This window comes from Kocuria sp. KKT182, from assembly GCF_055635395.1.
Genome location: NZ_CM145757.1, coordinates 2,809,635 through 2,865,984 on the forward strand (window position 1 = coordinate 2,809,635; position 56,350 = coordinate 2,865,984).

Below are 56,350 nucleotides of genomic sequence, written 5' to 3' on the forward strand. Positions count from 1 at the left end.
TCGGCGCCCACGAGCGCGGCGATGTCGGCGCGATCGTTGACCGCGAACAGGGCGTCGTACTCGGCGGCGACCCGGCCCAGCAGCTCCAGCGCGGCGATCTCCTCGTCCGCGTCGATGCTCTTGTCCCGCAGCTGGATGACGTCCGCGCCACCGGCACAGACCGCGTGCAGGAAGCCCTCGAGGTCGCCCCGGTCCCGGCGGGCGTCCGTGCACACGTACAGCCGGGCGGCGAGGAGGCGGGCCGTCCGGGTCTCTCGCAGGGAGGACTCGGCGGGGGCGGAGGCGTCACGGGTAGGCTGGGTCACACGCTGATGATAGGTCAGCGGTTCTGCGGGAGCCCCACCGGGGGCTGAGAGGGCGTCCAGCGCCGACCGCCACACCTGATGCGGGTCATGCCGCCGGAGGAAAGGACGTTCCCTGTGACTGCCGCGCACCCTGCCCCCACGACCGCGCCCCACCCGCTGGTCGACCGGCCCGAGCACGTCCGCGCCGACGTCGCCGTCGTCGGCGCCGGGGTGATCGGCCTGGCCACCGCCTGGGAGCTGCGCCGCCGCGGCCGCTCGGTGGTCGTGGTGGACCCCGAGCCGGGCTCCGGCGCCAGCCGCGCCGCGGCCGGGATGCTCGCCCCGGTGAGCGAGGTCCAGTACCAGCAGGAGCCCCTGTACCCCCTCATGACCGCCTCGGCCGCCGAGTACCCGGGGTTCGTGGCCGCCGTCGAGCAGGCCGCCGGCGGGACGGTGGGCCACCGGGCCACCGAGACCCTCGTCTGCGGCGTGGACGCCGCCGACCGGCAGGCCCTGGCGGATCTCCGCGCGCTGCAGGGGCGCCACGGCATGACGGTGGAGCCGCTGACCCTGCGCGCCGCCCGCACCCTCGAGCCGGCCCTGAGCCCGCGGCTGTCCGCGGCGTTCCGGATCCCCGACGACCACCAGGTGGACCCGCGCCGCCTCGTGGCCGGGCTGCTCGCGGCCCTCGTCGCCCCGGAACTCCCGGAGCCCGCCGGGCTCCCGGCCGCGCGCGACGGCGGACCGACCCGCCTCGTCCACGACCTCGCCACGGGGCTGCGCCGCAACGCCGAGGGCGCGGCGACCGGCGTCCGCCTGGCCGGCGGCGGGATGGTCTCCGCGACCTGGACGGTCCTCGCCCCCGGCGCCGGGCTCGGCGAGCTCGAAGGGCTGCCGGAGGACTGGCACCCGCCGCTGCGGCCGGTGCACGGGGACATCCTGCGCGCCCGCGTCCCCGCCGGGGCACCGGAGCTGCTCGGGCGCACCGTCCGCGGACTGGTGCACGGGGTGCCCGTCTACCTGGTGCCCCGCGCCGACGGGACCGTGGTGATCGGGGCGACCTCCCGCGAGGACGACCTGACCGGTCCCAGCGCCGGCGGCGTGTTCCGGCTGCTGCGCGACGCCCAGGCGCTCGTGCCCGGCGTCGCCGACCTCGAGCTGGTCGAGGTGCTGGCCCGAGCCCGGCCCGGCACCCCGGACGACATCCCCTACCTCGGCCGGGTCCGCGACCCGGACGGATCGCCGGTGCCGGGGCTCGTGGTCTCCACCGGCTACTTCCGCCACGGCGTCCTGCTCGCCCCGCTGGCCGCCCGGCTCGCCGCGCAGCTGGTGGCCGGCGGGACCGGAGCCGATCCGGCCGCCGACGCCGAGCACCTCGCCGCCACCGACCCGCACCGCTTCGACCGCCCCGTCGAGGCCCGTCGAGGGGATCCCGCGCCGGCCGCCGCCGGGCCCGGGCCCCGGAGCAGGAGCACCCGATGACCGCCATCACCCTCAACGGCCGCCCGCACCGCGTGGCGGCGGAGGCGACCGTCGTCGACCTCGTCGCCGAGACCGTCGGCCGCCCCCTGGGCCCCGACGGCGCCCCGCTGGACGGCGGGCGCCTCGGCGTGGCCGTGGCCGTGGACGCCGCGGTCGTGCCCCGCAGCCGCTGGCGGCGGACCCCCGTGGCGGAGGGCCAGTCCATCGAGATCATCACCGCCGTCCAGGGAGGCTGACGTGACCGCCCCGCACCCCGACCCGCTCGTGCTCGACGGCATCGAGCTGAGCTCCCGGCTGATCATGGGCACCGGCGGCCTGAGCTCGCTGCACACCCTGGAGCAGGCGCTGCTGGCCTCCGGCACCGAGCTGACCACCGTGGCCCTGCGCCGCTACGCCCCCGGCCAGGGCGACTCCCTCTTCGCGCTGCTGGAGCGCAATGACATCCGGATCCTGCCCAACACCGCCGGGTGCTACACCGCCCGGGACGCGCTGCTGACCGCCGAGCTCGGCCGGGAGGCCCTCGAGACCGACTGGGTCAAGCTCGAGGTCATCGCGGACGAGGACACGCTGCTGCCCGACGTCGTGGAGCTCCTCGACGCCACCGAGCAGCTCGTGGCCCGCGGCTTCAAGGTCTTCGCCTACACCTCCGACGACCCGGCCGTCGCACGCCGGCTCGAGGATCTGGGCGCGGCCGCGGTGATGCCCCTGGGCGCTCCCATCGGCACCGGGCTGGGCATCCTCAATCCGCACAACATCGAGCTCATCGCCTCCCGGGCGTCCGTGCCCGTGGTGCTCGACGCCGGGATCGGCACCGCCTCCGAGGCCGCCCTGGCCATGGAGCTGGGCTGCGACGCCGTGCTGCTGGCCAGCGCCGTCACCCGCGCCCAGGACCCGGTGGCGATGGCCACCGCGATGCGCCACGCCGTGCTCGCCGGCCGGCTCGCCGCCGGTGCCGGGCGCATCCCGGCCCGCCGCCACGCCCAGGCGTCCTCGTCGATGGCCGGGCGGATCGACACGGACGCCGCCGGTGCCGGGCGGGCCGACGGGTCGTCCGCCGGCTCCTCAGTCGGCCCGGCGGACGTGCCGCGCGGGGACTGGGCGCCCGTGGGGGAGCGGCCGTGAGCCCGCTGCCCCCGCTCGTGGAGCCCGGCCCCGAACTGACCCGCGAGGAGCTCGAGCGCTACGCCCGGCACCTGACCCTGCCCGGGATCGGGACCCTCGGCCAGCGGCGGCTGCGGAACGCCCGCGTGCTCGTCGTCGGCGCCGGGGGGCTCGGGTCCCCGGCCCTGCAGTACCTCGCCGCGGCGGGGGTCGGGACCCTCGGGATCGTCGACGACGACGTGGTGGCGGTCTCCAACCTGCAGCGCCAGGTGGTGCACACGACCGCCGACGTCGGCCGTCCCAAGGCCGTCTCCGCCGCCGAGGCCGTCACCGCGCTCAACCCGCTGGTGGAGGTCCGCACCCACCCCGTCCGGCTGGACGCGGACAACGCCGTGGACATCATCGGCGGGTACGACCTGGTCCTGGACGGCGCCGACAACTTCGCGACCCGCTACGTGGTCAGCGACGCCGCCGCCCTGACCAGAACACCCTGCGTGTGGGGCTCCATCCTGCGCTTCGAGGGGCAGGTCAGCGTGTTCTGGGCCGGGCACGGGCCCACCTACCGGGACCTCTACCCCGAGGCCCCGCCGGACGGCGAGGTGCCCAGCTGCGCCGAGGGCGGGGTCTTCGGCATGCTCCCCGCCACCGTCGGCGCGGTCATGGTCACCGAGGCCGTCAAGCTCGTCACCGGCACCGGGGAGCCCCTGCTCGGACGGGTGCTGCTGCACGACGCGCTCGCGATGACCTGGCGCGAGATGCGGCTCACCCCGGATCCCGACGCCGCCCCGGTCACCGCGGTGGCCCAGCCCGCCGCGGTCTGCGCGCTGCCCGGCGCGGACGCCTCCGAGACCGTCGGGTCGGCCGAGCTGGCCCGGCTGCTCGAGCGCCGGGAGCGCGGGGAGGCGTCCTTCGCCCTGGTGGACGTGCGCGAGGACTGGGAGCGGGAGCTCGTGGCCATCGACGGCGCCGTGCCCGTCCCGCTGCAGGAGATCCTCGACCGCGGCGCGGACGCCCTGCCCCCGGAGGCCCGTGGCACGGACCTCGTGCTGCACTGCAAGGCCGGGGCCCGCTCCGCGACCGCGCTCGCCGCGCTGCGCTCCTTCTACGCCGGGCGGGAGGAGCGGGTCCGCCACCTCGAGGGCGGGGTGCTCGCCTGGGCGGCACAGGTGGACCCGGACCAGCCGGTCTACTGATCCGGTCTCCTGCGGCACACCGCTACACCACCGCGGAGGACGTGACCTTCTGTGACGCCGTCGTGACATTCCATGACGTGCGCCCGTCATCCGGTTGGTCCCGGACCGGGCGGTCTGATGCCATGGCAAGCGCCCCATTCAGAGCGGCTGAGAGATCTGGCTCGACGACGCCGCAGCAACCCGCCCTCCACCGGGGTCAGGGTGCTAATGCCAGAACCGATGGAGATCCCGGATCTGCAGTCGGTCCGTGACGTCAGCCTCCGGCGCTGCCGCCACCGGGCCCGCCCCCGGCGCGACCGGCCGACCGGCAATCCTCGGTGCGACCGAGAGGACCCCCGCATGACCCCGAGCACGGTCGAGGAGACCACCGCCCATCCCCGCGCCGGCACGGACCTCGCCGCCGGCCTGCCCGGGGACTACGCCGGGCTGCGGGAGCACTTCCGGCCGCTGTTCGCGGAGATCGCCGCCGGCGCCCTGGACCGGGACCTCCGGCGCGCGCTGCCCTACGCGGAGGTCGGCCGGCTGGACCGGGCCGGGTTCGGTGCCCTGCGCGTCCCGGCGGCCCACGGCGGCCCCGGGGTCAGCCTCGAGGACTTCACCCGGCTGCTGGTCGACCTGGCCGAGGCCGACTCCAACATCGCCCACCTCTACCGCTCCCACCACGGCTTCGTGGAGTCCCTGCGCTTCCTGCCCCGGGAGCTCCAGGAGGTCTGGTACCCGCGGGTGCTGGCCGGAGCCACCGTCGGCAACGCCTCCACGGAGAAGGGCGGCAACGCGCTGGGCACCCTGAACACCGTGCTGAGCCGGACCGCCGAGGGCTGGGAGCTCACCGGCCGGAAGTTCTACGCCACCGGCTCCGTCTTCTGCGACTACACCCGCGTCTCGGCCGCCCTGGACGGCCGCGACGGGCGGCGCTTCGCCGTCGTCGCCACGGACGCCGAGGGCGTGACGCTCGAGGACGACTGGGACGGCTTCGGGCAGAAGCTCACCGGCACCGGCACCGCGGTCTTCGAGCGGGTGCGCGTCCCGGAGGACGCCGTGCTGGACCGCACCGCCGGCAGCGCGGAGGCCGTCCACGAGGCCGCCTTCTTCCAGCTCGTGCTGCTGGCCGTGCTGGCCGGCATCGCCCGGGCGGCCCGGCGGGACGCGGTGGAGACCATCGCCGGACGCCGGCGGACCTTCAACACCGGGCTCGGCCTGCCGTTCCGCGACGACCCGCTGATCCAGGAGGCCACCGGGCGGATCTCCGCCAAGGCCTTCGCCGCCGAGGCCACCGTCCTGCACGCCGCCCGCGCCCTGGACGCCGGGATCGCCGCCGCCGCAGCGGCCGGCGCCGACCGGCCGGACTTCACCGGGGCCCTCCCGGCGGCGCTGCACGAGTCCGAGATCGCCGTGGAGCACGCCCAGGTCACCGTGCCGGAGCTGGCGCTCGGCGCGGCCCAGGACCTGTTCCTCACCGTGGGCGCCTCCGCCACGTCCACGGCCAAGGGCCTGGACCGGCACTGGCGCAACGCCCAGACCGTGGCCACCCACAACCCGATCGCCTTCCGCGCCCGAGCCCTCGGCGACTACCTCATCAACGGCACCCTGCCGGAGGGCCTGAACGCCATCGGCGACGCGAGGACCGGCGCCACGACCGATGTCACGGCCGACGCCGACCGAACCCCAGGAGCCTGACGCATGAGCACCACGACCACGGCCGCCCCGGGCCGCAGCAGCATCGTCCACGGCAAGAAGCGCGTCCTGGCCTCGGCCTTCGCCGGGACCACCATCGAGTGGTACGACTTCTACCTCTACGGCACCGCCGCCGCACTCGTCTTCAACGTCCAGTTCTTCCCCATGGCCACCGAGCTCGGCGGCATCGTGGCGTCCTTCGCCACGCTCGCGGTCGGGGTGATCGCCCGACCCTTGGGCGGGATCATCGCCGGGCACCTGGGGGACCGGATCGGCCGCAAGGCCCTGCTGGTGGCCTCGCTGCTGCTCATGGGCGTGGCCTCCACCCTGATCGGCCTGCTGCCCACCTATGAGGTGATCGGCTGGTGGGCCGTCGTCGGCCTCGTGGTCCTGCGCATCCTCCAGGGCCTGTCCGCCGGTGCCGAGTGGGGCGGCTCCGCGCTGCTGAGCGTGGAGCACTCACCGGCCCGCCACCGCGGGTTCTTCGGGTCCTTCACCCAGATCGGCTCCTCCGCCGGCATGCTGCTGGCCACCGGCGCGTTCTTCATCGTGCAGAACGTCATGAGCGAGGAGCAGTTCGCCGCCTACGGCTGGCGCATCCCCTTCCTGCTCTCGGCCCTGCTCGTGGCGGTGGGCCTGTGGATCCGCCTCGGGGTGGCCGACGCCCCGGAGTTCCTGGAGCACCGGGCCTCGGGGAACGTGGCCAAGGCCCCCCTGCGGGAGCTGCTGGTCCACCACCGCCGCCCGGTGCTGGTGACGATCGGCCTGCGCCTGGCCCAGAACGCCGTCTACTACCTGGTGACGGTCTACATGCTGACCTACCTGCGGGACGTGCGCGGGGACAGCGCCGCGGGCGTGACCGCGGTGATGATCGCCTCGGCCATCGGCCTGTTCTCCACCCCGTTCTGGGCCTGGCTGTCCGACCGGGTGGGCCGGAAGGTCGTCTCGGTGACCGCCTACGCGGCGATCGGCGTCTTCGGCTGGGTGCTGTTCGCCTTCCTCGAGGCCGGCCCGCTCGCCCTGCTGCCGCTCGTGGTCATCCTCGGCATCAACCTCGTCCACGACGCGGTCTACGGACCGCAGGCGGCCTGGTTCGCCGAGCAGTTCCCCGTGCACGTGCGGTACTCGGGCGTGAGCTTCGGCTACCAGGTCGGCACCGTCCTGGGCGGCGGGCTCATGCCGCTGATCGCCGCCCTGCTCTTCGCCGCCGGCGGGGACACCCCGTGGCTGATCGCCGGCTACCTCTCCGTGCTGGCCGTGCTCTCCGTCGTCGCCGCCCTGGCCGCGAAGGATCCCGCCCGGGACCGGCGCGGCACCGAACTCACCGATCTGCACGCCGGCCGGACCGCGGCCGACCCGGCCCTCGCGACTACCGCCGCCGCGAGCGCCACCCAGCCCACCCCCGAGAGGACCACCGTATGAGCCGCCCCCTGCTGCTGAACGCCTTCGACATGATGGTGCCCGTGCACCAGTCACCGGGACTGTGGCGCCACCCGGAGGCCGGGGTCGCCGGCTTCGACACGCTCGAGTACTGGACGTCGCTGGCCCGCACCCTCGAGGAGGGCGGCTTCACCGCGCTGTTCCTGGCGGACGTCCCCGGCGTCTACGACGTGTACGGCGGCGGGGCAGAGGCCACGGCCCGCGGGGGAGTGCAGTACCCGGTGCTCGACCCGCTCGTCGCGGTGCCGGCGATGGCCGCGGCCACCGAGCAGCTCGGCTTCGGGGTGACCGCCTCGGTCACCTACGAAGCCCCCTACCTGCTGGCCCGCACCTTCGCGACCCTCGACCACTTCACCCGCGGCCGGGTGGCGTGGAACGTGGTGACCTCCTACCAGGACTCCGCCGCCCGCAACCTGGGCATGGACCGGCAGATCCCGCACGACGAGCGCTACGACCGCGCCGACGAGTACATGGAGGTCATGTACAAGCTCCTTGAGGGCTCCTTCGAGCCGGGGGCGGTGAAGGCGGACGCCGGCACCGGGGTCTTCGTGGACCCGGAGCTCGTGCACCCCATCGGCCACGAGGGCACCTGGTTCTCCGTGCCCGGCCAGGCGCTGACCCACCCCGGACCCCAGGGCACCCCGTTCCTGTTCCAGGCCGGCGCCTCGACGCGCGGACAGCAGTTCGCCGTGGACCACGCCGAGGCCATCTTCTTCATCGGCAACACCCCGCAGCTCGTGCGCCGGTGGACCGACGGCGTCCGGGCCGAACTGGCCGCGCAGGGACGGGCCGAGGACGCCGTGAAGACCTTCGCCATGGCCACCGTGGTGGTCGCCGAGACCGACGACGAGGCCCACGCCAGGCTCGACGGATACCGCCGGCACGTGGACATCGAGGGAGCGCTGTCCCTGTTCGGCGGCTGGACCGGCGTCGATCTGGCCGGGGCGGACCCCGACGCGCCGCTCGAGTACGTGGCCACCGACGCCAACCAGTCCGCGCTCGCGGCGTTCACGTCGCTGTCCCCGGACCGGACCTGGACGGTGCGGGACCTGGCCGAGTTCGTGGCCATCGGCGGCCGCGGGCCCGTCATCGCCGGGGCGCCCGGCACCGTGGCGGACGAGCTCGAGCGCTGGCGCGAGGAGGCCGGCGTGGACGGTTTCAACATCTCGGCGGCCGTGCGGCCGGCGGACCTGGAGCGGTTCACCACGATGGTTTCGCCGGAGCTGCGGCGCCGCGGCCTGCTGCCGGAGCCCGGGGCCCTCCCCGCCGGCAGAACGCTGCGCGAGGCGCTGGCCGGCGCCGGGCCGAGGCTGGCCGACGACCACCGCGGGGCCTCCTACCGCCGGTGACCGCCGGGCCGTCGGGGCACCCCGCTCGACGGATCCGGTGGTCGGCCGCCGTCCCGAGTCCCCGGCACGAAGCGCCCCTGCCCGGGAGAGGGCAGGGGCGCTTCGCCGCGCCGAGGCGCAGAAGGCGACCCCCGACCGCCGGGGAACGGATCATGGGGGTCACTGCACCGGCGTGGGAGCCGGTGCTACCCGAAAAGTACCAGACGGTAATATCGCGGTGCACAATCCTGTGCAGATGCATGAATCTTGTTCCTCGGGGCGCCTCCCGACGTCCGACCCTCATTTCTCCCGGCTCATGCTGCGACGACTGGAGGCGCGGGCCATCAGGTGCCATCGGAGCGGGGAACGAGGCGCCACGGATGTGTGCACACATGGTCCACTAGAAGCCCCGGAGGATCACGTTCCAGTAGTGCCGGGGGAGGACCTCGAGGTCGAAGAACCAGGAGGCGCGTTTCGGGGCCAGCAGCGGCACGCCGGGGATGCTGGGCGCCAGTTCGTTGTCCCGGTCGAACTCGGCCAGCACGGCCCGGCCCCGCTGCACCGTCACGGGGGTCACGGTGTACCCGTCGTAGGAGGCCGTGGGATCCCGGCCGTCACGGGCGGCCAGGAGGTTCTCGGTGAGGATCTTCGTCTGGTGGCGCAGTGCCCCGCCGGACGAGGCGGTCCCCAGCGCGGCAGCGTCCCCGCAGGCCCACACGGTGGGCACACGGCGGTGGCGCAGGGTCTGCGCATCCACGTCCGCGTAGCCGGCCCAAGCGGCGCCCGGGCCCGGCGCGACGCCCAGTCCCGCGTCGGCGATCCAGGCCGGGGCCCGGTGGGCGGGGCTGTGGTGCAGCAGGTCGTAGGACAGATCCCGCGGCGTCCCGTCGACCGTGGCCCGCAGTCGGCGGGAGCCGGCCTCGATCGACTGCACGTGGGCGCTCGTCAGGACCGTGATGCCGTAGCGCCGGACCCAGGGCATCAGCACCCGGTCCACGTCCGGCTGGCCGAACACGGTGGCGGTGGGCGTCAGCAGGGTCACCTCGATGTCCTGCAGGACACCCTGGCGCTGCCAGTAGTCGCAGGCCAGGTAGAGGATCTTCTGTCCGATCTGCGGCGTGGGCGCCGGGCCGTCCGGGATCGTGAACAGTGCCCGGCCGCGGCGCAGCCCGCGGATCAGCTCCCAGGTCCTGGGGGCCAGCTCCACGGTGTAGTTGGTCGAGGCGTGCGGGCCGGCCATCGCCTCGGCACTGCCGGGGACACGGTCCCAGTCCGGGGTGGAGCCCGCGCAGATCACGACGTCCCGGTAGCCGATGTGCTCGCCGGAGGACAGCGTGGCCGTCCGTGCCGCCGGATCCAGTGCCTGGACACGGTCCTGGATCCATCGCACGCCGCGAGGCATGACGCGGTGCTGGGCGCGGGACATCTGGGGCACGGTCTTCAGTCCGGCGCCCACGTAGGAGAGCAGCGGCCGGTAGTGGTGCGTGGACTTCGGCTCTGCGATCACGATGTCCGTGATGCCCTTGCGGCGCAGTCGTGCGGCCAGGGAGATCCCGGCATTGCCGCCGCCGATCACGAGGACGTCAGTGGCGTGATCCAAGGGTGCAGTGGTCATCATGACTCCGTGGGACGAGGATGGCTCCACGGCACCGATCGGGGCCGTCCGACCATTCGACCACGAGCCGCGGCGCCCACGCCCGGGCGGTAAGCATCCAGGGGGTGAGGGGGCTCTCAGGACGTCCAACTCGAGGAACTTGTCGGTCGGGACAGCTGATCGCCGGAGCGATGCCGGTGCCTGTTCCGCCAAGGGTCCGGATGAAGTGGCGGCCTTCTGCCGAATATGAATGGCGGCGCACCCTGTCCGGTCGGGTGGCATTCTGCGCATAGATTCTCGGACCATCACTCACTGACAAAGTTGGGCGGCACCCGAGCCGTCACATCGTCACTGAGCTACTCCGGACGGTGCCCCGCGGGTTCGTGATTCCGGTTGGGGTGGCCGAGGAACTCACCGCACCGCCACGCAGCGGTCTCAGTGTGCCCCTTCAACTGAAAACACCCTCCCTGAAGGTTGTGCGGTCCCTCGCCGTACACGGCCACCGGCCACCGGAGACTCCCGGCTTCACCGAGCAGCGTGGCCGGCATCCCAGGGCTGGCGACTGCTGAACCTGTACCACAGTTGAGCTCGCCTCGGGAGTCCTATTCGTAGTACTTGAAGCGCGGCTCACCCTGGACACCTGCGCGTTGCATCGCCTCCTGCAATTCCGGCAGTGCCGTGAAGGCGCGGGCCTCGTCGACCGAATCGAAGTAGTGGAGCACGAGCACGTTGTCCGGATCATCGACCATGCGGTGCACTGACTCGCCGGTGATGTTGCTGAATGCCGGTACGTCCGAGACGGAGTCGTAGACCTTTCGCCAGGCGTCGTAGTCGGCCACGCGGTGCCGGATCAGGAGCAGTGCCATAGTGGTCTCCCCGAGGACTGGATTGACGGGCGCGCCCGACCCAATGGTGGGAGGGCGCTGGTGACTACGTGCCACGCTACGCCCCGCTCGGTCGCCCCGGAAGGGGCGACCGAGCCGGGTCCGGGGCAGGACGCGGATGACGCGTCGACACCTGCCGATTCATCAGTCTCTTATGAGCGATTCTCGGTCAGTGGTGCCGCTCGACGCCGCCAAGTGTCGCTTTCAGGAGCCGACCGCACTCTCGGGCCAGTTATCACGTGGATAGTGCGGTCGACCTGTGCTACTGAGACGAAGGATTTTGCTACAAACTCGCCGACCGGCCCAAACCGTCCATTCGGGTGTGAGCCGCGGCGACAAGTGGTGGTGTTGTGACAGAGCTATACGGCGGCATCGAGGTCTTGCCTCTCGATCGGAGTCGTCGGACCGGCCGAGCTCGAGGTAATCAACGGGTTGACCGGCCGCGGGCGACCGTCCCACTTCCTGGTAGTGGGACGGTCGGCGGCGAGGTCCATCCTCGAGCATTATGGATAGCCAGTGAGGTCCCAAAAGCTAGGCCCATAAAAAAGTTCCGTTTCAGACGTACGGTAACGACTTCCGGTACGCTAACGGCATGGAATTGGGCTACGCGCGGGTCTCGACGGCCAAACAGGACCTCGATCGGCAGATCGATGCCCTCCGGCAGGTCGGGATCGCGGCGGAGCGGATCTATGTGGACAAGAAATCCGGGGCCACCACCGACCGCCCCGGACTGACCGCGGCCCTGGCCTACGCCCGGAAGGGCGACGTGATCGTGGTGCACACCCTGGACCGGCTCGGGCGCACCGTGCGCGACACCCTGAACCTGATCCACGATCTCGCCGAGCGAGGGGTGGGGGTGCGCAACCTGGCGGACCCGATCAAGGTGGACTCCACCAACCCCAATGACCCGATGGCGCAGCTGGCGGTGGTGCTGCTGGCGCTGTTCGGGCAGATGGAACGCACCTACACCCTGGAGCGCGCCGCCCATGCTCGGTCGGTGGCCACGGCCAAGGGGCGGCGGATCGGGCGGCCTTCGGTGGTGGATCCGGACAAGCTGGCCTACGCAGCCCATCTGCGCGCCAGCGGGCACACCGTGGCGGAGATCGTGGCCAAGACCGGGATCACCCGCACCACCCTTTACCGTCACCTGCCACCGAGGCCTCCGGAGTCGGTGACGGCCGGGCCAGTCACCGCCGCCGAAGCCGACCCTGGTCCGGCGGACTGACTTCTCACCACACCCCTCGACCGCCAGAGCGCAGGGGCCAGAAAGGCATCCTTAGGGACTGGGCGTCCACGGCTGCGGCCCCCACCTGGTGTGGTGGGGGCCGCAGGGCCTGCCGCGGGATGCAGCGCGAAGACGGATACTTCTTCTTGCCCGTGATCTCCTTCTGTTCTACGGCGACGACAATCGGTGGGACGAGTCCTGAGCCCTTACGGATCAGGCACGAGGTAGTGGCAGCAACTGGCCGGTGGTTCCCCCGAGTCCGGAGTGCCGAGCTCCTGGTGGAGGATCACCGACGTAGACCGGTTTCCCATGGTTGGGACTGGATGCACGGCGTCAGCGGAGCGTCGTGACGCTCTCGAGATTGGCCTCCACCTGCGCGGGGAAGAGGTTTTCCTGTTTGCACTCGAAGTTTGTGTAGAGCTCGAGCTGGTCGCTGTAGTGCGGTGATTTCGTGCCGTCGGGGGCGATGAACCCGCTCTGTCCGGGAGGGGCGGCCATGCAGGCTTCGGCGTGGTGGCCGTTGAGGGAGATGATGTTGTTCTCGGTCCCGCGGTTCATGTAGATCGGGGTGGAGAGGGCCTCGTCGTCGCCGGCTTGGTCGATACCCATGAAGTTCTTCGTGCTGTAGACGTGCGGGACGGTCTCGGTGCGCCAGTTCGCCGGGTCTTCCCCGTGCTCGGCCCGCAGCTGGTCCAGGGCTTCGGCGAAGGACTCCAGGACCACCTCGGACCCGTCCCGGCCATTGAGGAGGTCCACGGTCTGCGGCACCCCGGCGTCCTCGCCCTGGAGAGCGTTGTCGATCAATTTGACGGAGTCAGCGGGCCGGGCGGAACCTCCGGGCTTCGCGTAGACGCCCTCGGCGTACTTGGCGTACACCTCCGCGGGCAGGTCGTCCTGCAGGACGTCCTCGGTCAGGGCCGCCACCCAGGCGCGCATGATGGCCGGTTCCGGGCCGTCGTAGTGTCCGTCCGCGTCCTCGTCGCGGGTCTGACCGTCCCAGTCCAGGAGCAGCCGGGCGTCCTGGGCCACGGGGTTGTGGGCCGGCAGGGTGCGCACGGCCTCTTCCAGGTAGGGGCGCAGGTAGCGGATGTTGAGGTCGGCGAAGGAGGTCTCCTCGTTGATCGCCCACATGTCTTCGGTGCTCAGCTTGCGCTGGGCCTGGAGCCGGGAGGTGATCTCGTTGACCCGGTCCACATCCGACCAGTTCCCGGAGTCGCCCACCGCGCCGGGGCCGGGCTGGTTGTTCCAGTTGGCGATGTAACCCTGCTTCGGGTTGAAAGCCCGCGGGTTCTCCTCGAACGGGCGGATGCCCTCCCACTCCATGGTCCCGTCCCCGACCACGGGCAGGCGCGGGTCCTGGCCCTCGGGACGGTCGGGCATGTGCCCGGGGGAGACGTAGCCGATGTTGCCGTCGTTGTCGGCGTAGTACCAGTTGATGGAGATGCCCACGTCCTGGGCCTGGTCCAGGTACTCCTCCCAGTCGGTGGCCTTGGTCTTCTTCGTCCAGGCCAACAGGGACTCGATCTCCGCACCCGCCCAGGAGCGCCTCTTCGTGTAGGCGGTGTTGTTCTGCTCATCCACGCTGGTCACGAACCCGTGGACCGTGGAACGGACCTCGACCACGACGTCCTCACCGTCCTTGACCTGCACGGTCTCCTGGCGGACCTCCATGTCCCGCCACGCACCGTCGAACCAGTACTGGTCCGGGTTCTCCGGGTTCAGCTGCTCCTGGTAGACGTCGTTGACGTCCAGGGGGCCGGCGGTCGCGCCCCAGGAGATGTGCTTGTTGGTGCCGAACAGCACCATCGGGTAGGCGAAGGGGGTGTTGCCCGTGACGTCGAAGCCGGCCCCGTGGAGTCCGACCCCGTAGACGTAGGAAGGGTTGAACCACCCGAACTGGGGCCCGTTGAGCAGCACCGAGCCGCCGTCGGCGGACTTCTTGGACCCCACCGCCCACAGGTTCGAGGCCGTGGGCTGCTGGTGCGGCCAGTCCTCCCCGCCGTTGCGGGCCATGGTCGCCAGCCCGTCGTCGGACAGGGACGGGTCCACCGGGAGCAGCGACGAGGACGCCGCGGCGCCGGTTGCGGCCCCGGGCGCCGCGGAGGTGGACTGCGGGCCGAGCGCGCGTCCGGGGCGGTCGTAGGGCATCTCCCCGGGGACCTCGGGCCGCGGGTGGTCCGTGCGCGGGTCCGTGGTCGGGGCCGTGGGGTCCTCGGTCCAGAGGATCTGGTCGAAGAGCTCCTGGCCCTTGTCCTGCCCGTGCTCGGACACGAGCCGGTCGCGGACCTGTAGATTGGCGACCTCCGAGGTGCTGTCCGAGAACCGGTTGGCCATGGTCCCGATCCAGATCATCGCCACGTCGTAGCCCGTCCACCGGGAGGGCTCGAAGCCGTAGTCGGTGAACTGCTGGGGCAGCAGGTTCTCCCGGTCGGCCAGCACGTCGTCGATGCGCTGGTTGAATCCTTCCGCGTAGCCCTCGAGGATGTCGCGGTCCTCCTGGGGAAGCGCCTGGATCTGGCGGTGGATGCTCTCGGGGTCGAAGCCGGAGCGGGTCAGCCGGTCGTGCTCCAGACTCGCCTCCCCGAGCACCTCGGCGGTGGTCCCCAGCACGGAACGCTTGGCCATCTCCATCTGGAACAGCCGGTCCTCGGCCACGGCGTACCCGTAGCCGTAGAACAGGTCCTGGGTCGTGTCCGCGTAGATGTGGGGCACACCGTAGGTGTCGCGCTTGATCGTCGCCCGCGTATCGGCGGACGAGTCCTCGGCCTCGCCCACCGCCCGATCCTCGGAGACCGAGGCGAGAACTGCTGGGGCCGGGGCGAGCAGGGAACAGGAAACGGCGGCAACGGCGGCGACACGCCACGGGGCAGGGCGGGCTCTTTTCACAGGGACTCCTCAGCTGGGGATGAAATCCGAGCATATGAGCGTCACGCGGATGAGGCGTGCGCGAAAAGTTAACAGTTCTACTTTTTCGGCCGGTGAGGTGGTTCCGATAAAACACTGTCGTTTCCGGATCTATCAGGAAACCGATATGAGACGTTTCGCCTGGGAGACATAAACCTCCCCCGAAGTGGCGTTCTTTAGCCTTTCAGCACGCCGTTCGCGGTCGGGTGCGCAGCGTGGGAGCGTCGGGACCTTCACCTGATGAGTGGTGGGTGATGGCGGGGGCGAGGGGTCACCATGGTGCTCATGCCGGCGGGTCGGGACAATAGGCGCTGACAGCTGGGCGCCGCGGGGTGCGTCCTGCGCAGGGGGTGGGGGACTCTCATGGGGGAGATGTTCCGGCAGGAACTCACGATCACGGATCCTGAGGTCCTGGCCGGTCTGGGGCAGCGGACCGGGATGCGTTTCGGGTACGGCTCCACGGACCCGGAGTTCTCCTACCGGCTCTCGAGGGCCGGGGACGACCGGTTCGCGGTCTCAACCGTCCATGTGGGCGGGACGATGTCGCTGTGGGGCGACACCGAGACGTTCACGGTGGCCCAGGTACGCGGGGTCCGCTACGACTGGCAGATCTGCCGACAGACCGGCAGCGCCGCTGCGGGGTCGTCGGTGCTGTTCCGCCCGGAGCATCCGTCCCTGACGGTGATCCAGGACGCGGACGTGACCCTGGCGCACCTGCCGGTGGAACTGGTGCAGGAGACCGCCGAGACCGTCTACGGCACCGGCACCCCGATAGCGTTCGACTCCTGCACCCCGGCGGGGCCCCGGTGGGGGCGGTACTGGTCGGGTCTGGCCCGCTACGGGGCCGGGGTGGTGGCCTCGGAGGCCTTCGACGAGCCGCTGGTGCGCGCCGAACTCACCCGCTATCTCGCGGTGGGGCTGCTGGAGTGCTTCCCGCTGGCCGGGGACCGGCAGGGGCGGTACCTGTCCATGGAGGCCCAGGCCCGCCGGTACCGGGTGGCAGCCCAGTTCTTCGACGACCACGCCGCAGAACCGGTCACCGTCGAGGACGCCGCACGGGCGGCCGGCACCACCACGGCTGCACTCGTGCGGGCGTTCCGCGCCAACCACCCGCTGGGGCTCACACCGGCCCAGTACCTGCGCCGGGCCCGCCTGGAGGGCGCCCACCGCGACCTGGAAGCCGCCGATCCCACGGCCGGGGCCACCGTCAACGCGATCGCCGCCCGTTGGGGGTTCACCCACCGGGGCCGGTTCGCCCAGTACTACCGGCAGGTCTACGGGGTGAATCCCTGCCACACCCTCGACCACTGGGCACCGCGGTAGGGCTGAGGCCGGCGGGAGCAACCGACGGGGTGGACCGTGCGGCGCGGACACGGTCCTGGGCCAGACATCGCGTATTTCGCCGGGCCCGAGGGCTGAGGGTTGTTTCTCAAGGCATGGGTTACGAGCCGTCCTGGTTGCGAGACATTGACTGGGTTTCCGACAATGGGCGAATTGGTTCGGCCGTACCGGGCCCTGCGCGTCCCCACCAGGGATGCTCTGATCCCTGACGCCGTGCGGGGCCGGGTGGCAGGGTTTATCGCCCGATCCCGAGGAAGGATTGTCGGGCCGTTGTGCTGTACCAGTCCACAGTGCGGGCGATGCCCTGGGCGTAGGGCGTGACCTGGCCGGGGCCGAAGGTCGTGGTGTAAGCGCTGGCATCGACGGCGTGCGGTTGACTGAACTGGTAGAGCATCTCCGCGCCCTCCCGGGCCACCGGCCACACGAGGCCGAGGACGCGTGCCTATCGCTGCCCGAGGCGCAGGGCCTTGATCGGTCGGTGCACCTGGGCCGAAAGCAGGTCCAGGAACGCTTGTGCGGTGATGGGTTCCGGGGTGGGCAGGTGCCATGCCCGGCCCAGGGCCGCCTCGTGTTCTCCAAGTTCGGCCAGACCGTGGGCGAAGTCCTCGATGAACATCGGGGCCAGCGGCTGGTCCAGGTCCCCGACCCACAGCGCCGGGCCGTGGGTGAGGGCGGGGCCGAACAAGTTGCGGCCCAGCAGGGACTCCACGGCCGGTCCGTACAGTTCCGGGGCGCGGCCGATGACGGTGGCGACCTGTCCGCTGCTGTGAGCGGCGAGCACCCGCTCGGCCAGCCAAGCGCGCAGGACCCCTTTGTCGCTCACGGGCCGGTGGGGCAGGTCCTCGGTCATGGGCCCGGTGACCCGGCCGTACATCCAGGTGTCGTCGGCGAATACCATCGTCGCCCCGGCGGCCCGTGCGCCGGCGAGCACCCCATCCACCGCTGCCGGGAAGCTCTCCCGCCACTGGGTGAACGGAACGTTCACGGTGTTGTAGACCACCCCGGCGCCCCGGCACACTTCCCGCATCCGCTCGGCGTCCCTGGCGTCACCGGCCACCACCTCCACACCGGGCGGGGCATTGAGGCGTCCGCTGCGGTTGATCGCCCGCACCCGGCGTCCCCGGCGGAGAAGTTCACCCACCAGAGCGCTGCCGGTTCCGCCACTGGCACCGACCACCACGTGGATCCTGTCCGTACTGCTCATCGTCGTCACCTCTCGCTCCTCGACTTACCCGGCCACCGGCCGGGAACTGCTGGCAACGGGTGGCTGGGGTGCCGCTGCTCGAGCTCGCCCCTACCGTGCCCCTTGGCGGGTGGTCACCGCATCCATGGCCTCGCCAAATGTCAGCGACATGACGTCGCCGGTGCGATCCAGGAGGAGTCCATCGACGCGAATCCCCCTGCGCAGCACGGCTTCTTGCCCTGGGCTTTCGGACCATGCCTGGTGCCCGTGGGTCGTCTTTCAAGCCGGGGGATGTGAGGCGTTCCGTCGAAAATCTTGAGCGCGTGGATGGTGACGGTGTTGTGATTCGGGGTGACCAGGGGAGGGCTGGAGTCTCCGTTGGGCGCATCCCCGGGTGTCCCCACTAAGAACTTGTTTCATAATGCGGTGAGGCGTCTGTGGCAGATCAGCGCGCAGGCCAGTTGCAGCAGTCCGAGATGGAGGTCGGCCCGGCGTTCCCACCGAGTCCGGAGTCGCTTGTAGGAGTGCAGCCAGGCGAAGCCGCGCTCCACCACCCAGCGATGCCGGCCCAGCCCGGAACCATGGGCGACGCCTCGACGGGCGATGCGCGGAGTGATCCCGCGGGCGCGCAGCAGCCGCCGGTACTTGTCGTGGTCATAGCCACGGTCCGCGAACAGTTCCCGGGGCTTGCGGCGGGGCCGACCACGCAACCCGCGGATCGGCGGAATCGAGTCGACCAGGGGCAACAGCTGGGTGACGTCGTTGCGGTTGCCGCCGGTGAGGGTGACCTGTAGCGGGATGCCGTTCGCCTCAACGATCAGGTGGTGCTTGGAACCGGGCCGGCCGCGATCGACGGGGCTGGGCCCGATGTGGTCCCCCCTTTGAGGGCCCGCACGTGCGAGCCGTCCACAGCGCACCGGTCTAGGTCCAGTGCCCCGGCCGCGCGCAGCTCAGCCAACAGCACTTCGTGTACCGCCGGCCACACTCCGGCCTCGGTCCAGTCCCTCATGCGCCGCCAGCAGGTCACTCCGGAGACGCCGAGCAGGTCCCGGGGCAGCTGGTTCCAGCCGAGCCCGGTCTTGAGCACGAACACGATCCCGGCCAGAGCTGTCCGGTCATCGGCGGGCTTGCGCCCTGGGTGCTGGTGGCGCCGGGGTGGGCGTGGTGGCAGCAACGGCTCGACTCGCTCCCACAGCGAGTCCGGTACGAGATCCCCCATCATGCCCACCAGGGTCACCGAGGACCCCGTCAGCACTCAAGGGCTACGTCGAACTCATTATGAAATGACCTCTAATAGCGACGTATTCCAGGTGCTTGTCTTCCAACGTGTCAGTAGCTTCGGAGATGCGGTGGCCGAAGCGGCACAGGGGTCGATGTGAATCATCCCTGGGGGGACACCGACCCTGCTGCTATCAGAGCCGACCTCCGTAGAGAGCGCCCCCGTTCATCCCCGGACAGTGGGCGCTCTCGCCTGACCCCCAGGATGAAAGCGCCCCTGTCCGGGAGAGGGCAGGGGCGCTTCCCGATCCGGTACGGGGGTACCGAACCACCCAGCAGGGGGAGCTGGGGCGGATGCCGTCGGGGCCCGCATCCGTTCCTGGGCCCATCGGCGAAAACATGTCTATGACTACGCATTTTATGCCTCCCCGTGGGCACGGGGGTGTTGCGGGCATAACAAAGTTGCTCCATCGCCCTTGTTGGACAGCGCGCTCACCCTTTCCCGCGGCTCCCATCCCTGCGTCTCGTCGACGCTGTTCCGGCGGACGCAGGGTGCTGGCGCCTCAGTAGGAGATGAACAGCTGATGACAGTATTGACAGCCTGCTTCTCTGATCAGGTGGGAGTTTCTAGCCTGGAAGTGGACAGCGTCGTCGAGTACCCACGCCGGCATCTGGGCTCGTTGTAGCTCCTGGTGCGCTCGACCACCTGAAGGACCACGTCCATGAGTGCCTCTGACTTGTTGCCCGCACTGCCTGACACCGACCCCATGCTGATCTCACCGGGCATCGGCGTCGGACTCGTCTTCGATCCCTTGCCCTGGGTCGATGTCTCCCAGTCGTGCCGCTACCGGATGCGCGTTGACCGGCCGGGGCTGAACCTGCGTGCCGAGGAGACCGTGTTGTGCGCCCCCTACGAACCGGCTGAGCTGGGCATGGTCGTGCTGGTGCGTTGTGAGGCCGACGGGCACACCCCCGGCGCTCTCATCTCGGCCGACGAAGTGGACTACCTCGAACCCGCACTCGAGCCGGTGGTGCTGGGCGGATGGGACAAGCCCGGCACACGCTCCTGATCCCTTCGCCGGGTGCTCCCCGTGCGTTGGCCTGGCGCTGCCGCGGTTCTCGGGGACGGGTGGGCCTGCAGGGGTCTCGTGTTGCCGGCCGGGTGTCACCTCGCGAAGGTCATCACCAGCCAGGGCCACCCGAGGGGTCGATGAGTGATGTGCTGGGCATGCAGAAAGCCGGACAAGGGATGGTTGTCCGGCTTTCTGTGTGGGAGACGGCTTCCACCACAGCACCAGCGTGAAGCACCGTGAGGGCGGCTGACTAGAGGTTTCGTACCGTGAGTACGGCACAGCACCGGGCGAGTCCATAGGAGGGGCTCAAGAACGCTGGTTCACCGGAGGTCAGCTTTGCGCCCACATTCCGTGGCCTCATCGGGGGTAGGGGAACGACTCGTCAGTCGAGGGCTGGGCTGTAAGGGGTCTTTTCGAGGGCGGAGTCGCCTGCCGTGGCCGCGGTGTCGTAGCCGGGGGTGGCAGGGGCGGGGTCGCCCCCCGGCCACCCCGCCCCGTGCTGCTTCGTCGCGGACTCATCATCTGGCTCGCACCCTCGGATCCCCCCGGAGCCACAGTGCGGCCGGTCGACGCGCCCGAAGCTGGAGGATGGTCTGATGCAGATCACCTGTCCCCCTGATAAGCCACGATGCTCGCTCCCGCCCCGTCCGGCAAGGTCGCGGGTGTGCCGGGGTTCACAACATGACACATCAATGTGCGGTTGCGAATAGACGTGGACGGGGGAAGGTAACCGGTGCGAGAAGGGGGATCTGTGCGCAGGATCAGCCGCAGACGTCCGAGGTTTCGCCCTCGAGATCGTCGAGCACCCACTCCGAGAGCTGTCCGGCGGGAACGACGAACGTGCCCTCTCGCAGCAGCTGCGCCTCCTGGACCGAGAGGGGCTCCTCAGTGGCCTCGGTGTCATGGACGGCCTGTGCAACTGCGTAACCGGCGGCTAGCTGGGTGGCCCAGACCTGGTGGCCGGCGTAGCAGGGATGATCGGGGTTGGGGCTGCACGCCTCCAGCCACCGTGCCGGTTCCCGTGGAACGGAGGTGGCGGGCATCAGGTGCTGGTGCAGGTCCCAGGTGACTTCGGCCCAGCGACCCGCCGGAGTGGCCACCATGGGGTAGTAGGTGGCGACCCACTGGGTGGGAGTGACGGGGTGCAGCTCAACGGCCAGAGCCCCAGAGGCAGAGATGGTCATGCCTTCTTCCTGTTCGCAGATGACGGATCGTCTGGCAGTGGCGGCCTGAGGTGCGGTCGCATCGCCGGGTCTGGGGGGCCCGATGGTGATGGACCAGAGTACGCACTGGCTCGGTAACTATGGAAGCAAGCTGAGTAATGTGACAGCGGGCCGTCTTCCAAGCCATGGGATGCGAGACGTCTCGTCGGTGAATTTTTGTGGTCCCAGATTTGTGCGGGTTTCCGCGGACCGGCAAGTCTTGCAACTATGTGCTTTATCTGTGCGCCTAGAATCGTGTACTGGACGTTGGTTGCGAGACACATTGGGGTTGACGTGGATAAGTTGATTGGGTATGGGCGCGTATCGACGTCGCTGCAGGATGCGGATCGTCAAGTGTCCGATCTGGTTGCTGCTGGAGTGCGTCGCGATGACCTCTATGTCGATCATGGAGTGTCTGGAGCTCATGCTTCGCGTCCGCAGTTCGACAGGGCCGTGGCTGCTCTCGTCGAGGGCGACACGTTAGTCGTCACGACCCTGGACCGTCTGGGGCGCTCGACCCAGAACATGCTGGCCTTCGCCGAAGCGCTGCGGAGCAGGGGCGCCGGTCTGCGGGTGCTGAACTTGGGTGGGGGAGACGTGGACACCCACACCCCAATGGGCTCGATGGTCTTCACCGTGATGGCCGCCCTGGCCCAGATGGAGTTGGAGATCAAGCGGGAGCGGATCACCGACTCGGTGGCCAAGCGTCGGGCCGCCGGCAAGGACCTGGGCGGGCGCCGTCCAACCTTCACAGACAGCCAGATCCGCAGTGCCCTCCGGTTGATCCAGGGCGGAGAGCCTGCGACCCAAGTAGCCCGGGATATGGGGATGTCGCGAGCCACCCTGTATCGGCGAATCCGAGAGCTCCCGCCCTCCATGAATTAAGACTCTTTCGGCACTTGAAGGAGCTGTTCGTGGGTCGCTCATCGACGCGGATCCTGTGGCAGCTCAAGGGTGACGACGGGATGTGAAGTCAATTGTGGAGCTTCCCTCAAGACGACATGAAGATTCCCTGAAGCTTGCTCTCCTGGGTGCTCTACGTCCTGTTTTTCTGGGTCAATGAGGGCATAGTTTGCCAGTGAGAACACCCCGTTCTCATCCGTTCGTGCACGGACATTCGGGTGCCCCAGTATTCCTCCCCAGGGCTGGGGCACCCGTCTTTAACGTGAAGGGGTGGCCTGGCTCGGATCGAGGGGCCCAGCGGACCCTGGGCTACCTCGCGGGTTCTGCGCTGGGTTTCCCTTTCCTCGTTTCGTGCTTCGGTCGCACGGAGGAGCTCCTGCGTCGTCCATGGACTCTGGAGTCTTCATGGAACCTTGAGAATCCCGCGACGGGGACTCCAAGTGAGACGTCCACCCTGGGAACAGACGGTCCTGGATGCACCGGGACCTTGTAGTCAACAGGGGGAATGATGAGTACTGGATCAAGGATGGGAGGGCACTTGTCAGCGGGTCTTGGAGACGCGGTGGTAAGGCCCACGCGCCGGTTGGTGGGGATCGATGCGGCTCGCGGGCTGGCGCTGATCGGGCTGATGGCCATTCATCTGCTGCCGGCTTGGAACGAGGAGACCGGGGAAGCGAGCTGGTCGTGGCGGCTGTTCTCGGGGGACTCAGCGGCCCTGTTCGCCCTGCTGGCAGGGGTGGGGCTGGCACTGACCTCCGGGGGGCGGCACCCGCACGAGGGTAGGACGATGACCGCTGACCGGATCGGCCTGGTGGTGCGCGCGGTGCTGATCGCGATCGTGGGGTTGTGGATCGGGACGCTGATGTCGGAGGACCCGCCCGCCTACAACATCCTGATCTACTACGGGGTGTTCTTCCTGCTGGCGATTCCGTTCCTGCACGCAGGCCCGAAGGCCCTGTTCATCTCCGCAGTGCTTTTCGGAGTGGTGTCTCCGATGCTGATGCAGGGACTCCAGGATGGGTTGCCCGAATTTGTCTCCTACAACCCCACTTTCACGGATCTGCTCACGCAGCCCGGTGCCATGGCCTCCCAGCTGCTGCTGACCGGGACCTATCCGGCCCTGCCGTACATGACCTATCTGCTGGTCGGGTTGGGGTTGGGGCGGTTGAATCTGCGCAAGACGGAGGTTCAGGCTCGACTGGTGGTGGTGGGCGTGGGGCTGGCGATCTTCGCCCAGACCACTTCCTATGTCCTGCTCTATGCCTTGGGTGGCTACCAGCGGCTGCTGGATGCCTCCTCGATGGGCGAGCACGAGCTGGAGGATGTGCTGGTCTGGGGGCCGGACTCGTTGCCCACGGAGACCGTGTGGTGGTTGGCGATCGCCACCCCGCACACCAACACCCCGCTGGCGATCGCGGCCAGCCTTGGGGTGAGCCTGGCGGTGCTGGGTGTCTTCCTGCTGATCGGCCCGAAGATCGGGGCATGGTTGTTGCCGCTGTCGGCGATGGGCGTGATGACCTTGACCCTCTACACCGTCCACTTGGTGGCACTGTCCTTCGAGGCCCACTACGAGCTGCCCTACCTGTGGTTCATGGTCCACCTGGCGGTGGCGGCGCTGTTCGCGGTGGCTTGGCACCGGAGCCTGGGACAGGGACCGCTGGAGAAGGTGGTCAGCACCAGTGTGAAAGGCACCCGCCGGCTGGTACTGGGCAGGCCGGCCAAGGACAGCCACGGATAGGCTGTGCCGGCAGCCACTACATGACGGGCCGTGCCCGCCGCAGCAGATGTGCTCTCTGCGGCGGGCACGGCCCGCCGTCGTCACAGCACGGTCTGGTGGTGACGCTGGAGTCAGTCCGGGGGCGTGTGGCGGGGCAGGCGGATCCGGAAGCTGGTCCCGCGTCCGGGGCCGCCGCTGGTGGCCTCCAGGGTCCCGCCCTGGGCTTCGACGAGGGATTTGCTGATGGCCAGTCCCAGGCCGGAGCCGCCGCGGTGGGCTTCCCGGCCGGGGTGGGCGCGGTAGAAGCGTGCGAAGACGTGCGGAAGGTGCTGGGGGTCGATACCTTCCCCTGTATCGGCGACGGTGAGGGTGACCGCTTCCGGGGTGTGATCGGTGCGCACGGTGACGGCGCCGCCGGATGGGGTGTGGCGCAATGCGTTCTCCAGCAAGTTGCCCAACACTTGTCCCATCCGTTCCCGGTCAACCAGCACCGGTGTGACCTCCATGCCGGTGTTGATGGCGGTCACTGAGATGTTCTGAGCGGCGGCGTCTTGTTGGACGGCCGCGGCCGCCTGGGCTGCCAGCTGGCCCGGGTCCTGGAGGGTCAGCTGCAGGTGGGTCATGCCTTCCTCGGCGGCGGTGAGGTGGCGGATGTCGCGGGCCAGTCGTTCCAGCCGGGCGATCTGGGCGTACAAGATGCCCGTGGTTCGTTCATCCCACTCGACCACTCCGTCCTCGATGCCCTCCAGATGTCCTTTGAGACTGGCCAGGGGGGTGCGCATCTCGTGCGCCAGATCGGCCAGCATCTGGCGCCGGGTGGTGTCCACGGCGTCGAGCCTGGCGGCCATGTCGTTGAAAGACCCGGCCAGGGAGTCGAATTCCGGGCCCAGGCTGGTGGAGGTGACGCGCACGTCGTAGTTGCCGGCAGCCACCTCCTGGGCTGCGGCGCTGAAGGAGGTCAGGGACCGCCCGATCGTGCGGTAGAGGTAGAAGGTGAGCATCCCGGCGATGTAGAGCGCCGGCAGCCCGCCGATGGTCAGGGCGGTGAGGCTCACCGAGCGGAAGGCGTCCTCCAGGTGCACCAAGCCGGTGGCCGCATCGGCGTGGCCGGTCTCGACGAGCTCGTGATAGAACATGCTCGGCCCGACCAGCACCGCGGTGATCACCACGATGATCAGCCCGATGGCCAGCACCGCGGTCTGGGCCAGCATCAATCGCACCGTCAACGGGCTCCAGGACCAAGACCAGGCCCGGGTCCGGTCGGAGACGGCGGCGCTCATCGCCCGGTGCCCATCCGGTAGCCGATCCCGCGGATCGTGTGGATGAACGTCGGCCTGGTGGCGACGTCGCCGAGTTTCTTGCGGATCCGCCCGATGTGCACGTCCACCAGGTGTTCGTCCCCGGTCCAGGCGGTGTCCCAGACCAGCTCCACCAGCTGCCGGCGGGAGAGCACCAGGTGGGGGCGGGCAGCCAGGCACAGGAGCAGATCGAACTCGATCCGGGTCAATGCCACCGGTTCCCCAGCCAGGTGCACTTGGCGGGAGTCCCCGTCCACCACCAGTTCCCCGATCACCAGTGCCTGCTGCCCGTGCGGTAAGGCCGTAGTGGATTCAACACTTCCCGTGCGGGCCCGGCGCAGCATGGCCTGGACCCGCGCCACGAGTTCGCGCGGGCTGAACGGCTTGGTCACGTAGTCGTCGGCACCGACCGACAGGCCCACGATCTTGTCGACCTCATCATCCCGGGCGGTGAGCATCAGCACGTGGCAGTCCGAGAAGGTCCGCACCTGACGGCACACCTCGATCCCCCCGATCCCCGGCAGCCCCAGATCCAGCACGAGCACGTCCGGGGCGTACTCCCGCACCGCGGCCACCGCCTCCGTGCCGTCGTGGCGCACCACGACCTCCAGCTCGGCCTTGCGCAGATAGCCCGCGACCAGCTGCGCGAGGTCGACCTCGTCGTCGACCACCAGAACACGTCCGGTGAGCGGATCCGTCATCTGTCCTCCCGGTACTGATCGCTGTGACATGAACACTGTGTTGCGAGCCCCAGCGTCCCAGGGCGACCGTGTCTGAGGCCTCGGAAACGAAACAGGGGGGGCGGACTCGTCGTGGCCGGGCTCACCGGTGAACCGGTGGTCGCTGTGGCTAACGATCCCCTGCCCCGGGCGGAGGAGAGGGTTATCGGGCACGGAGAAGATCGCGTGTCGCCCCTCCACGAGCCCGGACAGACGCAACACGGCCGGGACCCGGCCACCACCACCGAGCGAGGGGACTCCGGTGGTCTCGGCCATCTCGGCCATCTCGGTGACGGTGCGCGCGGGAGGAACAGGACCCCAGGCGAAGGGGAGGGGGGGCCGTGTCCTGAGGCAAGAGGGCGCGGCGCTGGCGAACCTACGGTTGGTCGGTGACCGTTCGGGGTGCTGCTGACTGCGCGAAGGGTGCGCGCCCATCGGGTGCCGCGTCGGGGATCACCGCACTGGACCGGCTGGAACGGATCGACGGGGACCATGACATCCCGGTGTCGGCCCGTTCCAGTAGGTGACGGCTCAGCTCGTGGTCCTGGATCAGGCCGCGAACCACTCCTCCAACCAGCCCTGCATGAGCTCGATCTCGGCCTGCTGGTCCTCGATCATCTTCTCCGCCATGGCTCGCAGCTCGGGGTCGGTGCCCATCTGCAGCTCCATCTCGGCCATCTCGAGGGCCATCTGGTGGTGGGCGATCATCTCTTCGAGGAAGGCCTGGTCGAAATCATCCCCGGACAGTTTCGCCAGCTCCTCCAGGCTCATGCCGTCCATGCCGTCCATGCCGTCCATCTCGCCCATCATGGCGCCCTGCATGTCGGCATTCATGCTCTGACCATGGCCGCCATGGCCATGGCCATGGCCGTGGTGCCCGTGTCCGTGGTGGTGGCCGTGTCCGTGGTGGTGGTGCCCCGGAGTGTTCTCGGCGGCCAGCCGTTGGGCCGCTGCTTCCAGTTGCTGGATCTCCTCGGTCTGGGCCTCGATGATCTTCTCCGCCAAGTCACGGATCTCGGGACGCTCGGACTTCTGCAGGGCCAGCTCGGCCATGTCGGTGGCACCCTGGTGGTGGGGGACCATCATCACGGCGAAATGGCGGTCGTGGTTCATGTGCCGCTCAGCGCCCGTCTGTGCGGAGGCGGAGGCAGGCTGGTGCGTCGGGGAGGCGACCGCCGCGGTCGCCCCGGCACCGCTGAGGGCCAGCGCCAGGACCGTCCCAGCGGCCAGGTGCTTGAACGTCGACGTCATGACGAACCTCTCCTTCGCAGCAGCCCGTGCTGGGCCTGCACATCGTGGTGTTTGCTCTGCTCAGCCCCGGGTCGAGGCGGACCGATCCGTCCACGGTAGCCCCGCCGTGGTCGCTTTCTGCGGGCTAGGAGGGCTGGGCGGTAGATCTTCACTGAACCTTCAAGAGCGGGCCCATCCGTCGGTCAGCTCGGGGCGTTCCCCGGCGGTGGCCTGATGCAGGCATCTCAGGTTCTGACCGACCGATCCTGGATGCTGATCAGGTGGGAGGCACACCCGCCGCCCGCCACGAGCGGCATTCGTGGCGGGCGGCGTCCCGGCTCAGCGGAAAGTGACGTAGCCGACCGTCGGCATGGCATTCACGCTGTGCACGAAGGTGCCCTGGGTGGGGTTCAGCGCGGAGATCATCTTGCCGCCACCGAGGTAGATCCCGATGTGGGCCCCGCCGTTCTGGACGACGAGGTCGCCGGGCTGCGGGTCAGTGGTCGGGGTACCGGCCGCCCACTGCTGCTGGCTGGTGCGGGGGAGGTCGATGCCCTGCTGGGCGTAGACCCACTGGGTGAAACCGGAGCAGTCCCAGGCGCCGAAGTCCGTGCCGCCCCAGACGTAGCCGGTGCCCACACCCTGCATCGCGGTGCCGACAATGCCGCCGGCCGCAGCGGAGGTGGCGGAGATCTCGGAAATGTCCGAGGACTGGGGGGACAGACTCGAAGTGGCCGCCCCAGCGGCCGGCAGGCTCGCCGTCTGCACGGTGACGGGGGCCTGGGAAGCGGCCGGAGCCGGGGAGGTCGCGGGGGTCGAGTATGCGGTGCCGGACGTGGCGGGGGCTTCGGCATAGGCCTGAGCCGGGGCGACGGAGCCGATCACCGCCGCGCCGACAGCGGCGGCCAGGGTCGTGGTGCGCACCAGGTGCGAGGGGGTCTGGGCGCGGTGGCGGGCAGAGCTACGCGTGAAGAAAGCCATGAATGAGGGTCCTCCTTTTGCCTACGAGGTGAGCTGTCGGGTTCGGGTGGGAGGCACCCGGCCGCCGAGCCTGCAGCTCCGGCGGCTTCACCCCAAGGTCCGGGTGCGGACCGGGTATGGTTCCCCCGCTTCTGCCAAGTCATTTCTGTGATGGGGACCCCGGCTGCCGGCAGAATTCGGCGAAGCACCCGGGGAAGCCGATGAGATCAGCCAACGGCACGCAGAGGACACTAGCGCCTAGATAACGAAAAGGTCACATTCCCTGTGGTACCGGGAAAAGGCTTGCCCCGGCCTCGCACGATCGCCGGCGAACCGGTGGGTAGCCCACCACGCCTGGGGCACATTCGTTCCGGCGGGGGGCGCCGCCAGCTACCTTCCTCCCGGTGCCACCACTCATCGGGACCGCCCCGGGGAGGCTCTGACCTGCGGCATCGCGCCGATGAGCGCGGTGGCAGCTCGGATCCGCTGCCCCTCACTACCCGTGGAATCCTTCGGCCTGCGCCCGGTGCGGGGGAAGGTGAACCCCCGGGGGAGCTTCAGCGTCCCTCAAGGGTGTTCTCGGATTTTTTTACGGAACCGCCCAGCATTGCTTGGGGGAGTGAGCTGTTTTCTTCATGAAATCTTCATATCCAAGGGTGTCGAACAGGTGAGAAGAGCTGTTTTCTTCACGAGATCTTGAAATTCATCCGGGTCCATGTATCGGACCGGTAGATCAATGGCCCGGTGCGAGGGGAATAATTAGGCGGGTCCTTCGCTGTCGTTGGTGAGGCCAGGGTGGTCAGCGGCGGAGCCACTGGGCTGCCGGCTGCCACGTGGCTGGGCCGATCAGTATTCCGGGGCCGATTGTGGACGCCGGGCGGTGCCGTCACCGCTGCCTCGATCGTGGTCACGGGCGGTTGATCCGCGATCCCCTCGCCCCGCAGGCGTTCCTCGACAAGGCCGGCACCGGGCGGGAGCAGTGCCGACCGTGGTGACCGTGCGGATCGGCATGGCGCAGGCCTTGCAGAGGGGTGAGGGTGGCCGCTTCCGGGCCGTTGGCGGCGGGGACGGTCGGACCTACTGCTCGGCGGGGTGGGCCGGCTCCTCGCCGGGTGCGGCCTCGACGTGCTCTGGGCCCGCGGCCACGTCGCGGACCGTGTGGCCTCCGAACTGGTTGCGCATCGCCGTGATCATCTTCATCGCCGGGGCCTGGTCCTGCCGGGAGGCGAACCGGGCGAAGAGGGCGCTGGAGATGGTCGGCACCGGGACCGCGAGGTCCAGGGCGGCCTCCACCGTCCAGCGGCCTTCGCCGGAGTCCTCGGCGTAGCCGGCGAGCCGGTCCAGGTGCTCGTCCTCGTTGAGCGCGTTCACCGCCAGGTCCAGCAGCCAGGACTTGATCACCGATCCCTCGCGCCAGGAGTTGAAGGTCTCCCGTACCGAGCGGACGTGACCGGCGGCCTCGAGCAGTTCCCAGCCCTCGGCGTAGGCCTGCATGATCGCGTATTCGATGCCGTTGTGGACCATCTTCGCGAAGTGACCCGCACCGTGCTCGCCGGCGTGGACGAAGCCGAACTCGCCGGCGGGTTTGAGCGAGTCGAAGATCGGCTGCGCCTTGGCCACGGTGCCCTCGTCCCCGCCGACCATCAGGGCGTAGCCCTGGGTGATCCCCCACACGCCGCCGGAGACCCCGCAGTCCAGGTACTCGATGCCCCGTTCGGCCAGTCTCCGGGCGCGGGGGACGTCGTGGATCCACCGGGAGTTGCCGCCGTCGATGATCACGTCGCCCTCGCCCAGCACCGCGGCCAGCTCGTCGATCACGGTGTCCACGACCGTGTCCGGCACCATGATCCACACGACCCGGGGCGGGGTGCCGATCTGCTCGACCATGGCGGTGAGGCTCTCGACGTCGGAAAGCTCGGCATTCATGTCGTACCCGATGACGGTGTGGCCGGCCTCGCGCAGGCGTTCGCGCATGTTGCCGCCCATCTTGCCCAGCCCTACCAGTCCTATCTGCATGGTGCGCTCCCTTCTCGGTCGTCCGCCGTTTAGACGGACATCAGCTGGCTGGGTCACCCCACGGAGGAAAACAGCACAGACACAGCCTTCTGGCCAGCTGGGACAGTTTCCGCTCCTCCATCCCCGGGTGTCCGCCACGTTCTCACGGTCCCGGCTGGGGCTGCCACCCGAAGTGCAGAACCGGTGCCGCATTGGTCCAACCGCATGGATGCGTCCATGCGCGTGGTACTGCTCCATGCCGACAGGCTCAAGAGCCAACCCGCCAGGGAAGAGCCCGTTGTTCCAAGGGTCTCGTTCTTGAAGGTTCCGTGAAGATTCACATTTACCGCCCTGACATGGAGCTGATCACCGTTCAGATACAGCCCTGATAAGGCTACTGTCGGAAACATGGTGGATCGCAGGATCCGTCGGCACCAGATCGATATACCGCACGAACCGCAGTATGAGAGAAGGAGCAGAACCATGACTCATCACGTGAGCTCGATGCTGGAGACCTACCCGAAGGACCTGGGGGACATCGACCAGCAAAAGTTGGCGGAGTGCATCGAGGCCTGTTTCGAGTGCGCCCAGACCTGTACCGCCTGCGCGGATGCCTGCCTGGCCGAGGACATGGTCGCGGAGCTGACCACGTGCATCCGTAAGAACCTGGACTGCGCCGACATCTGCGCGAGCACCGGCCGTGTGCTCTCCCGTCAGACCGGCAACAACGCCGAGGTCACCCGGGCCGTCCTGGAGGCATGCCGGGCCGCCTGCAAGGCCTGCGGCGACGAGTGCGCCCAGCACGCGGGTGAGCACGAGCACTGCCGCGTGTGCGCCGAGGCCTGCCGCCGCTGCGAGGCCGCCTGCGCGGACCTGATCTCCTCCCTGAACTGAGACGGGCCGAACACTGACCTGACGCAGGAAAGGTAAAGGACGAGCATGGAAGAACAGAGCGTGATCTCGGGCAAACGGCGCCTTCGGCGGCGTGTTCCTGCCGCGGCCGCGTCGGCCGTTCTGGCTCTCGGGGCGGTGACCGGCACAGGGGTGGCGACGGCGGCCCCGGCCTTCGCCGATGCCCCGGCCGGCAACGAGCAAGCCGCCAGCTTCGAGGTGGAGTTCCTGAAGAGCATGATCGACCACCACTACATGGCGGTCGTGATGGCTCAGGAGTGCGTGGACAAGGCCGTGCACCCGGAGCTGGCCGCGATGTGCGAGGACATCATCACGGTCCAGAACCAGGAGATCGAGCAGATGCAGACCTGGCTGCAGGAGTGGTACGGAATCACCTATGAGCCCCAGCTGTCCACCGGTGACATGGCTTCGATGCAACGGCTGGACCAGTTCACCGGGGCCGAGTATGAGATCCGGTTCATGCAGTCGATGATCCGCCACCACTGGGCGGCGGTCCGGGAGGCCGAGACCTGCCTGGACCGCGCCGAGCACCAGGACCTGCTGCAGCTGTGCCAGAACATCAAAACGGTCCAGCTGAGCGAGATCGCACAGATGCAGACCTGGCTCGAGGAGTGGTACGACCGCCAAGGCGGCCGCCCCGCCGCCACCGCCTGATCGACCCGCTGACCGGCCGATGGCCATCTACACCATCTGCCGGTAAAAGACGGGGCCTGCCCCTGCACGCACGAGCTGCACGGGGGAGGTTCCGTCTTCCCCCCATACCGCCCACTACTGCCTGGCGTTTGCTTCACCGCGGTGCACGAATGGTCCCGGTGTCGAACCGCCCGGCATCCGCCGAGCCGGTATCGAGGGACCGGCTCATCGCCCGAGAGGGAATCTGCCATGCACTACATTTCATTAGGCCGCCGTACCGCGGCCGCCGCCTCCGCGGCCGCGGTGGCCACTGCGTTGCTGGGCGGAGCCGCTGCGCCGGCATCCGCCCACTGGGAGGCCGCCCCGGTGTCCTCCCACAGTCAGACGGAGATGCTCCAGCCGGACCCGACTTCCCCGACCGCCTACGAGTTCGGTGAGACCCTGGCCGGGCTGGAGGGCGAGGAACTGGAGATCACGTTCCTGGCCGAGATCATTCCGCACCACCGGGCCGCGATCGAGATGGCCCAGCTGGAGCTCGAGCGCGGGACCAGCCCGGACATCCGCACCCACGCGGAGAACATCATCGCCAATCAGCAGCACCAGATTGACCAGTTCACCACCTGGTTGGAGGAGTGGTACGGGCTGACCCCTGAAGAGGCCATGGCCCAGGCCCCGGCAGAAGCCCAGGAGGAGATGAAGATCCTGGAGGAGGAGACCCAGATGATGATCGAGGAGCTGTCGGCCGTTGAGGCCGGTGAGGACTTCGATGTCGCTTTCGTGCAGAAGATGATTCCACACCACAACAGCGGGATCATCGAGTTCCTCGAGCCGCAGTCCCGCGCCGTGCACCCGCAACTGCGCGTGGCGGCCACCTCGGGGATCACCACCCAGCAGGCCCAGGTCGCGGACTTCCGCACCTGGCTCGCCGGCCGCGCCTGATCACCGAGCTGAAACGGCGCGATCGGTGGGGCCGCCCGTTAGGGTGGCCCCACCGATCAACGACAGACTTCCATGTTCCGACCGCGCGAAAGGGGAGACCGTCGTGTACTCCGGAATCGTGACCATGGCCCTGGTGGCGATGTCGGTCGTCGTTCTCCTCTACGCGCTGCACCGCACAGCCGTGATCACGGCCGACCCGCTGACGGTGCTGCCCGCTCAGTCCGGGTGGATGCCCCAGGAGCACGCGCTGTCCCGGTTCCACGCCCGCTGGTACCTCGCCTCGATCGTGTTCCTGGCCTTCGACGTCGAGATGCTCTTCATGTATCCGTGGGCGGTGGTCGTGATCGAGAAGGGGATCTCCGCGGTCGTGGAGATGTTCCTGTTCCTGGGGGCCCTGCTCGTCGCCGTGGCCTGGGCCTGGCGAGAAGGAGCCTTCCGATGGGCCTAAGCGATGCTCTCGCCCGTCTCGCGGTCCGGGCCGCCCAGGTCCTCGTCGTCGAGGTCCCCGGGCACTGGGCTACCCGCATGGAGCTCGAGCACCAGGCGCTCCGCCGCGGGTGGCGGCCGGCCTGGACACCAGCGGACGCGGACGTCCTGGCGGTGTGCGGTGCCCCTGGCCCCGAGCTCTCGGAGCTCGTGGACCGGATCTGGGAGCAGATGCCCGGCCCCCGAGTCCGCGCCGACATCACCTCGCCCGCAGCCGTGGGACCCGCCCTCGACGACGCCGCAGCCCTCCTTCTCGATACCACCCACCAACGGAAGGACGCCCAGGAGCGCGCGCAGGAACCCGAGATCCCCGAGGACGCGGATCATGGGGGCCACGGCGAGATGGGCCACGGCGAGATGGGCCACGGCGAGATGGGCCACGGCGAGATGGGCCACGGCGAGATGGGCCACGGCGAGATGGGCCACGGCGAGATGGGCCACGGCGAGATGGGCCACGGCGAGATGGGCCACGGCGAGATGGGCCACGGCGAGATGGGCCACGGCGAGATGGGCCACGGCGAGATGGGCCACGGCGAGATGGGCCACGGCGAGATGGGCCACGGCGAGATGGGCCACGGCGAGATGGACCACGGGGGCATGGGCCACGGCGAGATGGGCCACGGCGAGATGGGCCACGGCGAGATGGGCCACGGCGAGATGGGCCACGGCGAGATGGGCCACGGCGAGATGGGCCACGGCGAGATGGACCACGGCGAGATGGACCACGGCGGTCATGGCGGCATGGACCACAGTGGCCACGGCGGGATGGACATGGCCCCGGGGGGAATCGCCCTGGCCGGGAGCGGGGAGGACCGTGACGGGCTGGAGATGGACGTGCTCCACCTTCCGCTCGGGCCCGTCCTGCCGTTCTGGCCGGCCGGACTCGTGCTGCGCTGCTCCCTGCAGGGGGATGTCGTGGTCGACGCCGAAGCCTCCGTGGTCGACGGCGCCGGAGCAGGCGGACCGGGTCCCGGTCCCGCGCCGGCGGCGGTGGTGTGGTGCGACCAGGTCGTGGCGCTGCTGGCCCTGGCCGGGGCGGAGGACGCGGCAGCCGGTGCCCGCCGCACCCGGGACGTCCTCCTGCACGGCGATCGGGGCGCCGCCCGGGCCGCCGCCGAGCGGCTGCACCGGACGGTCCGGAGGTCTGGGCTGCTGCGCTGGTCGCTGCGGGGAGTGCTGCTACTGGATCAGTCCGATGTGGAGCGTCACGGCCTGCCGGAAGGTTGCCGGGGGGACGCCCACGACCGGTTGCTGTCACTGGTGGAACGGATCAGGGCCGAGGTCCGTGGCGCGGATCCGGTGCCGGCGGACGTCGGCGGGGTGCCGTGGGTGATGTTGCCGCACCTGGTGTCCGGGCTGGAGCTGGCTTCGGTGCGGTTGGCGGTGGCGAGCCTGAACCTGGAGCCGTTCCCGGCTTTTCAAGAGGTGGGGCATGGTTGAGAGCGGGGTGATGACCGTTGCCGCCGGCTGGGCGGTGCTGGCCGGGATCATCCTGTGCAGCCTGGCCTTCTTCGCGGCGGCACTGGACGCGGCACTGTCGGCCCGGGCCCAGGGCGGCAGCGGCGGTTGGTCAGCGCCTGCGGCGCGCACGGCGAGGTTGTTGCGGCAACGGCGCCGCACCACCGTGGCCGCGGATACCTTGCTGTGGCGGATCGGTGGCGCGGGCATGCTGGTCGGGGCGTTCTTGATGATCGCGGTGCTCCCGCTGGGGGAGTGGACGCTGGCGGACCTGGACGTCGGCGTCGTGTGGTTCAACGCCGTGGACGTGATGGTCTGGGCGCTGGTCTGGCTGGCGGGGTGGGGTGCGAACTCCGCCCATAGCCTGGTGGGCGGCTACCGGTTTCTGGCCCACGGGCTGGCCTACGAGCTGCCGCTGATGTTCGCCCTGGTGGCCCCGGCGATCGCTGCCGGCAGTCTGGCCGTGGGCGAGGTGGCGGCGGCGCAGGACGGGGTGTGGTTCGTGGTGTGGATGCCGGTGGCGTTCCTCGTCTTCCTCATCGGTGTGACGGGCTTTTCCGTGTGGGGCCCGTTCGCCCCGGCGCTGGCCGCAGACATCGGCGGCGGGGTGCTGGCCGAGCTCTCCGGGGTCGACCGGCTCGTGCTGCAGGCGGGGCGTTACCTGTTCCTGTCCGCCGGGGCCGCCTTCTCGGTGCCGCTGTTCCTCGGTGGAGGCGCCGGTCCCGTGCTGCCCGGCTGGGCGTGGGTGCTGGTGAAGACCGTGGCTGTGCTGGCGGTGCTGGTGTGGTTGCGGCGGAAGATTCCGCTGCTGCGCCCGGACCGGTTCATGGAGATCGGGTGGGTGGTCCTGCTCCCGGCCACTGTGCTCCAGGACCTGGTCGTGTCCCTCGTCGTCGTCTGGAAGGGCTGAGCCGTGCTGGTCGGAATCGTGTTCTGGGTGCTCGCCGTGGTGGCGGTGGCGGCCGGGGTGGCCGTGTTCGTGGTGGACTCCATGGCCCGGGCCACCTACGCCCTGGCCCTGTCCTTCATCGCCGTGGGGGTGCAGATCCTGCTGCTGGGCCAGAGCTACCTCGGGATCATCACGATCCTCATGATGGTGATGGAGATGGCGGTGATGGCGGTCTACATGGTGATGTTCATGGGCATGAACCCGGCGCTGATGCCCATGGACATGACCCACGGTAAGAAGACCGCGATCGGCGCCTCGGCCGGGGTCTTCGTGCTGCTGGCCGCCGGCGCCCTGCTCGTCCCGTGGCCGCAACGGCGCGGCGCCCCGCCCGAGGACCTCACGCACGCGCTGGGCCTGGAGATCATGGGCGAGAAGATGCTGGTCATGGCCGTGGTGGGCCCGGTCATGGTCGCCACCATCGTGGCCGGGGTGGTCCTGGCCGCTCACCGCACCCGCTACGACCGGCTCGGTGACGACCTGCGCCGCCGCCCGGCCGAGGACCCGCAGCCGGGAGGTGTGGGCCGGTGACCCTGGAAGCGGTGCTGGTGGTGGCCGCCGCGCTGTTCGCGGTGGGGCTCTACGGGGCCCTGTCCCAGCAGGTGGTGGTGATGGTGATGATGGGCCTGGAGCTGATGATCAACGGGGTGCTGCTGGCCGCGGCCGGGTTCTGGTGGTTCCTGGCCCCGGACCCCTCCGGGCAGGTGCTGCTGCTGGTGGTCCTGGCGGCCATGACCGTGGAGATGGCCATGGGCTTCGCCGTGGCCACGCTGCTGCACCGCAGGCGCCAGACCGACATGACCGACATGGCCGAGGAGCTCTCCCGATGACCGGGTCCCAGGCCGTACTGCTGGCCGTGGTGGTGCTCCCGGCCACCGTGGGCGCGGTGCTCGCCCTCACCCGGGCGGAGCGTACCGCGGCCCCGGTCGCGATGGCGACCGCTGCGCTGACCACGGTGCTGGCGGCCGCCGCCGCCCTGCTGCGACCGGCCCTGGCGTACCCGTTCGTGGCCGGCGCCGACTTCGCCCTGGAGGTCGACGCCCTCGCAGCACTCACCCTCCCGATGGTCGCGGGAGTGACCCTGTTGGTGCTGGTCTTCGCGGCCGGCAACATCCGGGCGGCACAGCCTCGCTTCCACGGGCTGATGCTGGTCTTCGCCGCCGCGGCCCTGGCCACCGCCACGGCTGCCAGCCTGCCGGCGCTGCTGTTCGCCTGGGAGCTGATGGGCGCGACCTCCTACGCCCTGATCGGGTTCTGGTGGCGAGACACCGATCGTGTCTCGGCCGGGCTGACCGCCTTCGTCACGACCCGCACCGCGGACCTGGGGCTCTACGTCGCCGCCGGCGCCGCCCTGGCCGGCGGCGCCGGGATGGCCCTGGCCGCCCTGCCGGCCGCCGAGGACCCGTGGCGCCACGTGATCGCGGCCGGGATCCTCGTGGCCGCGCTGGGCAAGGCCGCGCAGCTGCCCTTCTCGTTCTGGCTCTCCGGGGCGATGAAGGGCCCCAGCCCGGTGAGCGCGCTGCTGCACTCGGCGGCGATGGTGGCCATGGGCGGCTACCTGCTGCTGCGCGTGGAGCCGCTGCTGGCCTCCACCGGATGGGCGGGCCCGGCCGCCGCGTGGGCCGGGGTGGCCACCGCGGTGCTGATGGGGATCGTGGCACTGGCCCAGCGGGAGCTCAAGCAGCTGCTGGCGGCGTCCACGGTGGCGCAGATGGGCTTCGTGGTGCTGGCCGCCGGGGTGGGCGCGGTCAGCGGCGGCGCGGCGCACCTGGTGGCCCACGCCTCCACCAAGGCCCTGCTGTTCCTGGCCGCCGGGGCGTGGCTGACGGCGCTGGGCACCGAGGAGCTCACCGCACTGCGCGGGGCCGGCCGCCGGTGGCGCGTCGTGGGCGTGACCGCCACCGTGGGCGCGCTGGCCCTGGCCGGGATCGCCCCGCTGTCCCTGTGGGCCACCAAGGACGCGGTGCTCGCCGGGGCCCTCGAGGTCTCGGGTCCGCTCTACGCCGCCGGGCTCGTGGCGGCGGCCCTGTCGGCGGCCTACGCGGGCAAGGTCCTCTGGACGATCTGGCGTCGAGACGGCCGCGCCGAGGCCACGGGGACCGAGGCCGCGGAAGGCGGCACCGGGAGGGTGGGGCCGCTGGAGCAGGCCCCGCTGGTCGTGCTCGCCGCCGGCGCGGCCGTGCTGGGGGCTCTGGCCCTGCCCCCGGTCAGCCGGACGCTCGCCGGGGCTCTGGGCGGACACGGTGAGGTAGCCCCGCTCGAGCTGGTCGTCTCGGCCGCGATCGCGGCCGCCGTGGTGCTGCTGATGCTGCGCCTGCCCGCCCCCGAGCCGGGGTGGGCCGCGGGGTGGCTAGGGTTGGAGGCCGCCGCGCACGCCGTCGTCGTGCGCCCCGCGCTGGGCCTGGCGCACGCCCTGGCCCGGTTCGACGACCTCGTCCTGGACCGTGCCGTGACCGCCGCGGCCGGTGCCGTCCCGGTGCTGGCCCGGTCCGCGGCCCGGTTCGACGACCGGGTCCTCGACGCCGGGGTCGGCACCACCGCGCACGCCGCCGCCGCGGCCGGCCGGGGCGCGGCCCGCCTCGACGACGACGTGGTGGACGGCGCCGTCGAGGGCTTCGCCGGCCGGGTCCGCCGGCTCGGGCAGCTGGCCCGGGCCCCGCAGACCGGGGCCGTCCACCAGTACTTCCTCCAGGCCGTCGCGGTGCTCGCCGTCGGCGTCATGGCCTGGTCCGTCTACGCCGTGATGGGATGAACATGCTGAGCCTGATCGTCTTCCTGCCCCTGCTGGCCGCCGCCGCCCTGGCCGTGGTCCCCGCGATCGGGCCCGCGGCTGCCCGCTGGGCGTGGGTGGCGGTGAGCGCCGTGGAACTGCTGCTCGTGGGCGTGCTGTGGGCCGGCTACGAGGACCCGGGACCCAACGGTCTGGCGTACGAGGAGCAGGTGCCGTGGATCCCCGGCGTCAACAGCAGCTACCACGTGGGCGTGGACGGGCTCTCCCTGCCGCTGCTGGCCATGACGGCCGTCGTGTTCCTGGCCTGCGCCGTCCACGCCCTGCGGGACGCGGACCGCCCCCGCGTGCAGGCCGCACTGTTCCTGTTCCTGCAGGGCGTGAGCCTCGGGGTGTTCGTGGCGGCCGACCTCATCCTGTTCTTCGTGTTCTTCGACCTGTCCATCGTGGGCATGTACTTCGTGATCGCCGGGTGGGGCCACGGCAACGCGGTCCGGTCGGCGCTGAAGTTCTTCCTCTACACGTTCCTGGGCTCCCTGGCCCTGCTGCTGGGCTTCATCGGGCTCTACGTGGCGGCGGCACCGCACACCTTCGACATCCCCGAGCTCGTCGCCGCGACGCCGCTGGCGGGCGATCCGCTCACCGGGGGGTTGGTGCTCGCGGCGATCCTGGTGGGCCTGGCCGTGAAGACCCCCACCGTGCCGTTCCACACGTGGCTCCCCCCGGCCCACACGGACGCCCCGGCCACCGGCTCGGCCGTGCTGGCGGGCGTGCTGCTGAAGATGGGCACCTACGGGTTCGTGCGCATCGCCATGCCGATCCTGCCCGAAGCGTGGCGGGCCTGGGCCTGGGTGATCGTGGCCGTCGGCGTCGTCTCGGTGCTCTACGGGGCGTTCGTGGCCCTGGCCCAGACGGACCTCAAGCGGATGATCGCCTACACCTCCGTCAACCACATGGGCTACATCGTCCTGGCCCTGGGCGCGGTCGGGGTCCTCGCCGAGGGCGCCGCCCAGGCCCGGTCCGTGGCGGTCACCGGCGCAGTCGTGCAGATGGTCAGCCACGGGCTGATCACCGCCGCCCTGTTCCTGCTCGCCGGGGTGATGCAGGACCGGGCCGGCTCCTACGACATGGGCTCCTACGGCGGGCTGGCCGCCCCCGCCCCGCGCTACGCGGCGCTGTTCGCGGTCGGGGCCTTCGCCTCCCTGGGGCTGCCCGGGTTCTCCGGGTTCATCGCCGAGTTCCAGATCTTCGCCGGCAGCATCGCGGTCGCCCCGGTCACCGCGGTTGCCCTGCTGGGCATCTTGGTCACCGCCGCCCTGTTCCTTCGGGCCCTGCAGCGGGTCTTCACCGGCCCCGCGGCCGGGCACACCGTCGGGTTCGTGGACCTCCGGGCGCGGGAGCTGTGGTCCGCCGGTCCGCTGTTGGGACTGTCCCTGCTCATCGGGGTGCTGCCCCGGGTGCTGCTGGAGGTGATCGAGCCGGCCTCGGCCGCCCTCGTGGGCCTGGTGGGACGGTAGCCGATGGAGGCCTCGATGCAGATGCGCCCGGAGTTGCTGCTGCCCGAGATTCTCGTCTTCCTCGGGGGGCTGGTGGTGCTGCTGGGCGGATCGTTCCTGCCCCGCGACCGGCAGTGGATCGCCCGCGCCGCGGCGGCCCTGGCCCTGCTGGGCGCCGCGACCGCCGCGGCCCTCGCCATGGCCGGGCCCGCGCAGAGCGCCTTCAGCGGCACCTTCACCGTGGACACCGCCACCGGGGCCGCCCGGGTGATCGCCGCCCTGACCACCCTGCTGGTCCTGGGGGTGGCCTCCGGGGAGATCGCCGGGTCCCCGCGGGAGTCGGACACGTACGCGCTGCTGCTCTTCGCCACCACCGGGTTGATGGTCCTGGCCGGGTCCACCGACCTGCTCGTGCTGATCGTGGGGTTCCTGCTGGCCAGCATCCCCCTGTACGGAATCGTCGGCCTCACGGGCGGGCGCGCCGGAGCTGAGGCCGCCATGAAGACCTACCTCATGGGCGCACTGTCCGGGATCCTGCTCATGGCCGGGGTCACTGTCCTCTATGCCCTGGCCGGCGGCACCGACTACGCCCTGCTCCAGGACACCCTGCCCGCCGCCCCGGCCGCGGCCGTGGGCGCGGGCGTGCTGGGCGTGCTCGCCGGGCTGCTCTTCAAGGCCGGCGGGGTGCCCTTCCACTTCTGGGTGCCCGACGCCGCCCAGGGCACCGGGGCCACCGCCGCCACGTTCCTCACCACCGTGCCCAAGGTGGGGGCGCTGGTGGCCGTGTACCGGCTCGTGGCCACGGTCTCCGCCGACGACGGCTCCTGGTTGCTCGTCGCAGCCCTGCTGGCCACCGCCTCGATGTTCCTGGGCAACCTCGCGGCCTACTGGCAGACCGACCCCCGCCGGCTGCTGGGCTGGTCGACGGTGGCCCAGGTCGGGTTCCTGCTCGTGCCCGTGGCCGCGGCCGGGCGCAGCGACCTGGCCCTGCCCTCTCTGCTGTTCTACCTCGCCGCCTACGCCGTCACCAACGTCGCCGCGTTCGCCGTGACCGCCGCACTGCCCGAGCACCGGGAGCTGGCCGCCTACCGGGGCCTTGCACGGGCCCGTCCGGGCCTGGGACTGGCGCTGCTCGTGGCGCTGCTGGGACTGGTGGGCACCCCGCCGCTGGGCGTGTTCGTCGGCAAGCTCACCACCGCCACCGCGGCCTGGGACGGCGGGCACGGCTGGCTGGCCCTGGTGGTGATGCTCAACAGCGTGCTCAGCCTGTTCTACTACCTGCGCTGGTTCGCCCCCGTCTTCGCCCGCCCGGAGGAGCACACCGAGGGGTTCCCCGGACGCGGCGGGGCGGCCGCCTGGCCGGCCGTCACCGCCGGGGTCGCCGCGGTCGCGAGCCTGGTGCTGGGTGTCCTGGCCGGTGCCCTGTGGGCGGCCCTCGAGGGCCCCCTGCTCATGTAGGTGCGGCGACCTTCGCGCCCCGGTCCGCCCGTGCGCAACGCCGAGAGGGGCGAACTCAGGCCCGGGTGCTCTGGCCGTGCTCGGCAGCATAGGCGGCGAAGACCTCACCGGGGTGCTCCCCGGTGCCCACGAAGTCGTCCTTGATCTCGGACCCGAGCTGGTCCAGGGCCGAGGACAGCCGCTGGGCGCTGGACCGCACCGCCGGCTCGGACCGGGCCATGGCCGCATCACGGAGCCGCAGCGCATACGGCAACTGCCGTGCCAAGGACAGATCGGGGTCGCTCTCCTGAAAATAGAAACCCTCGGTGTGCTGGGTGAAGTCCACGGAGATCTTCGTGAGATCCGCCTGCAGGGAATCCAGGACCCGGGAGGCGATGACCGGCTCGACCTCCTCGATCGTCTCGGCATAGTCGGCGTCGGCCAGCCCCTTGAGTTCCAGGGCCAGCGCCCGGCGCCGCATCAGGGGAGGATAGATCTGCGTGAACCACGTCAGCGCCGCGGTCAACAGCGCGAACCCGGTCAAGGCCTCGAACGGGGCAGCGACCCGGATCCACGAGTCGGTGGCCACCACGTCCCCGTAGCCCAGCGTCGACAGCGTCACCACGGAGACGTAGACGGCCTCGACCGCGTCCGGGTAGGCGGCCGCGTCGATGCCGGAGGAGTACATGAACCCGCCCGGGACGTGCGGGTAGTAGATCAGCGCCCACCCCGCTGCTTGCAGCACCACCCAGAGGAGCACCACGGCCACCATCGCCGCCGGCCCCACGGCGGAGCCGGCCCGGTGACCGGTGGCCTTCGAGACCTTCCACACCGTGGAGAGCACCAGTCGGCTCAGACGTCCCTGGCCGCTGGGGTGCAACAGGGTGTGGAACATGTCCATCAGCCCGGCCACGATGACCACGATCCCCAGAGCTGTCAGCAGTACGTCCATGATCGACCTCCGTCGTTGGTTCTTGTTCTTCCGGTCCCCGGGTTACGGGGCGGCTCACCGGTCCTCAGTGCTGTTCGTGCTCGCCCTGCCGCGCGTCCTCGTCGGAGCGGTGTCGCACGGTGAACCACTGCGCCACGACGATGACCAGGGCCACCACGGCGGTGATTACCAGGGTGAACGGGTCCGACTGGGATTTCAGCAGCACGAACGGCACGAGCACCGTGACGTCGAGGGCGATCGCGACCCAGGGGATCCACGGTTTGGCCCCGACGTCGTCCTTGAGGTGGCGGAGGATGCCGAGGTGGATGGCGATGTCCATCGCCAGGTAGAGGATGGCGCCGAGGGAGGCGATCTGGCCCAGGTCGAAGAAGGCCGCCATGACGATGGCCAGTCCCGCCGTGATGTAGAGGGACTGGTGGCCCTCCTGACCCGGCAGCCCGGGGGCCTGGCCCATGTCGCGGAGCATGTCGTAGAGCTTCGAGACCGAGAACAGGCTCGCGATCAGCCCCGACAGGGTCGCGACGACGGCGATCGCCACGGTCAGCGTCACGCCCCAGGCGCCGAACATCGGCTCGGCCGCCTCGGCCAGGGCGTAGTCCCGGGCCTCGACGATCTGCGGCACGGTCAGGCTGCCGGTCACCGCGACGGTGATCAGCAGGTAGAGCACGGTGCACAGGGCGAGGGAGATCATGATGGAGCGGCCGATGTTGCGCTCCGGCTGCTGCAGGTCGGCGCCCTGGTTGGTGATCGTGGTGAAGCCCTTGTACGCCAGGATGCACAGGGTGGTCCCGGCCAGGAAGCCCAGCCATCCCGCCTCCGGCGGGGTGCGGTCGGCGGCGCTGAACAGCCGGCCCAGGGAGGACACCCCGGCGGCGAGGATGCCGGCGATCGCCAGCACGGCGATCCCGACGATCTTGAGCGCCGCGGTCACCGTGGCGGAGCGCTCCACCCACCGGTTGCCCACCAGGTTGACCAGGGCGGCGGCCACGATCGCCACCACCGCCAGCACCGGCACCCACACCGCGGAGCCCTGCAGGCCGAAGGGGCGCAGCAGGTAGGAGGCGAAGGTGCGGCCCAGCAGGGACTCGGCCAGGATCATCGACACGTACATGAACAGGGAGAAGGACCCGGCGAGAACCCCGGGGCCGTAGGCGGCCTTGAGCAGCATCGCGATCCCGCCGGAGGACGGGTTGGTGGCCGAGTAGCGGATGTAGGAGTAGGAGCTGAACGCCACGACCACGGCTCCGGCGAGGAACGCCCAGGGCACCCAGCCGCCGGCCAGTTCGGCGACCTGCCCCACGAGGGCGAAGATGCCTGCGCCGATCATCACCCCCGTCCCGAGGGCGACGGAACCGGTCAGGGAGAGCTTCTGCTGCGTCTGCGTGTCATGGTCCATGAGGAGGTGCACGTCCTTCCTGCCGGGCGGTGAGTGCCCCCGGCGGTGGGGTGGTTCGGACAGGGTCGGTGGGCCGGCCCACGGTGCTCAGCGGGCCTCGAGGGTGCCCATCATGCCGAGGTCCTCGTGGTCGAGGATGTGGCAGTGGTAGACGGTGCGGCCGGCGAAGTCGTCGAAGGCCACCCGGACCGTCACCTCTCCGAAGGCCGGGACGTTGACCACGTCCAGCCACCGCGGTGCGGCGACCTCGCGGCCCGCCTCGGTCACGACCTGCATGGGCCACACGTGCAGGTGCATCGGGTGGTCCATGGGGCTGGAGTTGGTGAGGGTCCACTCCTCCACGGTGCCCACCCGGACCCGCTGGTCGGTGCGCTCGGCGTCGAACGGCCGCCCGTCGATCGTGAAGGACATCATCTGCCCGGGGCCGCGCATGCCGCCCATCATCCCGCCCATGCCCATGCCCATGGCGAAGTCCAGGGTGCGCCGGGCCGCGACCGGCTCCTCGCGCAGGTCCCGCAGCACCGGACCCGGGGGGACGGGGCCGGCGTCCGCGGCCCGGTCCCCGGTGACCTCGAGGGTGAGCAGCTCGATCGGCTCGTCGGTGCCGGGGCCGTCGCCCGGCATCGCCCCGCCCATCATGCCGTCCATGCTGCCGCGGTCCACGGGGGCGGCGGTCAGGGTGGAGGCGCCCTCGCGGGTGTCCACGAGCAGCTCCACCCGGTTGCCCGGGGCCAGGGTCACCTCGGTGAGCTCGACGGGCTCGGGGAGGCGGCCGACGTCGCGGCCGAGCAGCCGCAGCGTCTGGCCGTCGAGGGTCAGGCGCAGGTACCGGGCCGGGCAGGCGTTGACGACCCGCCACAGCTCCCGCTCCCCGGGCGCGGCGCCGGCCCGGGGCCGGACCTGGCCGTTGACCAGCACGGTCTCGCCCTCCCGGCCCATCATCCGCTGCGGCGGGGAGACCTCGGCCAGGTTCCCGGAGTCGTCGAGGGTGAGGTCCGAGACCACCAGCACCCGTTCCCGGGCCACGGGCACGGGGTCGGGGTCCTCGACGACGATGGCCCCGTAGAGACCCGCCGCGAGCTGGTCGGCCACGTGCCCGTGCCGGTGCGGGTGGTACCAGTAGGTGCCGGGCGGGTGGTCGTCCGGGAGGACGAACTCGTAGTCGAAGGACCCCCCGGGGGCGATGCTGACGAAGGGGTTGTCCCCGTTGTCCTCCGGGGAGACGTGCAGCCCGTGCACGTGCAGGTTCGTGGGGACCTCCAGGCCGTTGGTCATCGCCACCCGGATCGTGTCCCGGGGGCGGACCCGCAGGGTGGGCCCCGGCAGGGAGCCGTTGAACGCCTGCACGTGCGCGGTGCGCGCCCCGATCCGCACCCGGGCGGGGGCGGCCTCCAGGGCCACGTCCAGGACACCGTCCCGGCCGGTCAGCACCTCGGGCTGGACCAGGTCCCGGCCGCCGCCGAGGGCCTCGCCACCGCCGCCGGTCCACCACAGCCCGGCCCCGCCCACGGCCGCGGCGCCGGCCCCGGCCGCACCCAGGGCCAGCAGCTGCCGGCGGGTCAGCGGGCTCACCGCTCGCCCTCCTCCAGGGTCCGCAGCCGCTCCCGGTACTCCTCGGTGCTGATCTCCCCGCGGGCGTAGCGCTCCTCGAGGATCTCCCGGGACCGGCGCGGACCCGCGCCCGTCGGCGGCGGGGCGCTCCCGCCCTGCCGGGTCCCGCCGCCCGAGTTCCCGGTGAACGCCTTCACGAGCACGAAGATCAGCACCACCGTGCCCAGGATCAGCAGGAGCCAGAAGATCCACATCCAGCCCGTGCCTCCTCCCATGCCGTCGCCCCACATCATCGCGGTCCTCCTTCATCGATCGGTTCGCTGCTTCCTGCAGAGCGCCGCCCGTGGGCGGCGACGCCGGTCACCGGGGCAGTCAGGAACCGTCCGGCAGCTCCTGGAGCATCTGCTCCATCTCGGTGATCTCCGCCTCCTGGTCCTCGACCACCTGGCGGGCGAGCTCGACGGCCTGGGGGTTCTGTCCCTGCTCGATCTGCTCCTGGGCCATCTCGACCGCGCCTTCGTGGTGGACGGTCATCTGCTCCAGGTACAGCCGGGCCGCGTCCGTCCCCTGCGCGTCGGTGAGCATGCCCATGTCCTCCTCGCTCATCATCCCGCCGGCCCCGTGGTCCATGGACGTGGAGTCCTCGCCGGACATCGGCGCTTCCCAGGTCTGCAGCATCTGGTTCATGCGCTCGATCTCCGGGCCCTGGGCATCGATGACCTTCTGGGCGAAGTCCTGGACATCGGCGGGGATGTCGTCCTTGGCCAGCAGTGTCTCGCTCATGTCCACGGCCTGCTGGTGGTGGGGGATCATCATCTGGGCGAACATCACGTCGTCGTCGTTGTGCTCTTCAGCGATCGGCTCCCCTGAGGTAGCGCCCGACGGGGTGCTCGAGGGGCTACCGGCCCCGGTGGCGGCAGCTGTGGAGCTGGTGGTCTCGGAGGCCGCGTCAGTGTTCTGTTCGCCTCCGGTGCCGCAGCCGGCCAGGGCCAGGGCAGAGGCGAGGGCCACGGCGGTGAGGGAAGAGGCTCGGTTCATGGGGATGTCCTTACGTGGGGTGGTTGGGTGGTGGTGGCCCCAGGCAGGGCCTGGAGACCGGGAGCCGGGTCGGGCCGTGGGGGATCCGGTCCCGGCACGCTCAGGAAGAGGTGACCGCATATCCGGCACGCGCCACTGCGGCGCGCACGGATTCCTCTGCGACAGGGGTGGTGCTGGTCACGGTAACGGCCGAAGCCTCGCCGGCTACGAGGTCGATCTGCACGTCAAGGACCCCCTCCAACGCCGTGAGGGCCTCGGTGACCCGGCCGGCGCAGTGGCCGCAGGTCATGCCCTCCACCTGGTAGGTCGTGGCGGTGCCGTCCGAGGACGGCGACTGCGCCTCGACGGCAGTCCCCGCTTCCTCAGGGACAGAGGAGGGAGCGCAGCAGGCGCAACCGGTGGCGGCCATCGGCAGGGGGCGGCGGGGCGAGCTGGTCATGGTGGGCTCCTTCGGATCGTGAGGGAACGGGGAACGCCCCTCGCCTCTCAGGTATATACCCTGGGGGGGTATAGTGCAAGGATGTCAGTGAGCCTCCCGAGCGGGAGGCAGATCGGCCAGTTGGGGGGGCGGCAACTGGATGGTGAACACCGCGCCGTGTCCGGGGCCGGGGGAGGCGGCGGTCAGGGTGCCGCCGTGGGCTTCGACCAGTGCTTTGGAGATGGCCAGCCCGATCCCCGAGCCGCCGTGGTCTCGGTCCCGGGCGGTGTCCCCGCGCCAGAAGCGCTCGAACACCTGGGGCAGTTGCTCGGCACTGATGCCCTCACCGGTGTCGCTGATGCAGAGGACCACTTGGCCGGACATCTGGCGGGTGGCACTGACGGTGACCGTCCCACCCGCTGGGGTGTGGCGCAGGGCGTTGGTGAGTAGATTGCCCAGCACCTGCCCCATCCGCTGCCGGTCCACCTCCAGGACCCCGGTCTCATCGTCGACGTCCACGTCGAGGGCCACGCCCTTGGCCGCGTAGGACTCCCGGTGGGCCTCGGCGGCGGTGTGCAGGAGTTCGAGCACGGGCTGTTCTGCGCGGTCCAGGTCGATGCGCCCCTCCTCGGCGCGGGAGACATCGGTGATGTCCTCGACCAGCCGGGTGAGGCGTCCCAGCTGGTCGGTCATGATCTCGCTGGTGGTTTCGTCCCAAGTGGTGACCCCGTCCTGGAGACCTTCGCAGTACACGGTGAGCACCGAGATCGGGGTGCGCATCTCATGGGCCAGGTCCGAGAGCATCCGCCGGCGGGTGCCTTCGGTACTTTGCAGACGAGCCGCCATGATGTTGAACGCGGTGGCCACCCCGTCCACCTCCGCTCCGGCACCCATGGCCGGTACCCGGGTGTCGTAGCGGCCGCGGGACATGCCTTTGGCGGCTTCGGTCAGCTTCCCGAGAGAGCCCTGGATGCGACGGGATAACCAGAGGCTGGCGACCAGGGCGCAGATCAGGGCTGTGGCCAGGGCCACGGCCACGGTGATGAGGTTGGTGTCGCGGTAGGCCTGCTCCACGTGCAGCAACTCCGGGGAGTTCTCCGAATGCCCGGCCATGATCAAATGATTGTGGAAGATCGCCGGGCCCATCAGGGAGGCCACCACGACTGCCGCCGCCAGGGAGGCTGCGACCACCAGCACCTGGACGGTGAAGAACCGGGTAGCCAGGCTCCGCTCGCGCCGGGGACTCACGGTGTCACCATCCGGTAGCCGACCCCACGGACCGTGTCGATGAAGCCGATCGGGTCCTCTCCGAGCTTCCGGCGCAGGTGTCCAATGTGCACGTCCACGATGCGCTCGTCCCCGACCCAGGATGGATCCCAGACGGTGTCGATGAGCTGGCGGCGGGTGAGCGCCTGGTGCGGGCGGGCCGACAGGGCCGCCAGCAGGTCGAACTCGGTGCGGGTCAGGCCCACCGGCCGCCCGTCCACCCGTGCCTGGTGGGCGGGCAGATCCACCACCAGATCCCCGAACTCCCGGGCCGGCTCGACCGGGGCGACCGTGGTGCGGGGCCGGCGCAGCACCGCGGCCACCCGGGCGACGACCTCTCGGACGCTGAAGGGCTTCGTGATGTAGTCGTCGGCCCCGGCCGCCAACCCGGCCAGCTTGTCCTCCTCGTCCCCGCGGGCCGTGAGCATCAATACGTAGCACTCGGAGAAGCCCCGGATCCTGCGGCACACCTCGATGCCGTCCATCCCCGGCAGCCCCAGGTCTAGCACCACCACGTCCGGGCTCCGGTCACGGGCGGCTTCCAGGGCGTCGGGGCCGGTGTGCGCCAGGTCCACCGCATAGCCGGCGCGGGCCAGGTAGGTGGCGACCATCTGCGCCAGGGGTTTCTCGTCGTCGACCACCAGCACGCGCTCCGGGCGGGTGCCGGCATCGGAGCCAGAATTCATGCCTCCAGTGTGTCCCTGACCTGTATGCCGATCCGGCTCAGAGGCCCTTCCTGCGGCAATCTTCGCCAAACCTTCAAGGAAAACGGCGCAGAGCCTCTCTCCAGCCGGTCGAGAATGGTGGGTGGTCCTCGTGATGTGGTTGCGAGGCGGAAAGGACCCATGAACTCCTTGACCCGCAGATCCCTTCTCCTGGGCGGGTTCAGCCTGCTGGGCTCCGGGGCCCTGGTGGCGTGCTCGCCGCAGGCGAACTCCACGGCTCCGACTGCTTCCTCCAGCACCAACAGCGCTGGAACGGCGATCACCCACGTCCACGCCATCACCCGCGACGCAGCCACCGGGGTGATTCTGTTGGCCACCCATGAGGGCCTGTTCCGGTTGGAGAGCCGGCAGTTGACCCAGGTGGGTCCGGTCGTGGACCTGATGGGTTTCACCCTCACCGAGGGCCGCTACCTGGCCTCGGGCCACCCCGGGATGGGGACCGACCTGCCCGAGCCGGTCGGGCTGATCGAATCCACCGACGGCGGTGAGACCTGGGAGGTGCTCTCCCGAGGCGGGGAGTCGGACTTCCACGCCCTGACCGCCAGCCCGAACGCGGTCATCGGCTTCGACGGACAGCTGCGCGCCAGCACCGACGGCCGCACCTGGGACACCCTTGAGATCCCCTCCGCCCCGGCGTCCCTGGCGATCGCCCCGGGCACGGGCACGGTCCTGGCCACCACCGAGAACGGCGTGCTGCGCTCCAGCGACGACGGGACCACCTGGGACACCCTGGACACCCCGCAACTGATGTCGATTGTGGCTTGGGCCGATGAGAAGACCATCGTCGGCGCCGGCATCGACGGGCGCCTGCTTACCAGCGCTGACGCCGGGGACACCTGGGACACCAGCGAGAAGGCGATCGGGGAGATCACCGCCCTGGGAGCGAGCATCAGCGAGGAGGGGACGGTGGAGGCACTGCTGGTGGCCGATTCGGCCGTCCTGCGCACCACCGACGGAGGCAAGACCACCGAAGCGCTGTTGTAACGACACAGGTGAGCCAGCCGGCCCCGTGGGTTCCTCAGTACTCACTGCACCGGTGGTGGACCGGCAGGCTCTTGAGATTGCGACCAGGCAGGAAGTCCAATGAGCGACAGTCCGCACCCATCACCCACCCGTGGCCGTTCCCGCCCGGGCTCCCCGGTTCGTCTCGGCATCCTGGTGGTGGTCCTTGCCATCGTGATTTATTTGCTCACCGCTCACTGGCTGCACGTGGCCGATGCCCTGCCGTATGTGTTCGTGGCCGCCATGTTGGTGATGCACCTGTTCGGTCACGGCGGTCACGGCGGCCATGGTGGCCACGGAGGTGACCTCCAGGAGAGAGGAGCCGGCGATGTCCGGTGAGTACGGGTACGGTCTGTGGTGGCTGGTGATCCTGAATTCCTTGGTGTTCATCGCCTTCGCATTCAGTTTCATCCAGCCCAAGACCAGGCTGGACTGGCGCGCCCTGGGCGGGTTTTCGGCGTTTATCGTCGCGCTGTTCACCGAGATGTACGGCATTCCGCTGACGATCTTCTTGCTCTCGGGCTGGCTGGGCGAGAAGGTGCCCGGTCTGCAGTCCCTGGATCATGGATCGGGGCACCTGTGGCAGGAGCTGTTCGGATGGGAAGGGGATCCGCATCTGAATCCTCTGCACCTGCTCAGCAACCTCGTGATCGGGGCGGGGCTGTACCTGCTCTACCGTGCCTGGCGGGTGCTCTATGCGGCCCAGCACGAAGGGCGTCTGGCGAGCACCGGCCCGTATGCGCGTCTCCGCCACCCGCAGTACGTAGGGTTCTTGGCTGTCATGGTGGGCTTTCTGCTGCAGTGGCCCACGGTGCTGACCCTGCTGATGTTCCCGGTGCTGGTGGTGGTCTACTGGCGCCTGGCGCGCAAGGAGGAGCAGATCCTGGTCCGCCAGTTCGGCACCGCCTACCAGGACTATGCCCGCCGGGTGCCGGGGTTTCTCCCCCGGTTCCGCCGGCAGACGGCCCGCTCCTGAGCAGCACAAGGGTAGCCCCGGACCGAGGGGCGCCCCGGGTGGGGACCATGCTGTGGGTGACGACGGCCTGGGGCCTGTGTTTCGTGGCCATCCGATGGGGTTTGCAGGACGCGCCGGTGCTGTGGTTCGCGGCACTACGTGCTCTGATCGCCGGGGCCGCGTTGTTGCTCGTCGCCGCCGCGCAGCGACGGCCCCTGCGGCCGCGGGGGCCGTCCTGGGGTCTGCTGACGGCGATGGCGGTGGTGAACGTGACCGTGGCCTTCGCCGCGATGTTCGCCGGGACCGCAGGACTGGCCACGGGGGCGGCAGCGGTGCTGTCGAACGCGCAGCCGTTACTGATCCTGCTGCCGGCCTGGTGGTTCTACGGTGAGGCCGTTTCCGTGCGTTCCGCGGCCTCTGTGGTGGTCGGGTTCGCCGGGTTGGTGCTGGTGGGGGTGGCTAGTGGTGGCGGGCAGGGGGCGTGGCTGTCGCTGCTCTCAGCGGTGGCCGTCACCGCCGGAACGCTGATGTCACGGAGGCTGTCCGGAACGGATCTGGTGGTCGCCATCGGCTGGCACTTTGTGATCGGCGGTCTTCTGCTGGTGGCGTTGGCCGCCGCGGTCGAGGGCGCCCCGGCCATCGCCTGGACCCCTCGGTTCGTGCTGGCACTGGGGTTCCTGTCGCTGATCGGGACCGCAGCCGCCTTCCTCGCCTGGTTCCGCCAGACCCAGGTGGCACGCCTGGACCTGCTCAGCGCGTGGACCCTGCTGGTGCCCGTGATCGCCATGGCGGTCTCGGCGGTGCTGCCTGGGGAACGGCCCACCGTGTGGAGCGCGGTGGGGGCGGTGATCGTGCTGGTCTCCCTGGCGCTGGTGACGGTCCCAGGCAGGGTTCGCCCGGGACCATGACCCGTCACGCCCTCGACGCCTGCCCAGGTAGCCACCGGCCCCCGTGGCTCACCGGGCTCCTGCCCATGGACCGCCCGTGACTAGACTCGGCCCGGACGGCACACCGGTTGCAGGGAAGGGCGCGACGGCGATGGACGAGCATCTCTCCCACCACCGGGTCAGCGATCAGGCGGGCACCCCCGGAGAGGCTGCGGCGGTCCGGCCGAGGCGCCTGCGCGCGCTGTGGAACTCCGCCATCGGCGGGATCGGCGTGGCCCTGGGGCTGCTCCCGCACGTGCTGCACCACGTGGGAGTGCTCGCCGGGACGGCGCTGATTGCCGGGTCCGGCGGGACCCTCGTGTTCGGTGTTCTGGGCCTTGCCGCCTCGGTCCCCCTCCTGCTGCGCCTGCGCCGCAGGTTCGACACCTGGTGGGCGCCGGCCGTCGGTCTGGTCGTCTTCGCGGGCCTCTACTCGCTCTCGGCCTTCGTCATCGGCCCGCTGATCAGCGGCAGCGCACCAGGCGGCGTCCCGGGCGGCGAGGACTCCCCGGTCCCCTCCCACGGCCCCGGCCACACCTCCGGTCACTGACCGGAAAGGGGAGCCAGGCCCTTTCTGGCCACAGGGCGCAGCGGGTGTGCCACACCCCAGGGGAGCATTCCTCTCAGTTACGGGAACAGTGCGTGATCCTCCGTGGCCGGCTGACGCTGCGACGTGCTCTTCTCGATGCTGCGCGGCAGCACTGAGCACCACCCCGTCTGAGTCACTGAATCCTTCAGGGATCGGGGCTCTTCGCAGATGAGCGGGGTCAGGGGGTTCTCCAGGGTCGGTGTCCTCCGGCTGCCATGAGGGCTCTGAGCCGATAGTTCTCTGGGTTTCGGAAGCCTCGGGCGACGCGGCGCATGGTCTCGATGACCCCGTTGACGGCCTCCGTGGGGCCGTTCGAGGCGCCATTGGTGTGGAAGTAGGCCAGGATCTCTTCCCTCCAGCGTCGCAGGGTCCTCCCGAGGCGGGCGACCTCGGGGATGGGGCAGGTGTGCAGGCTGTCGATGACCTCCACCGCCAGGGCCCGGCCGGTGGTCGAGGTGGGCTGGTGGTAGACGGCGCGCAGCTTCTGATAGCACTGCCAGGCCACCAGGACCTCGTCGTGCGGGTCGCCAGCGGCCAGGCCGGCCTCGAGGCGGGCGGCCTGGCGTTCGGTGAGGTGCTCCACCCCGCAGGTCAGCGCCCGTCGGATGCGGTACAGCGGATCACCAGCCCTGCCTCGGTGCCCAGTCGTGTTCTGCTGCACCCGCCGGCGGACCTCATCGACCATCTGAGTGCCGAGCTTGACGATGTGGAAGGCGTCCAGGACGACCTGAGTCGCGGGCAGCTGGTCACGGATCGCGTTGGCGTAGCCGCGGAACGGGTCCAGGGTCGCGGTGGTGACCCCGTCCCGGAAGGCCGGCGACTGCCGCGCCAGCCAACCCTGGTAAGCGGCACCCGAGCGGCCCGGGACCAGGTCCAGCAGCCGCGCCCGGGGGCGCCCGTCCTCGTCTGGGGTGTGATCGATGATCCCGGTCACCGCCCGTCGTCCCGGCAGCCCGACGTGGGTCCAGATGTGCTCATCCACGCCCAGGCGCCGCACTCCTTCGAGGCGGGCCGGGTCGGCGATCCTGGCCCGGATCATTGGGGCCACCGCGTTCCACACGGTGTGCCAGGCGACTCCGAGCATCCCGGCCAGAGCAGAGACGGTGATGTCGTGGGAGGCGATCTGGTCGGCGCACCAGGCCACGGCCCGGGTAGTGAGCCTGGCCCGAGGGGCGGCGACCGGGTGGGGCTCGGTGAAGCTGGTCCGGGCGCAGGCCGGCTCCTGGCAACGCCAGCGGCGCTTGCTCCACACCAGGCGCACCGGCACCCCGTGAGCGGGCAGGTCGTGCAGCAGCACACGGTCCCGGTCCTTGGCCCGGGCAGCGATGACCCCGCAGTCGGGGCAGGCGGCCTCGCGGCCGCGCGTTTCCACGCTCAGTGCCCACCCACGGTCGGTGAGTTCGGCGGCACGCACGTGCATGTCGGGCTGGTCGAAGAGAGTGCACGCGGACACGCAACAGGCGTGCCCGCCGATAGGCTGGGTCACAGTCGAGGCCTTCGAAGGATGCGGAGTAGACGCCTTCATCCTGAAGGCCTCGACGCCTACCCACTCAGCTCGACACGGCCCCCACCGCTCCGGCAGAGAACCTCCCGACCCCGCTCATCTGCGAAGAGCCGGGATCGGCCTGATTGCTCGACGAGAACCTGAGAGGCCTCCCACCCCCGGATCCGCAGCTGCGGAAACCACCTGGGCCGGACCCGGCTCTACAGCCGGCCCGGGTGACGGGGTCTGACGACGAGCACGGGGCAGCGGGCGTGGTGGAGGACCTGGTTGGAGACCGAGCCCAGCAGCAGGCCGGTGAAGCCGCCGTAGCCGTGGGATCCCACGACCAGCAGATCGGCCTCGGCGGAAGCCTCCACCAGCACCGCGGCGGCCTGGCCCTGGACCACCTCGCCAGTGATGTCCTCCTGCTCGGCGTGCACGCTGCGCATCGCGTCGTCCTGGAGGAACCGGGCCCTGGCTTCGTACCTGGTCAGGTCCCAGTCCGGCTCGTCGTCGCCGGCCACCATGGACGGATGCTGCCAGGCAGTCACCACATGGACCTGGCCCTGGCGCAACCGGGCCTCGGTGACCGCCCACTCCAGAGCCCTCAGGGACTCGGGCGATCCGTCCACCCCGACCACGACGCGGAAGGTCTCCGCGGCGTTCACGACCGTGCCCCCGCCGCGGGGTGGGGCCGGCCCGGGTGCGGGGCGGGCGCGAGGAAGTCCGCGCGCACCCCCAGGGCGGCGTCGGTGCGGCTCATGGATTCGGCCCCGTCCGTGACGGTGCCGGCCAGGGCCCGGATCGCGTCGATGTTCTCCGGGACGACCACCGCCTGGTTGTCGACGGTGTAGGTGCAGAACAGCTCGTCGCCCTGCACCGTGAGGATGTCGGCCCACACGGCGACCTCGTACATGTCCCCGCGGGGCCGGCCGAGGTCCCGCATCAGCTCGATGGTGCTGTTGGGCGCCACGATCCCCTCGCCGCTGCGGACCAGCGCGACCCGCGGCATGGCGCCCAGCGCCTCGAGGACCTCTTGCTGGGTGGCGGGGCGGGTGAGGTCGATGGCCCAGTAGTGCAGGTGGTTCTGGGTGTGGGAGCCCTTCGCGGCCATGGTCACCACGTCGAGGTCCGGCACGACCGTCCGGGCGTCGGGCCCTTGGTGGCTGGGGATGGCCGTTTCCGGGACGACGGTGTTCATGATCCCGGAGTGATCGGACTCCCACGGGTCGGTGGCCCGGCGGATGAGCACCCCGCGCGCCCTGGCCAGCAGTCCCGCGCCCTGCAGCGCGGTCAGGGTGCGGACCGTGGCGGTGGTGTTGCAGGAGACCACCCGGGTGGTGTCCCGGCCCAGGGCGGTGGCGTAGTTGGCGTGGGCGACGAAGGAGTGGCCGGTGAGGGCGTGCTTCTCCCCGCCCTGGAAGACGGCTCTGACCCCGTGGGCGCGGTAGTGCTCGAGGTTGGTGGCCCCGCTCCTGGCCGGGGTGCAGTCCACGATCACGTCCACGGCCCCGAGCAGCTGGTGCAGCTCTCCTGCCACGGGCAACTGCGCCGAGCGCATCGCCGCTGCCCCTGCGGCGGTGGAGGCGTGGACGGGGATGCCGCGGGAGACCGCGGTGGCGATGCGGTAGTCGGAGACCACGTCGCTGATCCCGACCAGTTCCATGTCGTGTTGGGCGGTGACCGCATCGGCGACGCGTTTGCCGATCACCCCGTAGCCGTTGACGCCCACCCGGATCTTCTGGGTCATTTTCGTTCCTTTCCTAACAGGGACTACCGGCGGTCGGTGGTGTGGATCGGTGCTGGCCAGTGCTCAGGGCCGGCGTCGTCGTTGCCGGTGCGCCGACCACGCCAGATAGGCGCCCAGGGAACCGGTCGCGCCCAGGCCCGTGCTGAGCACCGGCAGCTGCCAGGACCGGCGCCGCACCGGGTCGGAGGCGGCCAGATCACCGAGGCCACGCACGAACGCGGCCGCCAGGATCGCCAGCCCCAACCGGTGGCCTGCCGATTCCAGGCGGTCCACGAGAGGGTCCAGTTCTGCGGTGCGCAGGTGCAACTCGGGGCCCCCGGCCTCGAGCATGGCCTGGACGCGGCGCAGCTGCTCGGGCAGCTCAGCGGTGAGATCCAGGACATCGGTCCCTGCCTGGGACAGGCGTCCGGCGATGGCGGAGGGGGAGTAGCGCTCCAGCAGCAGACCGTGGGCGTAGGGCCGCAGGACCTCACCGAGCTGGAACTGGGGGTCCAGCATCGTCCCCACACCCTCGGCCATCAACAGCATCTTCAGCAACAAGGAGAACTCCCGCGGCAACTGCAGATGATGGCGGCGCAGGACCGCGTGAACTTCCTTGATGAGGCCCCCGATCGGGATCTCGCCCAAGGGGCGCCCCGAGTAGAGGGCCACGACAGGGGCCAGGTCCCCGGCCAGGGCGGGGATGTTCACCGGGTGCCGGGAGGTGGTCAGCTGGGCCAGGGCGGTGGCGATCCGCCGCGGGTTCTGGCGCACCAGGGCCAGCAACAGGGCCCCGAGACGTGCCCGCAGGTGCTCGTCGATGTCCCCGACCATGCCGAAATCGATCAGGGCGATGCGCCCGCCGGGTTCCACGAAGAGGTTGCCCGGATGCGGGTCGGCGTGGAAGAAGCCGTCCCGGAACACCATCTGGGCCACCGCACCGGCCGCCCGGCTCGCCAGGGCTGCCCGGTCGATCCCGGCGGCCTCGAGCCCGGCCAGGTCACTGATCTTCAGCCCGTGCATCCGCTCCAGGGTCAGCACCCGGGAGGTGGTGGTCTCCCAGAAGACCCGGGGGATGCGGATGTCGTCGTTGCCGGCGAAGTTCGCCGCGAAACGTTCGGCGTTGCGCCCTTCGGCGAGGTAGTCCAGTTCCGCCCGCAGCGTGGTGGCGAACTCCTCGGCGATGCCGGTCACGTCGTAGTCGGCGGCGGCCTCCCAATAGCGGCTGGCCCGTGCGGCCATGTTCTGCAGGATCTCCAGGTCTTCTTGGACCTGGGCGGCGACCTCGGGCCGACGCACCTTGACCACCACCTCGGTGCCGTCGGCCAGGCGGGCCG

General features: G+C 70.4%; 52 protein-coding genes and 3 riboswitches (2 of these 55 only partly in view). Of the genes, 28 read left to right on the forward strand and 24 right to left on the reverse strand.

Annotated features, from left to right (window positions below):
• Nucleotides 1-305: the 5' end (the start) of a thiamine phosphate synthase gene (gene thiE / locus ACZ2G1_RS13190; RefSeq protein ID WP_408669331.1), read on the reverse strand. The gene continues 415 nt to the left of window position 1, outside the view; only the first 305 of its 720 coding nucleotides appear in the window; its start codon is at nt 303-305; its stop codon lies off the left edge, out of view.
• Between the two features lie 15 nt (nt 306-320).
• A riboswitch (TPP riboswitch) is annotated at nt 321-424 on the forward strand.
• Between thiE and ACZ2G1_RS13195 the strand changes: the two genes are divergently transcribed.
• From ACZ2G1_RS13195 to ACZ2G1_RS13225, 7 genes are all read left to right on the forward strand, one after another.
• A complete protein-coding gene (locus tag ACZ2G1_RS13195; RefSeq protein WP_470376959.1) occupies nt 420-1,766 on the forward strand; it encodes an FAD-dependent oxidoreductase in 1,347 nt (448 codons plus the stop codon). (Overlaps the previous riboswitch by 5 nt.)
• Nucleotides 1,763-2,002 carry a sulfur carrier protein ThiS gene (thiS, locus tag ACZ2G1_RS13200; protein ID WP_017831913.1) on the forward strand — a complete coding sequence of 80 codons (240 nt, stop codon included), beginning with the start codon at nt 1,763-1,765 and terminating at the stop codon, nt 2,000-2,002. The genes ACZ2G1_RS13195 and thiS overlap by 4 nt, the downstream gene beginning before the upstream one ends.
• A 64-nt stretch (nt 2,003-2,066) precedes the next feature.
• On the forward strand, nt 2,067-2,888 hold the full coding sequence (locus tag ACZ2G1_RS13205; RefSeq protein ID WP_251356278.1) for a thiazole synthase: 822 nt from the start codon (nt 2,067-2,069) through the stop codon (nt 2,886-2,888).
• Nucleotides 2,885-4,060: a molybdopterin-synthase adenylyltransferase MoeB gene (gene moeB, locus ACZ2G1_RS13210; protein ID WP_470376960.1), complete on the forward strand. Its 1,176-nt coding sequence runs from the start codon at nt 2,885-2,887 to the stop codon at nt 4,058-4,060. The genes ACZ2G1_RS13205 and moeB overlap by 4 nt, the downstream gene beginning before the upstream one ends.
• A gap of 131 nt (nt 4,061-4,191) precedes the next feature.
• A riboswitch (SAM riboswitch) is annotated at nt 4,192-4,286 on the forward strand.
• A 113-nt stretch (nt 4,287-4,399) separates the two neighbouring features.
• Nucleotides 4,400-5,737 (forward strand): acyl-CoA dehydrogenase family protein, encoded by a 1,338-nt coding sequence (locus ACZ2G1_RS13215; protein ID WP_470376961.1) that lies wholly within the window; start codon nt 4,400-4,402, stop codon nt 5,735-5,737.
• Between the two features lie 3 nt (nt 5,738-5,740).
• Complete coding sequence (locus tag ACZ2G1_RS13220) at nt 5,741-7,156, forward strand: MFS transporter (RefSeq protein WP_470376962.1); 1,416 nt, start codon at nt 5,741-5,743, stop codon at nt 7,154-7,156.
• Complete coding sequence (locus tag ACZ2G1_RS13225; protein WP_470376963.1) at nt 7,153-8,523, forward strand: LLM class flavin-dependent oxidoreductase; 1,371 nt, start codon at nt 7,153-7,155, stop codon at nt 8,521-8,523. Before ACZ2G1_RS13220 ends, ACZ2G1_RS13225 begins: the two co-directional genes overlap by 4 nt.
• 379 nt (nt 8,524-8,902) lie before the next feature.
• On the opposite strand, the gene ACZ2G1_RS13230 is transcribed toward ACZ2G1_RS13225, so the two are convergent.
• Both ACZ2G1_RS13230 and ACZ2G1_RS13235 read right to left on the reverse strand, forming a co-directional pair.
• On the reverse strand, nt 8,903-10,102 hold the full coding sequence (locus ACZ2G1_RS13230) for an NAD(P)/FAD-dependent oxidoreductase (RefSeq protein ID WP_470376964.1): 1,200 nt from the start codon (nt 10,100-10,102) through the stop codon (nt 8,903-8,905).
• Between the two features lie 596 nt (nt 10,103-10,698).
• Nucleotides 10,699-10,962, reverse strand: a complete 264-nt coding sequence (locus ACZ2G1_RS13235) for a hypothetical protein (RefSeq protein WP_035929481.1) — start codon at nt 10,960-10,962, stop codon at nt 10,699-10,701.
• Nucleotides 10,963-11,572: 610 nt separating this feature from the next.
• Here ACZ2G1_RS13235 and ACZ2G1_RS13240 point away from each other — a divergent pair.
• Nucleotides 11,573-12,205: a recombinase family protein gene (locus tag ACZ2G1_RS13240; RefSeq protein WP_272027979.1), complete on the forward strand. Its 633-nt coding sequence runs from the start codon at nt 11,573-11,575 to the stop codon at nt 12,203-12,205.
• 333 nt (nt 12,206-12,538) lie between these two features.
• Here ACZ2G1_RS13240 and ACZ2G1_RS13245 read toward each other — a convergent pair whose 3' ends face one another.
• Nucleotides 12,539-14,980 carry a penicillin acylase family protein gene (locus tag ACZ2G1_RS13245; RefSeq protein ID WP_470376965.1) on the reverse strand — a complete coding sequence of 814 codons (2,442 nt, stop codon included), beginning with the start codon at nt 14,978-14,980 and terminating at the stop codon, nt 12,539-12,541.
• A gap of 501 nt (nt 14,981-15,481) precedes the next feature.
• Here ACZ2G1_RS13245 and ACZ2G1_RS13250 point away from each other — a divergent pair.
• The gene (locus ACZ2G1_RS13250; RefSeq protein WP_211309941.1) at nt 15,482-16,432 is read left to right on the forward strand and encodes a helix-turn-helix domain-containing protein; all 951 of its coding nucleotides are present in this window, start codon (nt 15,482-15,484) and stop codon (nt 16,430-16,432) included.
• A gap of 460 nt (nt 16,433-16,892) precedes the next feature.
• On the opposite strand, the gene ACZ2G1_RS13255 is transcribed toward ACZ2G1_RS13250, so the two are convergent.
• Nucleotides 16,893-17,654 (reverse strand): NAD-dependent epimerase/dehydratase family protein, encoded by a 762-nt coding sequence (locus ACZ2G1_RS13255; RefSeq protein ID WP_470376966.1) that lies wholly within the window; start codon nt 17,652-17,654, stop codon nt 16,893-16,895.
• A gap of 395 nt (nt 17,655-18,049) precedes the next feature.
• Nucleotides 18,050-18,855 (reverse strand): IS5 family transposase gene (locus ACZ2G1_RS13260; protein WP_470376661.1). Its coding sequence is split into 2 segments (ribosomal slippage): nt 18,050-18,516 and nt 18,516-18,855, totalling 807 coding nucleotides; the frame shifts between segments, so codons are not numbered across the junction.
• A 718-nt stretch (nt 18,856-19,573) separates the two neighbouring features.
• On the opposite strand from ACZ2G1_RS13260, the gene ACZ2G1_RS13265 reads away from it, so the two are divergent.
• On the forward strand, nt 19,574-19,921 hold the full coding sequence (locus ACZ2G1_RS13265) for a hypothetical protein (RefSeq protein ID WP_470376967.1): 348 nt from the start codon (nt 19,574-19,576) through the stop codon (nt 19,919-19,921).
• A gap of 764 nt (nt 19,922-20,685) precedes the next feature.
• On the opposite strand, the gene ACZ2G1_RS13270 is transcribed toward ACZ2G1_RS13265, so the two are convergent.
• Nucleotides 20,686-21,108, reverse strand: a complete 423-nt coding sequence (locus ACZ2G1_RS13270; protein WP_470376968.1) for a hypothetical protein — start codon at nt 21,106-21,108, stop codon at nt 20,686-20,688.
• 312 nt (nt 21,109-21,420) lie between these two features.
• On the opposite strand from ACZ2G1_RS13270, the gene ACZ2G1_RS13275 reads away from it, so the two are divergent.
• On the forward strand, nt 21,421-22,011 hold the full coding sequence (locus tag ACZ2G1_RS13275; protein ID WP_136341306.1) for a recombinase family protein: 591 nt from the start codon (nt 21,421-21,423) through the stop codon (nt 22,009-22,011).
• A gap of 604 nt (nt 22,012-22,615) precedes the next feature.
• Entirely contained in the window at nt 22,616-23,767 is a 1,152-nt protein-coding gene (locus ACZ2G1_RS13280; protein WP_470376969.1) for a heparan-alpha-glucosaminide N-acetyltransferase domain-containing protein, read from the forward strand.
• A gap of 110 nt (nt 23,768-23,877) precedes the next feature.
• Here ACZ2G1_RS13280 and ACZ2G1_RS13285 read toward each other — a convergent pair whose 3' ends face one another.
• From ACZ2G1_RS13285 to gnd, 5 genes are all read right to left on the reverse strand, one after another.
• Entirely contained in the window at nt 23,878-24,957 is a 1,080-nt protein-coding gene (locus ACZ2G1_RS13285) for a sensor histidine kinase (RefSeq protein WP_101852970.1), read from the reverse strand.
• Nucleotides 24,958-25,022: 65 nt separating this feature from the next.
• A complete protein-coding gene (locus ACZ2G1_RS13290) occupies nt 25,023-25,745 on the reverse strand; it encodes a response regulator transcription factor (RefSeq protein WP_101851189.1) in 723 nt (240 codons plus the stop codon).
• 567 nt (nt 25,746-26,312) lie between these two features.
• Nucleotides 26,313-27,014, reverse strand: a complete 702-nt coding sequence (locus ACZ2G1_RS13295) for a DUF305 domain-containing protein (protein WP_101851187.1) — start codon at nt 27,012-27,014, stop codon at nt 26,313-26,315.
• Between the two features lie 318 nt (nt 27,015-27,332).
• Nucleotides 27,333-27,974 carry a C40 family peptidase gene (locus ACZ2G1_RS13300; protein ID WP_101851186.1) on the reverse strand — a complete coding sequence of 214 codons (642 nt, stop codon included), beginning with the start codon at nt 27,972-27,974 and terminating at the stop codon, nt 27,333-27,335.
• Between the two features lie 6 nt (nt 27,975-27,980).
• Nucleotides 27,981-28,149, reverse strand: a riboswitch (cyclic di-AMP (ydaO/yuaA leader).
• Nucleotides 28,150-29,030: 881 nt separating this feature from the next.
• The gene (gene gnd, locus ACZ2G1_RS13305) at nt 29,031-29,969 is read right to left on the reverse strand and encodes a phosphogluconate dehydrogenase (NAD(+)-dependent, decarboxylating) (RefSeq protein ID WP_101851185.1); all 939 of its coding nucleotides are present in this window, start codon (nt 29,967-29,969) and stop codon (nt 29,031-29,033) included.
• A gap of 462 nt (nt 29,970-30,431) precedes the next feature.
• Between gnd and ACZ2G1_RS13310 the strand changes: the two genes are divergently transcribed.
• From ACZ2G1_RS13310 to ACZ2G1_RS13360, 11 genes are all read left to right on the forward strand, one after another.
• Nucleotides 30,432-30,842, forward strand: coding sequence for a four-helix bundle copper-binding protein (locus tag ACZ2G1_RS13310; protein WP_101851184.1), 411 nt, complete (start codon nt 30,432-30,434; stop codon nt 30,840-30,842).
• 45 nt (nt 30,843-30,887) lie between these two features.
• Nucleotides 30,888-31,514 (forward strand): DUF305 domain-containing protein, encoded by a 627-nt coding sequence (locus ACZ2G1_RS13315; RefSeq protein WP_101851183.1) that lies wholly within the window; start codon nt 30,888-30,890, stop codon nt 31,512-31,514.
• 345 nt (nt 31,515-31,859) lie between these two features.
• Nucleotides 31,860-32,432, forward strand: coding sequence for a DUF305 domain-containing protein (locus tag ACZ2G1_RS13320; protein ID WP_232035231.1), 573 nt, complete (start codon nt 31,860-31,862; stop codon nt 32,430-32,432).
• Nucleotides 32,433-32,535: 103 nt separating this feature from the next.
• Entirely contained in the window at nt 32,536-32,880 is a 345-nt protein-coding gene (locus ACZ2G1_RS13325) for an NADH-quinone oxidoreductase subunit A (RefSeq protein WP_101851181.1), read from the forward strand.
• Entirely contained in the window at nt 32,871-34,358 is a 1,488-nt protein-coding gene (locus tag ACZ2G1_RS13330; RefSeq protein ID WP_470376970.1) for a hypothetical protein, read from the forward strand. Before ACZ2G1_RS13325 ends, ACZ2G1_RS13330 begins: the two co-directional genes overlap by 10 nt.
• A complete protein-coding gene (locus tag ACZ2G1_RS13335) occupies nt 34,351-35,286 on the forward strand; it encodes a complex I subunit 1 family protein (protein ID WP_470376729.1) in 936 nt (311 codons plus the stop codon). The genes ACZ2G1_RS13330 and ACZ2G1_RS13335 overlap by 8 nt, the downstream gene beginning before the upstream one ends.
• Nucleotides 35,287-35,289: 3 nt before the next feature.
• Nucleotides 35,290-35,853: an NADH-quinone oxidoreductase subunit J gene (locus ACZ2G1_RS13340; protein WP_470376728.1), complete on the forward strand. Its 564-nt coding sequence runs from the start codon at nt 35,290-35,292 to the stop codon at nt 35,851-35,853.
• The gene (locus ACZ2G1_RS13345; RefSeq protein ID WP_010534530.1) at nt 35,850-36,152 is read left to right on the forward strand and encodes an NADH-quinone oxidoreductase subunit NuoK; all 303 of its coding nucleotides are present in this window, start codon (nt 35,850-35,852) and stop codon (nt 36,150-36,152) included. The genes ACZ2G1_RS13340 and ACZ2G1_RS13345 overlap by 4 nt, the downstream gene beginning before the upstream one ends.
• Nucleotides 36,149-38,074, forward strand: coding sequence for a proton-conducting transporter transmembrane domain-containing protein (locus ACZ2G1_RS13350; protein ID WP_470376727.1), 1,926 nt, complete (start codon nt 36,149-36,151; stop codon nt 38,072-38,074). The genes ACZ2G1_RS13345 and ACZ2G1_RS13350 overlap by 4 nt, the downstream gene beginning before the upstream one ends.
• A gap of 2 nt (nt 38,075-38,076) precedes the next feature.
• Nucleotides 38,077-39,567: a complex I subunit 4 family protein gene (locus tag ACZ2G1_RS13355; protein WP_470376726.1), complete on the forward strand. Its 1,491-nt coding sequence runs from the start codon at nt 38,077-38,079 to the stop codon at nt 39,565-39,567.
• 15 nt (nt 39,568-39,582) lie between these two features.
• A complete protein-coding gene (locus ACZ2G1_RS13360; protein WP_470376971.1) occupies nt 39,583-41,004 on the forward strand; it encodes an NADH-quinone oxidoreductase subunit N in 1,422 nt (473 codons plus the stop codon).
• 55 nt (nt 41,005-41,059) lie between these two features.
• On the opposite strand, the gene ACZ2G1_RS13365 is transcribed toward ACZ2G1_RS13360, so the two are convergent.
• From ACZ2G1_RS13365 to ACZ2G1_RS13400, 8 genes are all read right to left on the reverse strand, one after another.
• Nucleotides 41,060-41,935: a potassium channel family protein gene (locus ACZ2G1_RS13365; protein ID WP_035962920.1), complete on the reverse strand. Its 876-nt coding sequence runs from the start codon at nt 41,933-41,935 to the stop codon at nt 41,060-41,062.
• A 64-nt stretch (nt 41,936-41,999) separates the two neighbouring features.
• The gene (locus ACZ2G1_RS13370) at nt 42,000-43,331 is read right to left on the reverse strand and encodes an APC family permease (RefSeq protein WP_470376972.1); all 1,332 of its coding nucleotides are present in this window, start codon (nt 43,329-43,331) and stop codon (nt 42,000-42,002) included.
• 87 nt (nt 43,332-43,418) lie between these two features.
• Entirely contained in the window at nt 43,419-44,903 is a 1,485-nt protein-coding gene (locus ACZ2G1_RS13375) for a multicopper oxidase family protein (RefSeq protein WP_470376973.1), read from the reverse strand.
• The gene (locus ACZ2G1_RS13380; RefSeq protein ID WP_101851219.1) at nt 44,900-45,175 is read right to left on the reverse strand and encodes an SHOCT domain-containing protein; all 276 of its coding nucleotides are present in this window, start codon (nt 45,173-45,175) and stop codon (nt 44,900-44,902) included. Before ACZ2G1_RS13380 ends, ACZ2G1_RS13375 begins: the two co-directional genes overlap by 4 nt.
• A 79-nt stretch (nt 45,176-45,254) precedes the next feature.
• A complete protein-coding gene (locus tag ACZ2G1_RS13385; protein ID WP_098055597.1) occupies nt 45,255-45,920 on the reverse strand; it encodes a DUF305 domain-containing protein in 666 nt (221 codons plus the stop codon).
• 100 nt (nt 45,921-46,020) lie between these two features.
• Nucleotides 46,021-46,359, reverse strand: a complete 339-nt coding sequence (locus ACZ2G1_RS13390; RefSeq protein ID WP_035962930.1) for a heavy-metal-associated domain-containing protein — start codon at nt 46,357-46,359, stop codon at nt 46,021-46,023.
• Nucleotides 46,360-46,443: 84 nt separating this feature from the next.
• The gene (locus tag ACZ2G1_RS13395) at nt 46,444-47,586 is read right to left on the reverse strand and encodes a HAMP domain-containing sensor histidine kinase (protein WP_257879612.1); all 1,143 of its coding nucleotides are present in this window, start codon (nt 47,584-47,586) and stop codon (nt 46,444-46,446) included.
• The gene (locus ACZ2G1_RS13400) at nt 47,583-48,290 is read right to left on the reverse strand and encodes a response regulator transcription factor (protein WP_101851218.1); all 708 of its coding nucleotides are present in this window, start codon (nt 48,288-48,290) and stop codon (nt 47,583-47,585) included. Before ACZ2G1_RS13400 ends, ACZ2G1_RS13395 begins: the two co-directional genes overlap by 4 nt.
• Before the next feature lie 159 nt (nt 48,291-48,449).
• On the opposite strand from ACZ2G1_RS13400, the gene ACZ2G1_RS13405 reads away from it, so the two are divergent.
• From ACZ2G1_RS13405 to ACZ2G1_RS13425, 5 genes are all read left to right on the forward strand, one after another.
• Nucleotides 48,450-49,313, forward strand: a complete 864-nt coding sequence (locus tag ACZ2G1_RS13405; RefSeq protein WP_101851217.1) for a F510_1955 family glycosylhydrolase — start codon at nt 48,450-48,452, stop codon at nt 49,311-49,313.
• A 99-nt stretch (nt 49,314-49,412) separates the two neighbouring features.
• Nucleotides 49,413-49,670, forward strand: coding sequence for a DUF2933 domain-containing protein (locus ACZ2G1_RS13410; RefSeq protein WP_101851216.1), 258 nt, complete (start codon nt 49,413-49,415; stop codon nt 49,668-49,670).
• Nucleotides 49,660-50,307: a methyltransferase family protein gene (locus tag ACZ2G1_RS13415; RefSeq protein ID WP_101851215.1), complete on the forward strand. Its 648-nt coding sequence runs from the start codon at nt 49,660-49,662 to the stop codon at nt 50,305-50,307. Before ACZ2G1_RS13410 ends, ACZ2G1_RS13415 begins: the two co-directional genes overlap by 11 nt.
• 47 nt (nt 50,308-50,354) lie before the next feature.
• Complete coding sequence (locus tag ACZ2G1_RS13420; RefSeq protein ID WP_109244624.1) at nt 50,355-51,194, forward strand: DMT family transporter; 840 nt, start codon at nt 50,355-50,357, stop codon at nt 51,192-51,194.
• A gap of 130 nt (nt 51,195-51,324) precedes the next feature.
• Nucleotides 51,325-51,762, forward strand: coding sequence for a hypothetical protein (locus tag ACZ2G1_RS13425; protein WP_219588389.1), 438 nt, complete (start codon nt 51,325-51,327; stop codon nt 51,760-51,762).
• Between the two features lie 217 nt (nt 51,763-51,979).
• Here ACZ2G1_RS13425 and ACZ2G1_RS13430 read toward each other — a convergent pair whose 3' ends face one another.
• The 4 genes from ACZ2G1_RS13430 to ACZ2G1_RS13445 form a co-directional block, all read right to left on the reverse strand.
• Nucleotides 51,980-53,326 carry an ISL3 family transposase gene (locus ACZ2G1_RS13430; protein WP_101851214.1) on the reverse strand — a complete coding sequence of 449 codons (1,347 nt, stop codon included), beginning with the start codon at nt 53,324-53,326 and terminating at the stop codon, nt 51,980-51,982.
• 179 nt (nt 53,327-53,505) lie between these two features.
• Nucleotides 53,506-53,952, reverse strand: coding sequence for a universal stress protein (locus ACZ2G1_RS13435; RefSeq protein ID WP_101851213.1), 447 nt, complete (start codon nt 53,950-53,952; stop codon nt 53,506-53,508).
• On the reverse strand, nt 53,949-55,034 hold the full coding sequence (locus tag ACZ2G1_RS13440; RefSeq protein ID WP_101851212.1) for a type II glyceraldehyde-3-phosphate dehydrogenase: 1,086 nt from the start codon (nt 55,032-55,034) through the stop codon (nt 53,949-53,951). The genes ACZ2G1_RS13435 and ACZ2G1_RS13440 overlap by 4 nt, the downstream gene beginning before the upstream one ends.
• A gap of 63 nt (nt 55,035-55,097) precedes the next feature.
• A protein-coding gene (locus tag ACZ2G1_RS13445; RefSeq protein WP_470376974.1) for an ABC1 kinase family protein crosses the window boundary here: on the reverse strand, nt 55,098-56,350 show its 3' portion. Its footprint extends 412 nt past the window's final position; the window shows 1,253 of its 1,665 coding nt (coding positions 413-1,665); the start codon falls outside the window, past its right edge — the gene reads right to left on this strand; its stop codon occupies nt 55,098-55,100.

Coding starts and splice junctions, on each gene's coding strand:
- ACZ2G1_RS13290 (WP_101851189.1), bottom strand. CDS start 25,745: ATGACGGATCCGCTCACCGGACGTGTTCTGGTGGTCGACGACGAGGTC.
- ACZ2G1_RS13220 (WP_470376962.1), top strand. CDS start 5,741: ATGAGCACCACGACCACGGCCGCCCCGGGCCGCAGCAGCATCGTCCAC.
- ACZ2G1_RS13365 (WP_035962920.1), bottom strand. CDS start 41,935: ATGGACGTACTGCTGACAGCTCTGGGGATCGTGGTCATCGTGGCCGGG.
- ACZ2G1_RS13350 (WP_470376727.1), top strand. CDS start 36,149: ATGACCGGGTCCCAGGCCGTACTGCTGGCCGTGGTGGTGCTCCCGGCC.
- ACZ2G1_RS13425 (WP_219588389.1), top strand. CDS start 51,325: ATGGACGAGCATCTCTCCCACCACCGGGTCAGCGATCAGGCGGGCACC.
- ACZ2G1_RS13265 (WP_470376967.1), top strand. CDS start 19,574: ATGAGTGCCTCTGACTTGTTGCCCGCACTGCCTGACACCGACCCCATG.
- ACZ2G1_RS13225 (WP_470376963.1), top strand. CDS start 7,153: ATGAGCCGCCCCCTGCTGCTGAACGCCTTCGACATGATGGTGCCCGTG.
- ACZ2G1_RS13415 (WP_101851215.1), top strand. CDS start 49,660: ATGTCCGGTGAGTACGGGTACGGTCTGTGGTGGCTGGTGATCCTGAAT.
- ACZ2G1_RS13295 (WP_101851187.1), bottom strand. CDS start 27,014: ATGACGTCGACGTTCAAGCACCTGGCCGCTGGGACGGTCCTGGCGCTG.
- ACZ2G1_RS13300 (WP_101851186.1), bottom strand. CDS start 27,974: ATGGCTTTCTTCACGCGTAGCTCTGCCCGCCACCGCGCCCAGACCCCC.
- ACZ2G1_RS13330 (WP_470376970.1), top strand. CDS start 32,871: ATGGGCCTAAGCGATGCTCTCGCCCGTCTCGCGGTCCGGGCCGCCCAG.
- thiS (WP_017831913.1), top strand. CDS start 1,763: ATGACCGCCATCACCCTCAACGGCCGCCCGCACCGCGTGGCGGCGGAG.
- ACZ2G1_RS13285 (WP_101852970.1), bottom strand. CDS start 24,957: ATGCTGGCCCAGACCGCGGTGCTGGCCATCGGGCTGATCATCGTGGTG.
- ACZ2G1_RS13215 (WP_470376961.1), top strand. CDS start 4,400: ATGACCCCGAGCACGGTCGAGGAGACCACCGCCCATCCCCGCGCCGGC.
- ACZ2G1_RS13355 (WP_470376726.1), top strand. CDS start 38,077: ATGCTGAGCCTGATCGTCTTCCTGCCCCTGCTGGCCGCCGCCGCCCTG.
- ACZ2G1_RS13235 (WP_035929481.1), bottom strand. CDS start 10,962: ATGGCACTGCTCCTGATCCGGCACCGCGTGGCCGACTACGACGCCTGG.
- ACZ2G1_RS13255 (WP_470376966.1), bottom strand. CDS start 17,654: ATGAGCAGTACGGACAGGATCCACGTGGTGGTCGGTGCCAGTGGCGGA.
- ACZ2G1_RS13310 (WP_101851184.1), top strand. CDS start 30,432: ATGACTCATCACGTGAGCTCGATGCTGGAGACCTACCCGAAGGACCTG.
- ACZ2G1_RS13250 (WP_211309941.1), top strand. CDS start 15,482: ATGTTCCGGCAGGAACTCACGATCACGGATCCTGAGGTCCTGGCCGGT.
- gnd (WP_101851185.1), bottom strand. CDS start 29,969: ATGCAGATAGGACTGGTAGGGCTGGGCAAGATGGGCGGCAACATGCGC.
- ACZ2G1_RS13335 (WP_470376729.1), top strand. CDS start 34,351: ATGGTTGAGAGCGGGGTGATGACCGTTGCCGCCGGCTGGGCGGTGCTG.
- ACZ2G1_RS13315 (WP_101851183.1), top strand. CDS start 30,888: ATGGAAGAACAGAGCGTGATCTCGGGCAAACGGCGCCTTCGGCGGCGT.
- ACZ2G1_RS13370 (WP_470376972.1), bottom strand. CDS start 43,331: ATGGACCATGACACGCAGACGCAGCAGAAGCTCTCCCTGACCGGTTCC.
- ACZ2G1_RS13270 (WP_470376968.1), bottom strand. CDS start 21,108: ATGACCATCTCTGCCTCTGGGGCTCTGGCCGTTGAGCTGCACCCCGTC.
- ACZ2G1_RS13205 (WP_251356278.1), top strand. CDS start 2,067: ATGGGCACCGGCGGCCTGAGCTCGCTGCACACCCTGGAGCAGGCGCTG.
- ACZ2G1_RS13385 (WP_098055597.1), bottom strand. CDS start 45,920: ATGAACCGAGCCTCTTCCCTCACCGCCGTGGCCCTCGCCTCTGCCCTG.
- ACZ2G1_RS13240 (WP_272027979.1), top strand. CDS start 11,573: ATGGAATTGGGCTACGCGCGGGTCTCGACGGCCAAACAGGACCTCGAT.
- ACZ2G1_RS13390 (WP_035962930.1), bottom strand. CDS start 46,359: ATGACCAGCTCGCCCCGCCGCCCCCTGCCGATGGCCGCCACCGGTTGC.
- ACZ2G1_RS13400 (WP_101851218.1), bottom strand. CDS start 48,290: ATGAATTCTGGCTCCGATGCCGGCACCCGCCCGGAGCGCGTGCTGGTG.
- ACZ2G1_RS13440 (WP_101851212.1), bottom strand. CDS start 55,034: ATGACCCAGAAGATCCGGGTGGGCGTCAACGGCTACGGGGTGATCGGC.
- ACZ2G1_RS13410 (WP_101851216.1), top strand. CDS start 49,413: ATGAGCGACAGTCCGCACCCATCACCCACCCGTGGCCGTTCCCGCCCG.
- ACZ2G1_RS13360 (WP_470376971.1), top strand. CDS start 39,583: ATGCAGATGCGCCCGGAGTTGCTGCTGCCCGAGATTCTCGTCTTCCTC.
- ACZ2G1_RS13420 (WP_109244624.1), top strand. CDS start 50,355: ATGCTGTGGGTGACGACGGCCTGGGGCCTGTGTTTCGTGGCCATCCGA.
- ACZ2G1_RS13405 (WP_101851217.1), top strand. CDS start 48,450: ATGAACTCCTTGACCCGCAGATCCCTTCTCCTGGGCGGGTTCAGCCTG.
- ACZ2G1_RS13430 (WP_101851214.1), bottom strand. CDS start 53,326: ATGAAGGCGTCTACTCCGCATCCTTCGAAGGCCTCGACTGTGACCCAG.
- ACZ2G1_RS13380 (WP_101851219.1), bottom strand. CDS start 45,175: ATGATGTGGGGCGACGGCATGGGAGGAGGCACGGGCTGGATGTGGATC.